A 57,671-nucleotide genomic window follows, 5' to 3' on the forward strand; every position below is an offset into this window, starting at 1 on the left:
AGGTCAGCGTCGTCGTGCCGGCGCCGCTGTCCACGCCGCTGTTGATCGTCAGATCGCCTGCACTGGACAGCGTGACTGCGTTGCCGCTGACGTTGCCGTTCATCGCGAGGTCGCCGGCCGTGGTGCCGAGTGCCACCGCGCCGGCACCGCCCGTTACCGGGCCGGTCACCGACAGCGCCTGCGCATTGGTCAGGCTGAAGCCGTTGGCGTCGAAGCTGCCGAGCGTGCCGACAAGGTTCGCGCCGTTGAGCGTCGTGCCGCCGGTCGAGCTGCCGGTCAGCATGCCGGCGGTGATCGTGCCGCCCGCGCCTTCGCTGATCGCACCGCCCGCGGTCAGCGTCGTCGNNNNTGCCGCTGCCGCTGTCGAGGCCGCGGTTGATCGCCAGGTCGCCTGCCGAATGCAGGCCGACGTCGCCGCCGGCCAGCGCCGCGTTCACCGTCAGCGCGCCGTTCGTCGTGGTCAGGCCGATGCCGCCCGTCGTCGCCAGCGGGCCGGCTACCGTGAGCGCCTGCGCGTTGGTCAATGCGAAGTCCGAGGCGGAGAAGCTGCCCAGGGTGCCGACGAGGTTGGCGCCGCCGAGCGTCGTGGCGCCCGCCGAACTGCCGGTCAGCGTGCCGGCCGTCAGTACGCCGCCGGTCTGCGCGATCGCCCCGCCGCTGCTGGCCAGCACCAGGTTGCCGCCGGTGCTGACGTCGTGCGCGAGCGTCACGCCCGCACCGCCGGACAGCGATACGTTCGCGCCGCTCAGGTTGCCGGCCGTTGCCAGTTGGCCCGTGCCCGAGCGCAGCACCAGGTCCGCTGCACCTGTCGCGATCGCCGTCGCGGGCAGGTGCAGCGTGCCTGCCGCCTGCAGGTTCACCCCGCCATTGCCGCCATTGACCAGCGACGTCACCGTCAGATCGTTGCTGTCCCTCAGCGAGATCCCGGTACCCGTCGCATCCACCGCCCCTACGAAGTCGTTGCCCGTGTGGCCCAGCGTGATCGCGCCGGCGCCCGCATCCAGCACGCTGGCGCCGTCGACCGTCAGCGCGCCGCCCTGGACGATGCTGCCGCCGTTGCTCGTCGCGGCGAGGTCGCCGCCGACGTGGCCGCTGCCCAGGTTCAGCGCGCCCACGCTGGTCGCCGTCAGCGCGCCGGTCTGCAGTGTCCCCAGCGCCAGCGCGCTCGCACCGTTGATCTGCGTGTTGCCGCCGGTGAGGTCCACCGTGCCGGCGAAGAGGTTGGCGCCGGTCAGCGCGACCGCGCCGGTGCCGGCGTCGACCCTGCTGGCACCGGCCACCGACAGGACGCCGCCCGTCTGCTGGATCGGCGCGTCCGTGCTGGTCAACGACAGCTTGTTGCCCGCGGTGACGTTGCCGCCCAGCGTGATGCCGTCGAGGCCGGCCAGCGAAACGTTCATGCCCGCCAGCGCGCCGGCCACGTTCAAGGCGCCGCCGTTGGCCTGCAGCGTGAGGTCGCCGGTGCCGGCGTCGATCGCGCCGGTCGGCAGCGCCAGCGCACCGCCGGCGACCAGATTCACGCCGTCGTTCCCGCCGACGGCCACGCCGGCGATGTCGAGGTCGTTGCGGTCGCTGATCGACACGCCGGTGCCCCCGGCCGTCACCGCGCCGGTGAAATCATTGCCGGCGTTGTCCAGCGCCAGCCTGCCGCTGCCTGCCTGCAGCGTCGCCGCGCCGCCGCCCGGCGCCTGCACGACCGCCGTGTTGGCGGCCTGCGCGATGCCCGCGCCGCCGCTGAGGTTCAGCGCGCCGCTGCCTACCGAGACGTTGCCCAGGGTCAGTGCGCCGGTGTTGGCGAGCGTCACGTCGTTCGCGCCCGTGTTGGACAGGCTCACCGTACCGGCGAAGTCGTTGCCGTCGCCGAGCACGATGGCGTGGGCGCCGGCGTCGAAGCTCGACGCGCCGGCGACGTGGAAGGCGCCGTGCTGCACGATGTCGCCGCCGGTGCTCGCCACCGACAGCCCGCCCAATGCGCCGTTGAGGCCGCCCACCGCGCCGCCGAACGCCGCGCTGCCCGTGCCGGCGTCGATCGAGAGCGCCTTCGGCGCAGCCGCGGACGCATTGTCCACGGTGCCGGCGAAGCCTACCCCGTTGCCCGCCAGCGTCACGTCGCCGCTCAGCAGCACCGCGCCGTTGTAGGTCTGCGCGCCGGTGGTGGTGACGTCGCCGCCGAGCGTGGCGGTACCGCTGCCGGTGACCAGGCTGGCCGCGTGCACGGCGCCGCCGAAGCCCGTCGCGCCGCTGCCGCCCACGGCCAGCGCGCCCAGTGCGCCGTTCGTGCCGCCTACGGCGCCGCCGAACGCCACCGCGCCGCTGCCCGTGTCCAGGGTCAGCGCCTGCGGTGCGGCGCTGCCCGCGTTGTCCACCGCGCCGGTGAAGCTCACGCCGGCATTGCCGGTCTTCAGCGTGACGTCGCCGGCCAGGCGTACCGCGCCGTCGTAGCTCTGCGCGCCGGCGGTGGTGACGTTGCCGCCGAGCGTGGCGGTGGCTCCGGTGACCGTCAGTCCCGCCAGCCCGCCCAGTCCCGCGCCCACCGCGCCGCCGAACGATACCGCGCCGCTGCCCGCGTCCACCGTCAACCACGCGGGGGCCATCGGCGTGAAGTTGTCCACCGTGCCGTTCAGGGCCACGTCGCCGCCGTTGGAAGCCAGCGTGACGTTGTCGGCCAGGTACATCGCCCCGCCATAGGTCTGCGCACCGTGGGTGGTGACGTTGCCGTACAGCAGGGTCGATCCCGTCGAGGCCAGGCTGGCCGCGTTCACGGCGCCGTAGAACTGCACCTGGCCGGCGCCGCTGGCCGCCAGGGCGCCGAGCGGGCCGTTGATGCCGCCCACCGTCTCCTCGAACCGGACCTGCCCGCCCGACGCGTTCACCGTCAGCGCCTGCGCCGGGGCGCCCGACGCGTTGTCCAGCGTGTCGTCGAACCTCACCTCGCTGCCTTGCAGGGTCAGGCCGCCGTTGCTGTCCAGCAGTACCGCGCCCTTGTACCGCTGCGCGCCGGTGGTGGTGACGTCGTCGTGCAGCGTGGCGTGGCTGTCGAGCGTCAGCGAGCCGGCATGCACCGCGCCCATGTCCAGCATGCCCGAGCCGCCCAGTTCCACGGTGCCGCCTTGGGTCACGCCGATCCGGCCGCCGAAGCTGTTGCCGGTGTTGGTCAGCGTGATCGCGTTCGATCCGGCGTCGAAGCTCGACGCTCCGGCGACCGTGAAGGCGCCGCCCTGCCCGATGCCGCCTGCGGTGGTGGTCACCGACAACCCGCCGCTGCCGATGTTCAGCGCGCCGGCCTGGAACGTGGCGCTCTGCGTGGACAGGCTGGCCAGCGCCGTCGCGGCGCCCACCGCGCCGCCGAAGCTGACGGCGTGGTCGGTGTCCAGCACGAGGTTGTGGTTACCGTCCACGGTGGCGCCGAAGTCGATCCCGCTGCCGACGCCGAAGCTGCCGAGCGCCGCGTCGGCGTCCAGGGCCACCGCATCGCCGTAGACCTGCTTGCCCGTGGTGGTGACGTTGCCGCCGAGGCGGGTGCTGCCGCCGGTGTCCGTGGTCAGGCCGGCCAGCGCCGTCGTGCCGCCCACCGCGCCGCCGAAACGGGTCGCGCCCGCGGTGTTCACGGTCAGCGCGTGTGCGCCGTCCACGGTGCCGTCGAAGCCGATTGTGCCGCCGGCGGTGCTGGCGAGGATCGCATCGCCGTCCAGGGTCACCGCGTCGCCGTAGGCCTGCCCGCCGGCGGTGGTGACGTTGCCGCCCAGCGCGGTGCCGCCGCCGGCATCCGTGGCCAGGCCGGCCAGCGCCGTCGTGCCGCCCACCGCGCCGCCGAAGCGGGTCGTGCCCGCGGTGTTCACGGTCAGCGTGTGCGCGCCGTCCACCGTCGAGCGGAAATCGATCGTGCCGTTGCCGCTGCTGGCGAGGGTCGCGTCGGCGCCCAGGGTCACGGCGTCGGCATAGGTCTGGCCGCCGCTGGTGCTGACGCCGCCGGCCAGCACGATGCCGCCGACGGCCCAGGCCGCGAGGCTTTGCGTGTTGACCGTGCCCAGCGTCAGCACGCCGGCGGCGGAGATCTGCGCGACGCCGCCGGCGAGGCTCACCGCGCCGCCGAAGGAGTTGCCTGCGTTGGTCAGATTGATCGCCTGGCTGCCCGCGTCGAAGCTGCCGGTGCCGCCGACCGTCAGGGTGCCACCCTGCTGGATCGCGCCGGTGTTGCGGAAGGTGAAGGCGTCGCCCGCGTCGAACCCGCCCAGGCTGCCCACCGTATTGGCGCCGCCGAGCGTGGCGCTGCCCCCCGAGTCGCCGGTCAGCGTGCCGGCGGCAATCGTGCCGCCGGCGCCTTCGCTGATCGCTCCGGAAGCATGCAGCGCGACCGTGCCGGTGCCCGCATTCAACACGCCGTTCACCGCCAGGTCGCCGCCGGTCAGCGAGAGCGCGTGGCCGTTGCTGGCGATCACGCCGGTGACGGTCAATGCGTTGCTGCCGGTATTGATGGTGGCTCCGCCGGTGCCGCTGTCCAGCGTACCGCTGACCGTCAGCGCCTTCGTGTCCGCGAGGTTGAAGCCGTTCGCGCTGAACGTGCCCAGCGTACCGATCTGGTTGGCGGCATGGGTCAGCGTGGTGCTGCCGATCGAGCTGCCGGTGAGCGAGGCGGCGGTGATCGCGCCGGTCTGCGTGATGTCGCCGGTCGAGGACAGACTCAGCGGCCCGCTGGTGGAGACCTTGCCGGCATCGAGGCTGCCGCCGGTGGCGACGAGCGAGACCGCGCCATTCCGGCCGCCGAAGGCATTGGCCTGGATCACCCCGGCGTTGTTGACCGCCTGGGAAAACAGCGAGGAGGTCGCCACGGCCTCCAGCACCACCGCGCCGCCGTCGGCCTTGAGCGTGCCGGTGTTGGTGACCGGCGCCGTGGTGGACAGCCGGTCGGCGAGCGCACCGGTGACGATGACGTTGATGAGCCCCGCGCCGTCGAAGTTGAGCGTGGCCTTGTCCGCGCCGTCGAGCTGGATGCGGCCCAGGTTGGCCGTGATCAGGCCGCTGTTGGTCACGCTGCCGCCAACCAGCGCCACGCCGCCGCTGGCGGCGTTGATCGTGCCCTGGTTGACGATCGCGCCGCGCGAGCCGCCCAGGGTCAGCGCATAGTTGCCGCTGCCGTCGGGGCCGGCCACGTTCAGGGTCGAGGCGACCAGGCCGCCCACGTTCACGCTGGCGTTCGGCCCGAACACGATGCCGTGCGGGTTGATCAGGAAGATGTTGCCGTTCGCGCTGACCGAGCCGAGGATCTGGCTCGCCGTGGTGTCCGCGATGGTGTTCAGCGCCACCGCCTTGGCGCTCGGCTGGCTGAAGATGACCGAGGCGTCCTTGCCGACGTCGAACGCCGACCAGTTCAGCGAGACCAGGTTCGTGGCCTGGTTGACGCTCAGCGTGTTGGTCGAGGCATTGAGCGACTGCGTCGCCGTGCCGCTGATCACGCTGAAGCCGGTCGGCGTGGTGGTCGCGGTCGGGTTGCCGGCCAGCGACTCGCCCGGCCACAGCGAGCACGCGACCAGGCCGAGCAGCGACAGGCTCAGCGGCAGCGCCTTGCGCTTGAGGCGGCGCGCGCGGGCGACGGTGGTTTCGGCGGGGAAGGAGCGATGCATGGAATCGGTCGTATGGTTCATCGTCGTCACCCGTCAGAACGCAAGGCCGAAGCGCGCATACACGTGGTAGCCGCGGCCGTCCGAAGCCCGCGGCGAGTTGAGCGCCTTCGCCGCGTCGAGATGGAGTTCGAGCTGGTGGAAGCGCGGCAGGCGGAAGATGAAGCCCGCGCCCGCGCCCCGGTAGTTCACCGGTTTCAGCGAGCCGCCCTGGTTGTCGCCCGCCGGGAAGCCGCGCGCGAAATCCACGAACGCCTCCAGCTCCAGCAGCTCGCGCCACGGCCGTCCGTAGAACGGCGACGCCTTGTTGCCGAAGCCGGGCGCGTCGACGTGGTACTCCAGCGAGCCGTAGTAGCCGCGGTCCAGCAGCGCGTCGGCGATGGGGTACGCGCGCACGCTGTCCGGCCCGCCGATCGAGAACTGCTCCATCGGCACCAGCGCGTCGCGGGTGTACTGGCCGCTCAGCTTGAAGTACAGCCGCTGGGTCTGGGTCAGGAACTGCAGCCGCGTGTAGCCCAGGCGGAACACCGAGAAGCTGCGCGCGTGCTGCGGGCTGATCAGGTCGGGCTTGCGCGAATCGTCGCTGAGCGAATGCCGCCAGCTCGCCTGCAGCAGGTCGATGCCGTGCAGGCGGGTGTCGGTGCGGCGCATGCCGAAGCCCAGCTCGGCCACTCTGAACTTCTCGCGCGACAGCGAGAAGCCCATGGAGTCGAGCCGCGAGCGTTCCTCCAGGTAGTGCAGCGTGCCCAGCAACTGCAGGTTCACGGCGTTGACGAACTTCCAGTCCGCGCCGGTGTAGTACTGCGAGCTGGGCCCGTTCACGTGCAGCGCGGCGAACGGCCCGTTGTTGATCCGCAGCTGGCTGCGGCCGCCGCCGATCACCGCGGCCAGCCCCGGCACCGCCGCGATCGGCGCGCGGTAGTTCAGCGAACCGAAGGTGCTCTGGCTGGGATCGAACGCGTACTCCGCATTGACCGCGAAGCTGTCGCCGAAGCCCAGCGGGTTGTTCCAGGCCAGGCCGGCCTGGGCGCGGTAGCGGCCGGTGACCTCGGTGCCGTAGTTGTTCGCGCCGAGGCTGAACTTGTAGGGCCGCGCCTCCTCGCGCGCCAGCATCACCAGGTCGGTCTCGCCGGTGTGCTCGCCGGGCTGGAAGGTGGACGACACGCTCAGGCCCGGCAGGTCGCGCGCGTACAGCAGCGCCGACTCGACCTGGTCCTTCTGCAACGCCTTGCCCTTCAGCCGTTCGGCCGGCGCGGCCACGACGGACGGGCTGTAGCGCTTCGTCCCCTTCACCACGATCTTGCCGATCCGGCCTTCCAGTACCTGGATGGATACGATCCGGTCGTCGCCCACCGTCTGCGCCGGCAGGTAGGCGGTGGCGACGATGAAGCCGGCCTTGCGGTAATGCTCGGTGATGCCGTCGGCCACCTGCTGCAACTGCGCGAAGCTCAGCCGCGCCGGCTGCCCGGGCGTGCCGCCGAGCTTCTGCCACTGCGCGTCGGCCAGCGCCTGGATGCCGGCCCTGGTCACTCCGGCGCGCGGGTGCTCGGCCACACCCTCCACGCGGAAGCCGCGCACCGCGAGGGTGCGCTCGGCGTTGGCGTCGGTGCGCTCGCGCACCGGCGGCAGCACGTTGGACTCGGGCTGCGCCGGCACGGCCGAGGCGACGGCCGGCGCGGCGGCCACCGGCGCGGCCGGCGCCGCGGAAGCCCCGTCGCGCATCGTGAACGCCAGTACCTGGTCCGGCAGGTAGGCGCGGGCATCGGCATGGCCGGCCTTCCTCAGCGCCGCGGTGATCCGGTCGGCCAGCGCCTGCGCCTGCACGCGGGTGAGCGCGGCCGGGTGGCCCGCCGCGGCGATCGCCTGTCGGTACTCGGCATCGACGATGGCGCGGACCGCGGGAGCGGCCGGGTCGGCCACGCCGCCCACCAGGATCTGCTGCGCCGCGCCGGTCGCGGGCCCGTCCGCCGGCGGGGCGGCCGGGGCGGGCTGCGCCGCGCCGGCGGCCTGCGCCCAGGTTGCGCCGCTGCTCAGCGCGAGCGCCAACGATGCTGCCAGGCAGGCAATCCGCACGACACGTTTCTCCTTGGGCACGACAAGCTTCATACGTTCTTCCGGCGGGTGCGGCTTGCGGCCCGCGCGCGTCGCCGCGCCGGGCCCTGACGGGAAGCGCGGCGACCGCCCGCCGCCGGGCCCGGCTTGGTTCGGCCCGGCGGCGCGGATTGCCCCCCACTTGTCTTGCTAGTGCGTAACGCGTCGCAGAATCTGGTCATCCGGCGGCGGTCCGCATTCAGATTCCGCTCACCCGCGGGCCCCCGCTCACCCCGAGCGCAGCAGCCAGAACAGCGCCAGCGCACCGGCCGCGGCACAGGCCGCCAGCACCAGCAGCGGCCGCCAGGCGGGTTTCGCGCGTCCCGGGAACAGCGCCGCCAGCGCCTCGCCGGGCGGCTCCGCGCCCATCCGCCCCGGCATCGCCGCGCGCGGCGGCACGATCGCGTTGCGCGCGGTGACGCCATGGCTGTCGCACAGCGCGGCGAGCACGGCGCGCCGGCGCGCGCGGTATTCCTCGCGGGTGATCCGGCCCAGCCGATGGGCTTCGTCGAGGGCGTGCAGACTCTGGTTGGCCCTGCGCTCCGCCTCGGTCATTTCAGCTCCCTGAGCACCCGGAAGCCCACGTCTTTCTGGGCCGCCCCGCTGTCGTCGCGGCGGCTGTCGACGTTGCAGTCCGACCAGTAGCTGCCGTAGCTGCCGCCGCGCACCCGCACCCCGCCGCCGTTGGTCACCCACTCCCACACGTTGCCCGTCATGTTCACCAGCCCCCATGGATTCGGACTGCGCCCGCGCGCCGGGATCGGCGCCCCGCCGCCGTCGTCGCCTCCCGCCGACGGCGGTATGCAATTGCTGTCCGGCGCCTGTTTCCAGCCGCCGCCGGCCTGCGCCGCGTGCGTCCACTCGGCGTCGGTGGGCAGCCGGTAGACATAGCCGCTGGCGCTGCTCAGCCACGCCGCATACGCCTTGGCCTGGGTCACGCCGATGTTGCTGACCGGCAGGCTGCCGGCGTCGCGGTCCGCCACCGCCAGCGCCTTGCATTGCCCGGTCGCGGCGCAGAAGCGGTTGAACTCGTTGACGGTGATTTCCGCGCGCGCCAGCGCATACGGCCTGCCGCCCGCCGCGCCCGGCACCACCACCAGCGCCGGCCCGCGGCCGTTGCCGAGGCTGTCGAAGCACGCGCGCCCCTTGCCGACAAGCTCGGGCTTGCCGCAGGGGTCGGCACCGCCGGACGCTGCCGCTTGCGAAGCCTGCGGAGCCTGCGCGGCCTGCGGCGCCGGCGTGGCCGGGGCGTTCGCCGCCGGCTTGCTAGTCGTGGCGGCGCCGGGCCGGATCGCGGTGCCGGCCGAAGGTGCCGCACCGCCAGCCGGCGATGCCGCTTCGGCGGGCGCCGCCGGCGCGTTCGCCGCGGCTGCGCCGCCGGACTTGAGCCTGTCCAGCAAGCCGGCCAGGCTACCCTCCGCGAGTTGGCCGCGCAGCTTCATGTCGGCCTCGATCTGTTCCATGGCGCCGGCGTCGGCGCCGCGCAGCGCGTCGAACTGGCGGCGCAGGCGCTCCAGCTCGGCGCCGGGCACGCGCTGGCCGCGCGCCTTCGCGGCGGCCGCGACGAAGTCGTAGCGCGCCTTGGCCTCGCGCAGGTCCGCCCGGTCGCCGAGCGCGGCGATGCCGCGGGCCAGCACGGCCGCGGCACCCTGGTACTTGCCGTGGCGGAAGGTGTCGCGGGCCAGCCCCAGGTAGGCGTCGGCCAGCAGTTGCGGCCCCTGCGCGGCGAGGAACGGGTGATCGGGCCGCAGCGCGCGGATGCGCGCCAGCGATTCCTGCGCCTTGGCGACGTCGTCCGCCGCGGCCGCGCGCTTCATCGACTCGATGCGCCCGGCCACCTCGGCGTCCGCGCTCTCCTGGTCGAGCCTGGCCTGCAACTCGCGTTCGCGTGCATCGAGCCGGCCGCGCTGCTCGCGCAGCCTGGCCGACTGCGGCGCGTAGCGCAGGCCGAAGTCCACCAGCGTGCTGGTCGGCGCCAGTTGCAGCGGATCGTTCTGCGCGGCGGCCACGCCGGCGATGCCGTCGGCGAGCGCATCGACCAGTTGCCGGGTCGGCGCCGACGTGTCGCCGTGCAACGCATCCAGCGCGGCGGCGGCCGCGTCCTGCCACTCCGCCGTCGCCGCAGGATGCGCGGCCAATGCGGCCAGCGCCTTGCGCGCCTCGGGCAGGCTCATGCCTGCCGCGGCCTGCGCGACCGCATGCCCGTGCGCGGCCTTGGCGGCCAGCGCATCGAGCTGCGCCTTGCGCTGCTGCAGCCGCGGCGAGCCGGGAAACAGCCGGCTGGCGAGTTCGAGCCGCTTGCCGGCCTCGTCGATCCGCCCGGCATCCAGCGACTGCCCGATCGCCGCCTCGTACTTCAGCTCCAGCTCGGCGTCCTTCAGCAGGCTGCTGGATGGATCGATCGCGCGGATCTTCGCCAGCGTGGCGACCACGTTGTCGGGCTGGTCCTCGAAGATCGCGCCGTCGTCGACCTGCCGGGCGAGCTGGGTGTCCAGCGCGTTGAGCAGCGCGTTCTTCTCGCTGTCCATCGTGCTGCGCCGCAGGTCCAGCTTCGGCGAGTACAGCTTGAGCCGGTCGCGCAACCGGAACACGCGCTGCGCCTTGGCGTAGTCGTAGCGGTTCTGGTCCGGGTTCCAGTAGGCGTCGATGCGGCCCAGCAGGAAGCCCTCGATCAGGTCGCCCTGGTCGAGGACGATCCGCTTGCGCTCGTTCTCGCCGAGGCTGTCCAGCGCATCCGCCGCCTGCTCCTCGCTGGCGTAGTGGCGCGGATCGGCCGGGGCGAACCGCGCGACCACCTGCTCCACGCGCCGCGCGTGCAGGTAGTGGTTCAGCCCCCAGCCGCCCGCGGCGAGCGCGACGGCGGCGACCGCGCCGTAGATCATCGCGGGGCCGAAGCGCTGGCACAGGCTCACCTCGCGCAGCCCCTCGACCAGCTCGGCGGCGCTCTTGAGCCGCTTGTCGCCGGTGAACGCCACGCTGTCGCACAGCGCCTGGTATTGCCGCCGGGTCAGGCCGGGCACCGGCGGCGGCCGGCGGCCCTCCTTCATCGCCACTTCGGCGCTGACCTTGTCGAACGGGTGCTTGCCGGTGAGCAGCTCGAACGCCACGCAGCCGAGCGCGTAGATGTCGTCGCTGGGCGCCGGCTCGCGGCCCTGGATCATCTCCAGGCTGGCGTAGGCCGGCGTGAGCGCGCCCAGCGTGCCGGCGTCGAACACGGTCTGTTCGCCGACCGCGTCGCCCATGTGCTTGCCGGCCCGCGCGATGCCGAAGTCGAACACCTTGGGCACGCCGTCGCGCGTCACCATCACGTTGCCGGGCTTGAAGTCCGAGTGCACCACGCCGGCGGCGTGCGCGCGCTTGAGCGCCCACGCCATGCCCTCGATCAGCGGCCGCACCTCGGCCAGCGGCAGGCCGTTGTAGGCGCGCTCGCGGATCAGCGTCTTCAGGTCGGAGCCGTCGATGTACTCCATCGTCATGAAGACGATGGTGCCGTCCTTGTCGAAGTCGAAGACGCGCACGATGTTGTCGTGCGCCAGTTGCTGCGAGCGGCGCGACTCGCGCTGCAGCGCGATCAGCGAATCGGGGTGGCGGCGGAACTCGTCGTTCAGCACCTTCACCGCCACGTACGGGTCGCGGTCGCGCGCCTCCACCTTGCGCTCGTCGCGCGCGAGGAACACCACGCCCATGCCGCCGCGGCCGATCTCGCGCTCCAGGTGGAAGCGCCCCTTCAGCAGGCTGCCCACGGTGGCGTGGTCGCCGCCCTCCGCGTCGGAGACGCGCTGCCAGCTTTCGGTATTGAAGCTGCCGCCGGAACGGGTGCCGGTGAAGCCGACGGGCGGGCCGTCCGCGCGCGGCGGCTGCGAGGCGGGCTTCACCACCGTGGCCTCGTCGGGAACCGGCGGGCGCGAGGCCGGCTTCACCACGGTCGCGTCGTCGTCGACCGGCGGCGCGGCCACCGGCGGCCGCGCCGGCTGCACCAGGGTCACGTCGCTGGGCGGCTCAGGGGGGTGGGACGGCTCGATCTGTTCGATCTGTTCGACTGGCTCGATCGGTTCGGCAGGCTCGGCGGGCTCGGCCTGCGCCTGCAGCGCGCGCAGCTTGCCAGCCAGAGCACCGGCGACGGCGGGATCGAGGCCGCCGTCGGTGCCCATCCGTTCGAGCAGGCCGAGTTCGGCGCGATGGACCGCCTCGGGCACGGCGCCGCGCGCGTCGAGCAGGCGGAACAGGGCGAGCAGCTTCAGCTCGTCGGCGCGGAGCGCGGCAATCAGTTCGGGAAGGGATTTCATGGGAGGCGGTCTTGGGTCATTCCTGGAGCCGCACGGCGACGGCGGAAACGTTGTCGCGGGCGGCACGGCCCAGCGCCAGGCCGAACAGGCCGGCCAGCAGGTCCTGCGGCGCGCGCTGGGCGCGGCATTCGGCGCCGATCTCGGCGTCCGACATCTCCTTGTTGATGCCGTCCGAGCACAGCACGAACTGCATGTCCTGCCGGCTGCCGGCCACCGCCCAGTCGACGAACAGCCTTTCCTCCGCGCCGATCGCCCGGGTCAGCACGCCTGCGCCCGGCGGGGGCGGCGACGGCAGGCCGCCGAACTGGGTGACGTCGTCCTTGACGCCGTGCACGTGGTCGCTGGTGACCTGGCGCAGCACGCCGTCCTCGAAGCAGTAGGCGCGGCTGTCGCCGACCCAGCCGCAGAGCATGAAGTCGCGGTGGTGCACGAGCATCACCACGGTCGAGCCGATGATGTCCACGCCCCGTTCGGCGGCGGCCTGCAGCAGGTCGGCGTTCACCTGCTGCAGCGTGTCCTCGATCGATTCGACGAAGGCGTACACGTCGCCCGGCCGCGGCAGCGCGCCTAGCCGCTCGACGATCATGCGGCTGGCGTAGTCGCCGGCCGAGTGGCCGCCCAGGCCGTCGGCCACCACCCACAGCCCGACGTCGTCGCGCACCAGGATGGCGTCTTCGTTGTGGGAGCGGACCTTGCCGGTCGCGGTATGGCCGGCGGACTGGTAGCGCGTCGTCATGGCCTGATCTCGATGATGGCCAGCGGCCACTGGGCCGCATCGGGCCCGAGCTGCGCGGCGGCGGCGATCCGCGCGGCCGCCTCGTCGCACGACGGCGAGGCGAGCGCGCGGGCGAACACGTCCGGCGGCAGCGCGAGCAGCCGGCGCGTGGCGAGCAGCAGCAGGCGGTCGCCGGCCTCGGCCATGCAGGCGGCCTCGTCGCACTGCGGCGCCGGTCCCGTGCCGAGACCGGCGCCGGACGACGCGGCGCGGTCGAACAGCAGGTCGTCGAAGCCGGCGCCGGCCGGTGCCGGCGCGGCGGCGTCGAACAGCGCGCGCAACTGGCCCTGCCGCCAGTGCCAGGCCGCCGCCGCGCCGATGCGCAGCGCCTCGATGCGGCGGCCGGCGACGCGCGCGGCGGCCACCGCACCGTCCTCCATGACCGGGTCGATCAGGTCTTCGCCAGCCTGGTGCAGCGGCGGATGCAGGGCCAGCAGGCGGCTGCGCAGGGTGCGCAGGCCGTCCGCGAAATCGCCGGCGGCCAGGTCGGCGGCGACGGCGCGCGCGGCGGCGGCGGCGCGGCGGCGCGGATCGGGCATGCCGTCGTCGGCGGCGACCAGGGCCAGTGCGCCGTCGCTCCGGCGCAGCGCGGCGCCGGCGGGCGCGCCGCCGGCCGGCGACGGGCGACGCACGGCCGGGGTGGTCACGTCGTCCGGGTCCAACGGCAACGGCGGCCCGGCGAAACGCCCGGAAAGATCGGCCGGCGGCGGCGCCTCGACCGGACGCCGAGGCGGCATCGCGCGCGCGGCGTCGGCCGCGGGCCGCGGCGCGTCCGCCTGCCTGGCCGCCTGCGCGGGCGCGAACACGCCCAGCGAACGCCAGGGCCCGTTCGCCCGCGCGGCATCGAGGAAACCCGCGTACGCCGCCGGCTGCGGCAGCCCCCGCGTCGCCAGCGCGCATGGCGGCACCCGCCCGCCGCCCCGGGTCCACCACAGGCACCACGCGCCGGGCGTCGCCGCGAGCGTCTCCCACAACGCGGCCAGTTGTGCGGCGACGGCGCCCGGCGTCGGCAGCGGCAGCCGCCAATGGCTGGCCGCGCTCCAGTCCACGCCGCGCAGCGGATCGGCGTCCTCCGCGACGCCGTGACCGAGCGGCCCCGGCAAGGCCATCACCCGCGCATCGAACGAGTCGGCGCCGATCGACGGGTCCGCCAGGGCCTCCGCCAGCGTGCGCTCCACCGCGTCGAACCAGCCGCCGCGCTCGCGCAGCATCCACGCGGCATCGCCCGGGCCGGCCAGCGCGGCGGCGAGGACCATCGGGAAGCAGCGTCCCACCCGGTCCGCGGCCGGCCCCATCGCACCGGCCCACGCGCTTTCGCCGCACACGCCCGGGCCGAGCAGGAAACGCCATGCCGGGCTGGCGCGATAGGCGTCCTGCCAATCGCCGCCGAGCGCGCCGCGGCTGCCTTCCACCGCCAGCTCGAAGCCGCGGTCCCAGGCTTCGACGAAGCGCGGCGGCAGCCGCCGCTGCACGAAATCGCCCGCGCCCGGAAGCTTGCCGAAGAAACCCACCCCCTGAGGATTCGGCATGCGGTCAGCCCCCGCACCTGAACCGCTGCACGTCGGTATTCAGGAACGGGTTCCTGAGATTGCCGGCCTGGATCGTCAGCCGCACGGTGCGGCCGCCGAAGTCGAAGCCGGCGGCGAAGCGCAGGTCCGACTGCTTCTGCAGGTGCGCCGCCTGCAGCGCGCGGAAAAACGCCCAGTCGCCCTGGTAGTCGAACGAGCCGAGCAGGTTGCCGTCCGTGTCCCAGGCGGACACCGCGACGTGGCCCGGCGCCGGGCCCGGCCACTTCATCGCGGCGCTGGCCGCCCCGCCGGGCCGGTAGTCGAACTTCTGGCCGTCTATCTCGATCGCGAACCGGCCGATGCCGGCGTCGAGCTGCGGCGCGAGCAGGGTGAAGCCGACCTCCGGCGTGCTGCCGTTGTTGCGGAAATACGCCTGCTTGATGCCGTCGGCCAGTTGCATCTGCGCCAGCATGCCGGGCGAGCCGGCGACCGCGCCCGGCCCGCTCTTCCAGCGCCAGGTGCGGCCGCTGGCATCGACCAGCTTCTCCAGCGACTGCTTGTAGAAGCCGTCGAAGCGGCCGCCGTAGCCGAACAGCTCGGCGAAGTTCTGCACCGGGATCTCCGACTTGCCGTTCGGCGCGAACGGGTAGCGGCCGCGGGTGAAGTCGGCGCAGTCCTTCGCCACGGCCTGCTGGAACTGGTCGTCCAGCGCGCCCTTGGCGCCGTTGTCCACCAGCGCCTGGCTCTTGCCGGTCAGCGCGGCCACCCAGCCGGACACCGGCGGCGGCAACTGCGCGGCCTCCTGCTGCGCCATCAGCAGTTGCGGGTTCGGCTGCCCGGCCGCGCCGCCGAAATCGGTCATGGTCAGCAGCGTCTTGCTGAGCTGGTCGAGCACCGCCAGCGTGTGGTCGATCGGCGCGGCGCCCGCGGCGCCGGCGCCCAGCCGGTTGAACGCCTCGAAGTGCGCGCTGATCGCCGCACCCGGCTTCTCGCCGGATTCGGCCGGCGCCGCGCCGGCGGCATTCGCCAGCGCCCGCGTCAGCGCGCTCTGCGTGGCCTTCTTCTGCGCCGCCTTCTTCGCCGCGTCCAGCGCGTTGTCGGCGGCCGTGGGCGGCGGCGTGCGCAGCAGGTCGCTGGTGTTGTCGGCGACCACCTTCAGCAGCGCCTTCAGCGGCGAGCTGGGGCCGGACAGCTTGGCCGCGATCGCGCTGGCGTCCTGGATGCTGGCGACCGGCTGCAACTGCAGGTCGGCGAGCAGGTCGTCCCAGGCCTTGATGTAGTCCTGCTCGTACAGCGCCAGCACCTGCTGCTGCAGGCGCGCCTTCGCCACCGCGTCGATCCGGCTGGCGCCGAGCACCCAGTCGTCCTGCGCGAACTGCGCCACCGCCTGCTCGATGCCCTTGTCGACCTCGGCCTCGAACGCCGGCTGGGTGAACAGCGCCGGCAGCGGATCGGACAGCGCCGCGCCGCTCTTGCGCCGGAACACGTTGCCGAGCAGGCCCAGTTCCTTGTCCAGCCGCAGCGGCGGGTATGGCGCGCCGTCGGCGGCCAGGCGCAGGCTGCCGTAGATCAGGGTCGACAGGTCGGCCGTGCGCAGCGTGGCGCGCGCCTGCTCCACCAGCGCGCCGTCCAGCGCCAGCGCGTGCAGTTGCCCCGGCTCGCCGACCAGCGCCTGGAAGTGCCTGGCGAGCGCCTTCTGCAGCACCGGATCGTTCGGGAAGATCTTGCGCCACTCGATGTTGGCCAGCGCCGCCAGCTCGCCGGCGTCCTGGTGCTTGGGCTCGCCGAGCATCAGGTAGCCCTTGAGGTAGTAGTACAGCGCCTGCGGATCGGCGGCGCTGCCGGTGAGGCCGGTGCGGAACTGCGAGGCCACGCCCGGCAACAGGATGCCGTTGAGCTCGCGCAGGTAGGCGTCGTGCACCTCGCCGCCCACGGCGCGGCCCTGGTACAGGCCCAGCCGCATCGGCAGGGGCACCTTCCCCTGGTACTGCCGCGCCACGTCCTGCACCGCCGACAGCCCTTCGAGCCGTTCCAGCGCCATCGCGAAGTACGCCTTCTGGCTGGCCGCGCCCGACAGGTCGCCCTGGGCCGGATAGCCGGCCAGCGCCGCCTGCACCTGCGACAGGTAGGTGCGGTTGCGCGCGTAGCTGGTGGCGAAGCCCGCGCACAGCAGCACCGTCAGCAGCAGCACGCCGGCGTACGAGGCGGCCTGCAGCAGCACCTTGCGCCGCTCCAGCGCCGGATTGGTGCCGGCGAAGCCGGATTCCTTGAACAGCACGTCCTTCAGCAGCCGCTCGACGAAGAACGTGCGCCGCTGCGCGCCCGGCGCGTGCACGCGCTCGGCGTCCACGCCGAAGGTGCGCGCCACCGCGCCCATCATGCGGTCGATCGGGGTGCCTTCCTGCGTGCCGGAGGTGAGGTAGGCGCCGCGCAGCAGCAGCGGCGCGCCGTAGGCGTGCCCGGCGAACACGCCTTCGACGAACTGCCGCGCGATTCCGCGCAGCGCGCCGAGCTGCTGCGGGAACGACAGGATCGCCGCGCGCCGGCCGCGGTCGCGCTCGGCGTGCAGGCGGTCGAGGATGCGCGTGTTGAGCCGCTCCAGCAGCAGGTCGAACTCGTCGCCGAACAGCCTGGCCGCGCTGCCGTCCATGGTCTTGCCGACCGGGAAGGAAACGCCCCAGACCTGGCTGCGCAGGTCCGGGTTGAGATCGTCGAAGAACTCGCCGAAGCCGGCGATGAGGTCGCACTTGGTGAACACCAGGTACACCGGCACGCCGATGCGCAGGTTGGCGCTCAGCTCGTCCAGCCGGCGGCGGATCGCCTGCACGTGCTGATGCCGGCCGGCCTCGTCCAGCACCAGCAGGTCGGACATGCTCATCGTCACGATCACGCCGTTGATCGGCCGGCGCCGGCGGTACTTGCACAGCAGCTTGAGGAACTCGCCCCAGGCCGACGCGTCGGCCTCGCGGTCGGAGTCCTGCGTGGTGTAGCGGCCGGCGGTGTCGAGGAACACCGCCTCGTCGGTGAACCACCAGTCGCAGTTGCGGGTGCCGCCGATGCCGCGCAGCGCCTCCTTGCCGAAGCGCTCGGACAGCGGGAAGTTCAGCCCCGAGTTCTGCAGCAGCGTGCTCTTGCCCGAGCCCGGCGGGCCGATCACCACGTACCACGGCAGCGTGTAGAGGTTGCCGCCGCCGCGGCGGCTCCGGCGCAGCGTGTCCACCGCCTCCTGGAAACGCCCCTGCAACTGCGCCCGCTCGCTGGCGCTGCGCTCGTCGCGCTCGCCCGGCGCGCCCTGCCCGGCCAGCTCGCCGGACATCTGCCTCGCCTTGCCGCGCGCGCGCAACTGCTGGATCTGCAGCCACGCCGCCCACGCCACCACGATCAGCATGATCGTCGCCAGCCGCGCGACCGGGCCGGCCAGCGGCTGCGCGCCGCCGATCCCGAGGTAGGGGCCGCCCAGCCAGATCAGCACCGCCAGCAGCACGATGCCGAGCAAGGTGATGAACCAGCCCGACTTGAACAGCGTCACCAGCTTGCCCATGGCGCTCAACCCTCCGGGATGTACATGATTTCCACGCGCCGGTTGCGCGTGCGGTTGGCCGGAAGGTCGGCCGGCAGGGCGATCGGCTGCGATGCGCCGGCGCCGCTGGATTCGAGCCGTCCGGCGTCGTCCAGCCCCTGCCCGAGCAGTTGCATGACCGCGCGCGCGCGCGCCGCCGATAGCTCGAAGTTGTCCTTGAAGCGCAGCGAGCGGATCGGCTGGTCGTCGGTATGCCCGACCACGATCACCCGCCCCGGCACCTGGTTGAGCGCCTCGGCGACCTTGCGCAGCAGCGGCAGTTGCGCCGGGTCCACGTCGACCCCGCCGGAGGCGAACATCGACGTGGCGCCGAGCCGCACCGTGGCCTGCCCGTCGGGCTTCTCCTCCACGCTGAGCTGGCCGGCCCGCTCCTCCGGCGCGAGCAGTTGCTTGAGGCTCTTGCGTGCCGGCTGCGGCCGCGCCTGGTTGAGCCGCGCGGCGTCCGGCGGCGTGGCGCTCTCCAGGCCGATCCGCGCGATCTGCGCGCTGGCCGGCGCGGACAGCTCGTTGAGCCGCGTGTAGAAGTACAGGAAGGTGCCCAGCAGCACGCAGGCCGCCGCCGCCGCGACGACCCACAGCGGTACGTAGCGCACCAGCGGGTTGCGCCGGTCCTCGATGCCGCGCCAGTGCGGCGCCAGCTCCTGCGCCGCCGGCGCCCGCAGCGCCTTGATCCGCCGGTACAGGTCTTCCTGGATGTCGGCCAGCCTGGCGCGGCCGCCCGCCTCGATCTGGTAGCGCCCGCCGAAGCCCAGCGCGAGGCAGATGTACATCAGCTCGATCAGGTCGATGTGGCGCGGGAAGTCGGCGCACAGCCGCTCGAGTATCTGGAAGAACTTCGCGCCGCCGTAGGCCTCGCCGTGGAACATCACCAGCAGCGTCTTCTGCGCCCAGCCGCTCTGCTCGCCCCACGGCGCGTTGAGCACCGCTTCGTCGAGCATCGTGCACAGCACGTAGCGGGCGGCGGTGATCGTCTGCGCCGGGACGTTGGCCTCGTGCGCCTGGCTCTCGAACTTGCGCACCTGCGAGACCACCTGCTCGCGCAGGTGCGCCGCGTCGGGCGGCGACACGCTGTGGCGCAACTGCACCGCCAGCAGCAGCAGCGCGCTGGACGCCTGCGCCAGCGGGTTCACGCCGCTGCCCAGGAAGTCGGTGATTTCCGCCGTCGATGCCGGCACCGGCGCCGGTATCGGGCTGCGCGCCGGAGCCGGCGCCGCCGGCGGCGGGACCGGCGCGGGCGGCGCCGCCCCGGCGGCGGACGCGCGCGGCCGCACCACGGTGGCGTCGCGCAGCGGATCGTCCTCGCCCGGACCTCTTGCGTTGTTCATGCGATCAACCCCTGATGGCCCACAGTTGCAGGTCGAGCCCCGCGAACTCGCTGCCGAAATGGAAGGCGATGCCGCCGGACGTCTTCAGTTCGCGCCACATCGCCGAGTGCTTGTCGAACTCGAAGTAGAGGTAGCCCGCGTTGTAGGGAATCTGCCGCGGCGCCACCGGCATCGGCGCCACCGCGATGCCGGGCAGTTGCAGGTTCACCAGGTCGCGGATCTTCTCCACCGGGCCGATCTTCGACTGCGCGGGCAGTTGCCGGCGCAGGTCCTCCGACTTCAGGTCGGCCTTGGCCGCCAGCACGAAGGCGGCGCTGTCCAGCAGCGACAGATCGGGCACCACCGCCACCCACACGCCGTACTTGCGCTGCTGCAGCGGGATCGGCGTGGCGGTCTGCTCCATCACCGCGCTGAGGCTGTTGCGCAGCGCCAGCAGCACCGGCTCGAAACTCTCGCGCAGCGCCTCGTGGCGGTACGGCGGGAACGCAGGCGGCCGCTTGCCCGCGGCGGTGAAGGTGGCCAGCTCGCCGGCCATCGCCGCCAGCGTGCGGTAGAGGTCTTCCGGATGCAGCAGCGGCGCCTCGGCCAGGTGCGCCACCAGCGGCTGGTAGCGGTTCACCGCCTGCAGCAGCAGGAAGTCGGCGATCTCGGCGGCGCCGCCACGGTCGGTCAGCGCCACCCGGTTCGCCAGCGCCTCGCCGCGCTGGTGCAGCAGCCCCAGCAGCTCGACCAGGAAGGTGGCCAGGCGCGGCACCGCCTGGCAGCTCTGCGCCGTGGGCATGAACGCTTCGTCGAGCGTGACGCGGCGGTCGGAGCGGCACTCGACGATGCGCGCCAGCGGGATCTGGGTCAGCCCTTCGAGCGGCTGCGACTGCGGCAGCAGCCGGCTGCTCATGCCGCCGACTTCCAGCAGGGCGGTTCCCTCCATGCTGCCGGAGGCGTCGCGCACCTCGGTTTCGCGCACGCGGAAGCGGAACAGCTTCTCCGCCGGGGACTCGGGCCGGCCGCTGTCCGGCTGGGTCGGCGAGCGCAGCGGCAGGGTCAGGAACACGGTCTGGTCGCGCCAGTTGACGTCCACGTCCAGCGCCGGCGGCAGCGGGTCGTCGCCCGGCATCGAGAACGGCGTGCCGTCGGGGAACACGCCCTGCGCCCGGCGGATGCCCAGCTTGCCGATCGCCAGCAGGTCCGGCTCCAGTTCCAGCTCGGTGAAGCCCCACGTGTACGGCCGCAGCGCGCCGGCGCGCACGTCCACGTAGCGCTCCAGGTAGCGCTCCTGCTGCTGCATATGATGGGGCTGCAGGAACAGACCCTCGTTCCATACCACCTTGTTGTTCTGCGTCATGCGTTGCATCCGCCCGTCTTGGTTGCCATGTCCGGTGCCGTCGCTTCCCCGCCGCGCCTAGCGCAGCGACTGCGCCCGCCGGGCCGATTTCAGGCGCGCCAGCTGTTCCTCGTAGGCGCGCGCGAACTCGTCGCCGAACAGGCGCCGGAAGCACTCGTCCGGGTTCCTCGCCAGGCCGTCGAAGTTCTCGCGGTACTTCTCCCAGTAGCGCCCCTTGCCGGCGAAGGCCGAGCGCTTCGCGCCGTCCGCCTCGTGCTCGAAGCGGTCCGGGTTGAAGTGCGCCAGCAGCGACTCGAACGCCGCGCGCACGCCGGCGAGCATCGCCATCTGGTGGCAGCGGATGTCGTCGAAGGCGTCGTCGAAGGCGGCCGTGCCGGACAGGAACGCGGCATTCGGCGGCGCCATGATCTTCTGCACCGCCTCGTCGGTGGTCGCGGCGAACTTCAGCGGGTTGTTCTCCGAGCGCTGGATGATCGTCACCGGCAGCCGGAACGTGTTCTTGATCTCGGCGCGCGCGCGCAGCACGTCCATCACGCCGTCGACCACGATGCGGAAGATCTGGTCCAGCTCCGGCGGCAGGTGGCCGCGGGCGGGCGCTTCCGCTTGAGCCGGGGCCGGGGCCGCGACGGGCACCGGGGCCGGAGCCTTCGCGGGCGGCGCCTTCGGCGCGAAGTCGCCCATGGTCAGGTCCCAGTTCTCCGGCAGCGCCTGCGCCTGGCGGCGCTCGGCCGTCATCGGCGGGCGGAAGTGGTCCGCGCTGGCGGCGCTGTGGTTCCAGCTCGGTGCCGGCGCGGCCGCCAGCGCCTCGGCCGGCGCGAACGGCGCGTCGAGGAAACTCAGCGGGTCCAGCTCGCCGCCGGCAGGGCGCAGCCTGGCGTCGGAGATCAATCCGTCGGGGTTCGATCCGTCGTGGGCCAGTCCGTCGCGGATCAAACCGCCGTGAACCAGCCCGTCGTCGAACGGCGCGCCGCCGCGCGGCGCCAGGTCGGGCAGGCCGAAATCCAGCGGATCGCCGCCCATCGCCGACGGCGCCGGTGCAGGCGCGATGGCCGGCGCGGGCGCCGCGGCGGAGCGCAGGCGCACCGCCACCTCGAACGTATCGATCTGCAGGCGGTCGCCGTCCTTCAGCACCGACGGCTCGCCCTTCGCCAGCGGCGCGCCGTTGTGCAGCATGCCGTTGGTGCTGCGGTCCTCGATGAAATAGATGCCGTTGAGAAAGCGGATCATGGCGTGCACGCGCGACACGCCGGCGGCGCTCAGCACCCAGTCGCAATCCTCGGAGCGGCCGATGCTGCCGTCGCGGCCTTCGAAGGCCCGCTCGCTGCGGCTGCCGAACTGCGCGGCCTGCGGGCCGAGCACGGCGAGAATCAGGGTCTGTGGGGTCGACACGCTCAGGTTTCCTCGACACGGGGCGCCGCGTTGCGGCGCATGGAACGGAACGGGCAGGCCCGCGCGCGCAGGCGCCGCGCAACGCTGCCCGCCGGGCGGCCGCGCGCGGCCATCAGCCCGCCACCCCGGCGGAGCCGAGCAGGTCCATCGCCCGCGCGACGAAGGCGGCGCGGCGCGCCTCGAACTGCTCGGTGACCAGGGCGGCCATCAGGTTGGCCGCCGCCACCGTGGCGCGCGCCGTCAGGTGCTCGGCCGGCGGCACCGGGGTCTCCTGCGCGGCCGGCGCCAGGCTGCCGCCGGACCAGCCGGCGGCGGCGGCCAGCCAGGCGCCGAGCGAGCGGTAGGCACCGGCGTTGGCGAACTCGTAGGCGGCGCGGCGGTTGCTCTCGTTCGGCTCGCGCACCCACGCCTCGGCCAGCGCCGCGCCGGCCCGGTCCTCGCGGCTCAGCGGCTGGTCGCGCGCGCACTGGCACAGCCAGGCCACCGCGTAGCGCTTGGGCAGCAGGCGCGCCAGCAGCTTCAGCGCGTCCTGCACCTGCCCCGCCTCGACCAGCGCCTGCACCGCCGCCTGCGCGGTCATGTCCGGCCGCAGGCGGGCGCCCGCCGGCTCGGACAGCTCCATCTGCACCGCCGCCTGGATGATGGCCGACATGCGTCTCTCCCCTAGCCGATCATGATCATGCCGCCGGACACCTGCGCCATCGCGTCGCCCTTGAGCGTCAGCATGGCCCCCTTGACCGTGGTCATCGCGCTGCCGGCCACCTCCAGCATCGCGTCCGAATGCACCTTGAGGCTGGCGCCCGCGCCGATGTCCATCGTCGCGCCGGCCTTGATGCCGACCTCGGCCTGGCCTTCCATCTTCACCGTGGCGTTGCCGGCGATGGTGATGTTGACGCCCTTGATCTGGATCTCGCCGGAGCTCTTCATCACGATGCTCGACGCGCCGGTGACCAGTTCGATCTCGGTGCCGGCGCTGAGCTTGAACTTCTGCCCGATGCTGGTGGTGCCGTTGGCGGTGACGTCGAGCTTGTCCTCGTTGCCGACGGTATGGGTGCGGTCGTGGGTGACGTCCAGCTTCTGGTCGTGCTCGACCTTCACGCTCTGGTCGTTCTTCACGGTGACCGTCTCGTCGTGGTCGATCTGCACGAAGTGGTCGTTCTCCACTTCCTCGCGCATGTCCTTCTGCGCGTGCAGGAACAGCTCCTCGCTGCCCTTCTTGTCCTCGAAGCGCAGCTCGTTGGCGTCGGCGGCCGCGCCGTTGAGGCTGCGGCTCTTGATGCCGCTCTGCGTCTTGTTGTCGGGCAGGCTGTACGGCGGCAGGTTGTCGGCGTTGTAGACGCTGCCGATGATCAGCGGGCGGTCCGGGTCGCCTTCGAGGAAGCTCACCACCACCTCCTGGCCCACCCGCGGGATGCTCACCGCGCCCCAGTTCTTGCCCGCCCACGGCGAGGCCACCCGCACCGGGCAGGAACTGCGCGCCTTGGCCTTGTCCGGCTTGTTCCAGTGGAACGTCACCTGCACCCGGCCGTACTTGTCGACGGCGATGTCCTCGTCGGTGTCGCTGCCGGTGACGATCGCCGTCTGCAGGCCGACGATCCGCGGCGCGGCCGCCTCGTGCGGGCTGCGGAACGGCTGGCTGCTGCGGATCGCCTCGAAGCGGCAGGCGAACGGCTCGCCGCCGCTGCCGCCGGAGACGTAGCCGACTTCCTCCAGCTCGATCCGGGTGCCGGTCACCAGGTATTCGCGGTTGGCCTCGGACAGCGGGAAATCCTGCAGCGTGAACAGCGCGCCGGCAGCCATGCCGCACGCGTCGGTGTCGGCGGCGAATTGCTGGTGCGGCACGTTGGCCGCCTCCATCCGCACCTGCGCGTAGCGCCGGCCATCGTCGGCGAGGGCATGCCGGCCCGGGTAGTCGAACACGTCCAGCCCGGAGATGCCGTGGTAGTCGGCGCCGTTGTCGACCGACTCGGTCGCCAGCAGCGAGGTCTTCGGGTTCAGCGGGTCGTAGTCGGTCAGCTGGTACTTCACCGGGTGCACCGTGCGCGCCGCGCTCCAGCCGGCGATCGAGGCCGCGTTGCGCTTGCCGCGCTCGGTCGGCGGGCAGTACGGGATCTTCTCGAAGCCGCGCGCGGCGGCATGCGCGCCCAGCGCGTCGGCGAGCACCATGGTGTGCGTGCTCGCGGTATGCGTGAAGAAGTAGTAGATGCCTTCCTGCTCCATCAGCCGGCTGATGAAGTTGAGGTAGTCCTCGCGGTACTGCACGCAGTACTCGCGCTTCGGGTAGTTGCCGCTGAGGCTGAGCTTGAGGTCGGCGTAGCCGATCTCGCCGAGCACCGTGCGCACGATCTCCGGCACGCTCATCTCGGCGTAGATGCGGCAGTCCACCTTGCGCGACAGCAGCCACGGCTTGGGCACCAGCCGCACGCGGTAGGCCGCGTAGCGCACGTCCTGGATGGTCTCGAAACCGGTCTGCGCGGCCTCGCAGACGATGCCGTTGAAGTGGCGCTCGTAGCCGTCCTCGGTCTTCAGCCGCACCGTCATCGGCGTGCCGAGCAGCTTGCGCAGGTCCACCTGCGCGTTCTCGCTCAGCAGCTCCAGTTCGTAGGAGAACAGCCGCCCGAGGCGCTCGGTGGCGACCATGCGCGCGAACAGCAGCGCATCGCCGAGGTTGGAGGATAGGGTGATCGCATGGGCCATCTGTCGCGTCTCCGGAGAGTGGGTGCTGCGCCGATCGGGCGTATCGCCATGGCCTGCCCGGCGCCGTGGCGCCGGATGCCCTGCCGGCGTATGCAGGGCCGAACGGAAGCCACCGCTCAGCTCATCCCGGCCTCCCCGCGCCGTGCCAGCACCACCCAGCCGACGACTTCGCGCCCGGCTTCCCGGCGCAGCGTGTCGGCCGCGATCTCGACGCCGCCGAAGCCGGCCTCGCCCAGCACGCGCTCGACGTACCGTCGCGTATGCCGGTAGCGCCCGCTCGACGACAGTTCGCTGCGGTCGTCTTCCGTCTCTAGCGCCTCCAGCGTGAAGGCCACCTGGCCGCCGGGCCGCAGCGCCTCGTGCGCGGCGCCCAGCACCGGGCCCAGTTCGCCGAAATAGACCAGCGTGTCGGCCGACAGCACCAGGTCGTAGCTGCCCGGATGCGCCTGCAGCCAGGCGGTCAGCTCGGCCACCGCCAGCTCGTCGTAGCCGCCGCGCAGGTGCGCCTTGTCGACCATGCCGCCGGACAGGTCCACGCCGGCGAGATGGCGCGCGTGCGGGCGGATCAGCGGCGCGCACAGCCCGGTGCCGCAGCCGGCGTCGAGCACGTCGAGCGCGCCGGACGGCGCCGGCAGGCGCCGGGCCAGCGCATCGACCAGCACCTGCGGCGCGCGGTAGCCGAGGTTGTGCAGCAGTTGTTCGTCGAAGCTGTCGGCGAAGCCGTCGAACACCTCGCGCACATAGGCGTCGTCCGCGCGCGGCGGCGCCTCGGCGCCGCCGCAGGCCGCCAGCATGTGGCGCGGCACCGGGTTGTCCGGCTCGCTCGCCAGCCAGTCGCGGTAGACCCGCGCCGCCTCGGCATGCCGGCCGAGCGTGTACAGCGACACGCCCAGCCCTTCCAGCGCGCGCACGTTGCCGGGATCGAGGCGGTGCGCCTCGCGGAAGCATTCGGCGGACTGCTCGATGTGCTCCACGCCCTGCGCGTAGTTGCGCAGGAACAGGCCCAGCAGGTAATGCCCGTGGGCGAACCGCGGCGCCAGTTGCAGCAGCTTCGTATAGGCCTGGAAGGCTTCCTCGGGGCGCTCCTGCGCCTCCAGCACCACCGCCAGGTTGCTCTGCGCGTTGCAGTGCGCGGGGCCGTGCTCCAGCGCGCGCCGGTAGCACGCCTCGGCCTCGGCCAGCCGCCCGCATTCCTTGTGGATATTGCCCAGGTTGTTGTGCGCGTCCGGGTGCCGCGGGGTGATCCGCAGCGCCGTGCGGATCAGCTCCGCGCCCTCCTCGCTGCGGCCGCGCTGGTGCTCCAGCACGCCCAGGTAGTGCAGCGCGTCCGGCTGCGCCACGTAGCTTTCCAGCACGTCCCGGTACAGTCGCTCGGCCCGGTCCAGGTCGCCGGCCTGGTGCGCCTGCATCGCCTGGCGCAATACCGACCGCCGGTCCGGCACCGCCGCGCGCGTGGCCGGCTTGCGCGCGACGCTTCTTGCTGCATCCCGGTTCACGCTGGTTTCCTCGCTCGATCAATGCCTTGGCGCCCGGGCCGGCACCCGTTCCGGGCACCGGCGAAGCCGCCTGACGTGGGCTCATTGCTTAGTGCGTAAAATTGCGCGGGATCTGGTCACGGCGGCCGCCGTGCGCTGTCTGCCGCGCTGGCTGGCTGCTTTCGGCCGCTTCCGGCTTCAGCCGAAGCGCGCGGCGTGGCGCCGGGCCGTGCCAGGAGTGGGCGGGCCGGCTCGGCCCTTGGGCCCGATCTTCCGGCCTCCGGCCGGGGGAACGCCCCATCCGCCCGGCTGCGGGCGCCTAGCCGATCAGCACCGTGAAGCAGCCCAGCACGATCACCCCGCCGTGCGCCGTGCTGTCGCCCATCCGCGCGGCGGGCTGGCCGCCGATCAGCACCTTCGGCGAACCCGCCACGATGGAATCCGGCGGGCCCACGCATACCGCCATGTCGCCCATCCGCGCGGCCGGCAGGCCGCCGATCAGCACGTTGGGCTTGCCCGGCGCGGAAATCGGGCCGCCGACGTGCGGAACCACGCCGGTGACCATCGGGCAGGCGTGCATGTCGGTGAGGCGGGCGGCAGGCTGCATGGCGATGCTCCGGTTATGCGGCGACCCGCAGGTAGGCTTCGATCAGGCTGTCCAGATCGTCGGTGGCCGCCACGTGGTTGTTCTTCACGCTCATGCGATAGAGGTAGCGATAGCTGCCCACCAGTTCGTAGGTCAGCAGGCCCGCCCCGTTGTACGCGGCCAGTTCCTCGTCGATTTCGAGGTAGAGGCCCTCGGAAGGGAACTGCGCCACGTACTGCAATCGCGTCATGCCGTTGGGCGTATCGGTTTTCTTCTGTTTCGAGCCATGGCTGTAGCCCGTGACATGGATGTCATGCTCGATCGCCATGGCGATGCCGCGCGCCTTGATCTGGCCGTCGCTGTAGCCCATGCCGGAAAACGGGCCTGTGTTGAGTACGTTCGCACGGTACTTCAGCGCCCCGTCCGAGCTGAGATGGTCCCGCTCCAGCGTCGCGCTGGCTACGTTCGGCTTCAACGAGCCATGGCCCGTGCTGTACGGACCGACGTCACCCTCGCGGACTAGGTCCTTGGTGCGGTCCAGCCGGTCGCGTGACTTCGCCTTCTTGCCCACACCCTTGGGCACCATGGCGCTGCTGGGCAGCCGCTTGCCGCCGTTCTTGAAGCGGATGAAATTGTCCGACGACAGTTGCACCGCATTGGTCGCGTAGACCTGGAAGGACTGCGCGTTGCTGATGACCAGGGCATTCAGGTCGTGGTTGTTGGAAACGTTGCCGTACTGATTGACCTGCCCGATCTTCGAATAGTGCGAATAGAACACCATCGCATCCTTGATCGCGACTGCCACGTGACCCATGGAACCTCCCGGACTCCGGACCGGGACGGACCGGCGGCCGCGCTCCCGCGGAAGCGGCAACACGCCCTTCCTCTTACAGGTAGTGCGCGAAACGGAAAGCAATCCGGTCAAATGGGCACGCCCCGGAGGCAGCCGGCCACGGCGGCGCATTCACAGCAATTCTTCCTGAAAGCGGATCGTGGCGTTGTGGTACGAGTGCGCCAGCATGGCGGCGGGCAGGCCGTGGTAATGCATCATCGCCCCGAACACCGCCCCGGAGATCACCGTGTCCCGGAAGTGGCCGTCGCGCGGGTCCGGGTTGTGCGAAGCGGCGAACAGGGTGTCGGCTATCGACGCCGCAATGCCGACGGACACGAAGCTCGGAACGCCGACGGCCATCAGCATCCGCGCCAGCAGTTCCTGGCCGGCATAGCGGTAGACCAGTTCCTCGTAGATCGGCGCGCACAGCTCGGACACGAAGTTGTCGTTGATGAAATGGAAGCTCCGCCCGGGCCTGCCCGCATACGCCGACATGGCACGCGACGGCGCGGCCAGGGTCCGGACCACGCCCGGATGGTAGGCCGTCACCGAGCGCGGCAACTGGTCAAGGAGCCAGTCGTGGATGTCGGCGATATGGACGTGGTAGCGCGCGTCCACCTCGCGCGCGATCCAGGCCGCGCCGCGCGACGCGATGACCCCGCCGAACGCGGCCGCCGACGCCTGCGGAAAGAAATACCGGCCCAGCGCGATCGTCGTGATGACGCCCGCGTTGTTCACCAGCAGCGTCCTGGTTCGGCTGGCGTAGTAGCAGAGCGTATCGACGCAGTTGTGGAACAGCAGCCCTATCCCTTCGGGGAACATGTGCTTACCTCCTCGTCCTGCCGTCCGCGCGGCCCGGCGGCCATCGCCCCTGCCGCGCGCGGCAATCAGGAAAACTTCTTGTAGATGCCGTCGTAGATGTGCTTCCAGATGCTGTCCAACAGCTCGGCCGAACCGAACAGATGGTCCCAGGTGAAGATGCATGCGTCGGCGCCCAGGCCGGACGGATCGACGAAGCGGGCGGACGAGGTATCCGACGCTATGCACATCCCGCTGAAATCCTTGATGTACCAATGGGTGCAGGGAATGGTCATGAACTTGTCGAAGACGAGCTTGAGATTGAGGATGCGGTTCGATTTCACGCTGTCGTCCTCGCCGCCGAAAACCAGCTTGAACATCACGTGCGGCGAATTCCTCACCTGCGCCGGCAGCGGATAAAGCAGGTTGATGGCCAGCTTGAAGTTTCCGTCCGACGGGCTTCCCAGCGGCAGGCCGAGCAGTTGCAGGAACAGGGTGCACCAGCCGCAGTGCATTTCCCCCGTCACGAAATCCGTCGGCGCCACCCGCCCGCCGGCCTTCGTGAATATCTCCCCGTTGACCATGATCCAGTGTCCCTGGTCGAGCATGAATTTGACGGCCTCCATTTCGGAGTGCATCTGGCCCTGGGTCTGGCCGGTCGTCAGCGCCTTCTCGCCGCCGGGCCAGCGCACCGTCGTCTTGGCGCCCTTCGTGCCGAGGACGTAGTCGTTGATGGTCCCGATATCCTCGTGGATCGCCGATATCGAGTTGCCGACGTTCGAAATGGAAACGACGCCGCACAGATGCTTCCCGACCGGATGATGGTGGATCGAACGCTTGCTCTCGTAGGCGCCCAGTTGCGACGACCCCATGTCGAGCGGCTCGGCATGCACCTGCCGGCTCGGCTCGCCGCCCATGTACGACGCCCATAGCCGGAGCGGGCAATCGCCGCTGGCGCAAGCAGGCAGCCCTGCGCTGCCCAATTGGACGTTCCAGAACTTGTTGCATCCAGGCGATGTGCATTGCATGGCTTTCTCCCCTTTTCTGCGGCGGAAAACCCCGCGAAGGAGCCGGCACCCCAAGCGGCCTGCGGCCGCCGGCTTCCTTCGCCACGGATCAGCGGCTGCAGCGGACGCAGACGCGTGCGCCGTTCTCCTGGGCCACGGCCTGCGCGCCGGGTCGGGTTGCCGGGTTGGCCACGTCGCGGGTGAAGTTGGAGCAGGTATCGCAGAAGATCTCCCCGCAGCGCCGGCAGTGGTGGCGCCGCCGGAACGCGCCAAAGGCCGCGCCGCAGAACACGCAGTGGGCCCGCGTGTCGTCGGCCACCCATGGCTGCCGAGCCGCGGGCACCGCCGGCGCCAGGGTCCAGTTGGCGCGCGTGGCCCTGAGCACGCTGACGATCCGGTCCACGTGGCGCTGGTGCAGCCCCGTCAGGTAGCAGCTCCACAGGTTGAATATCGCCATGTCGATGGGCTGGTGCCCCTGGTAGATCTGGATGTTCGACATGCCCGGGAACAGCTCGATCGCGCGGCCGTGCACATCGATCCACATATGGTGGAACGACGGCCTGACATCGCCCACGATCCCGCCATCCAGCCGCGTCTTGTATTCCACGTAGAAGCGGTACGGCGTCACCGTCGTGCCGTTGGCGGCCGAGAGCGTGAGGCCGTTGGCCTCGATCGCCAGCCGCATCACCGTGTCGACCGCGGTGGTGCGCGCCGCATCCGGAGTGGCCGTCACGGTGTCCAGCCAGGCCTCCTGCGCCTGGTCCAGCCGGGCGATGTTGGCCTGGGTCCGGAACCATCCCCGGCCATGGTGGGCCAGCACGTCGTTCACCGCCTGGCCACTGGTGACGTAACCGAACATGTAGCTCGGCCACACGGCGTTGTGGTGGCACCCGGTCAACGCCCAGTTCCAGCACGCGAGCCGCCCCCATTCGCCGGGGATGGAAAGAGCCCCGACCTGGTTCTGGATCACCTGTATCGCCAACGGACTCAATGTAGCCATTGTTCAGCTCCTTGCGAACAAAATGCAGCCTTGCCCGGGATGTGGCGGACCGCGCCGGCAGCGCGCATGGCCCATGGATGGGGTCGACCGGCGATCAGTTCCCTTCGTAGAGATTGCCCTTGATGTCGTGGAAGGTTTTCTCGTAGGTCTTGTGGGCGTGCGCCACCACTGCCGCCACGTCATGCGCCGCGTCGCGCACCCAGCGCGCCCTGCCGGTTTCCGTGGGGCGCGTGCTGTTGCTCCACTGCCCGTCGGCCTTCTTGCCCTCGGCATGCCCCTTCGAGTCGCCGCCGAGCTTTTTAAGCTTGAGCTTGTTGCCTTCCTTGTCCTTCGTATCGGCCAGCAGCCATCCGCGCTTGTCGTAGCGCATGCACAGGAAGCCGGAAACGAAGTGCCCCTTCAGCGGCCCCTTCATGTTCCGCACCAGATAGTCGGTGATGACCTGGGGCGAGCGGTAGCTCTGCGATTCGAGCGTCTCCCGGTTCTTCAGCACGGTGCCGGCGGCATCGGCACGCATGTCCGAGGGAAAGCAATCGGCCAGCCATTGCCACAGGAACACCGTCTTGCGCTCGAGCGAGGTCGCGCGGTAATTGCCCGCCTGCGCATAGAGGTTCGCAGCCGGGCGCCCGAACTTGTTGGCGATCGCCAGCCATTGCAGGGCATGCGTGTACTCGCCATGCCGGTTGTGCATCGAGTCCTTCCAGAACAGCTTGTTGCGCAGCATGTAGCCCAGCTCGGGATCGCCGGCGATCAGCTTGATCTGGATGGCGACGCCGCGGTTGGGGTCCGGCGCAAGGCGCGTGGACACGCGGAAGCCGAAAGGCTCGGCGACCAGCGAAATCACACGGGTGAACTTGTTCCGCTCGTCGACATGGAGCTTCACGTAGTGCTTCCACATGCTCTCGGAGACGATCCGTAGCTGCGTCTCGAACTGCTGGTTGTTGCAGAGGAATGCGCCGATCTCCGCCGCGAGCCGCAGGTCGGCGGCGATCCGCCCCTCGTCGAGGCCGGTCTTGTCGTGCGGCGAGAACCCGTTGTCGCGCAGGCTCTTCTCGGCGGCGGCGACATTGGGGAACACTGTATTGGCCATGGTTTCTCCTGGATGGCCGCCTCCGGTCGGGGGACCGGCCTCGGCCGATGTAACGCATCGCGGGTTGTTGTGTAGCGACCTGTTTGCAGAAGCCCGGAAACGAGCGCCCCGGCCATAGGCTCAAACGAAATCAGGCGCAGCTAGCGGATCGGGAACATCGCCGGCACCGATGGCCCGGAGGGTGAACCTGGTTCCACGATCGCCCCACTATCGACGGCGGACCATCGCCACAGCGGCGGCATTGCGCGTGCGGCAATCGGTCTGTAGCGGTCAAGGTCGGCCTTCGGCAGAAATCACGCCACCCTTCGGAGCTTTTCCGATGTTTTCTCCAGCCCCGATGTCAATGCCCATGGGCTCGCATGTAATCGATCACGGCATTGCGCTCGGCCCCTCTGACCGGATTGAAAAAGCGGGAGATCGCAAGCAGCTTTTTGTTCGCCCAAAGCACGAGTCCCTCCATGACGCCGTAGTAATGAATTTCCGAAGGGTTGGGCGCGTTCAGGCAATCCAGATATCTCACATAGTAGTCGCCGCCATGTATGCACCTCACCTTGTAGCGGATGACATTTCCGACATGACGGCCATTGCCCGCGTCCAGCAATCCAACGGACACCTTCATCTGGAATGCATCTTCTCGCCGGAACATCTGCAAGGCGCTTTCTATCGCAAGCTGTTCGGAGTTATTGCCTCGCATGGCGGCAACGATATTCCCGGGCCCATCGGCCCCGCCCATGGAATGGGCGATGAGATGGCACCACTCCCAGTTTCCTGCGGGATTTATGACGCTTCCATTCAACTGCGCCCAGTTGACGTAGGCAGTTGCCGATCGCGCGACTCCGGTGAGCGCAACCATGGCCCCATTCATTCCCTGATTGGTCTGCCGCCTTGAAGCATCCCTGCACGTCGGCAGATCCACCCAGCCGCTGCTCAGATACTGGACGGCATTGTCATACGCCCCTCCCAGCGCCCATTGCGAGCGGGTGTGCGCCGTAAAGCGGACATTGTTGGCGAAATTCACGCGACCATAGATGGGCGCAAGCGTGGTTATCCCCGTCGGCAATATGACTGCCCGACCGTTGTTTATGGAGAAACAGTTGTAGCGTCCATGACGATCGCGCACATACACCGACCGGCCTGCCTGGCGCCGGTAAACGCAATAGACATCCTCGTCGTCAATCCTTTTTCTCTTTCTACCCGCCATGACATGCCTCCATAAAAAGAGGAGCGAATCCAGATATCCGACACCGACAGGAAAACAAGCCTGCCCCTACCTCCCGGCATCTTCCGGAAGATCAGCCACCCAAACGGCTGGAAAGCACATAAAGCAACAACAAGATGAGTGACACGGTCCGCACCGGGTACACCTGAAAGGCGGTGCGGATCAGGGTGACCAGATCCGTATTCCCCGCCACCGTGCCGGCATTGCTCCACGAGAGCAGCGCCAAGGGATTGGACGAAGCGTCCTGGACCCTTCTCGGGTCGTAGCCGTAGTGCCGGTACTCTCCGCTCGCGCCGTTGTAATCGATCGTCAGGTTTCCGCGGATGAAGGCGAGCCTCGGCCCCAGCCCCATGTGCTGGAGCGTCGGTACCAGCGCATTCAAGATCCCCGAGAGTTGCTGTGTACCGATCAGCGCCAGCGCATCTTCCGTTATGTCGGGTCGCGTACCGGCCCTCAGATTACTTTGGCTTTCGCTCAGAAACAGGTTACCCAGGCAGTTCGTCAGATTCGTTCTCAGACTCCTCACCTCCGCGCGACCCAGCGAAGTGAACCAGCGGCTGCCTTGCCAGCCTGGCCCCGTGAGCCGCGGACCGATCGTCCGCCACTGGTTGGCCAGGGCCCCGACGCCGAAGGCGTCGAACAAGGACTGCAGCCCCACGACCAGATCCGGTGTGGGGGCCCGCAGCGCCTCCACCACCGCCCAGCGCAGGAACCTGTCGGCGACCACATGCCTCACGGCAAACTCCCTGGCGCCGAAGACCTCGTCCCGAAGCACGTCCTGCCCGGCATCGACCTGGGCCGCACTTGGATTGGGCACGCCCAGCTCACCGTGTTGGCGGGTAACGAAGGTCCGTTCCGCGTCATTCCTGGTTTGCCTGGAAAAAGTGCTTCGCGCCAGCGAAGGCGGAATATCCGTGGAGAAGGCGACGCGACGCCTGGCGGGACGGCGCCCGATCATCATGATGAGGGCCATTGCCAGAAGCAGGCCCATGATGACCAAGGCATACAGCCCCAGGCCGTTTTCCGAATCGCCATCCCGTTCGCCCATAGCACCCTCCGCTGTTCCAAATACCCATCAAGAGCCGACCCATCCGGCAACCGGTCCCGAGGCCAAATCCGTCCCTGCGTCCAACCCGCTTGCGCATCGAAAGGCAAATTGCCTCGCCCGCATCACTCCAGCGACTTCGACGTGCCCAGCCATTGCCCGATGTAGCGCAGCACCGCCTCCTTGACGGCATGCTCGTCGTCCCCGCCCTGGCGGCTCTTCAACATCTTCTGAATGAGCGCGTCGCTGCTGGAACGGATCAGCGCGCGCGACTCCTGCGCCTTGCCGATCTGCGTCGCGATGGACCCTTCGCCCATGCAACTGGCGAGCCCCTTGTCCACCTGGATCTTATGGATGCTGCTGATACTTCCGCCCGATACGACACCGTCGCCGCCGACATCGTCGACATCCACACTGCCCGGCAGGGCATCCCTGCTCTGCCCATGCGGCTCCTTGGTTTTCGCACTCAACTGCGCGGAAATCCGTGCCCCCACCTTGCCGTCCTTGCCGGTGTCTTCCTGGCCGAAATAGATCACGCTATCGGTCGACCTGGCGGCCGACAGATATCCAGTGCACCCCCTGCACGGCGTCAGGGTGGAAAAAATGATGCTTCTTTCGGGAATGGCCGTTGCCGTCGGGTTGTCGCGGAAATAGGAGAGCAGCATGCTGACCTCCGCATGGCGGTACGACCCGGTATTGATACCTGCGGCGAGAATCTTGCCCTGGTCGCTCACCAGCAGAGCGCCGACGTAGTTCTTCAGACCCTCGTAGCTCTCTTCACTGCTGATATCCACCAGCGAATAAGCGGCCAGCATGTAATACCGCAAGGCCCGCGCCAGCCCTTTCTCTCTGCTGCCGGCGGGAAGATCGAGATCCTTGCTCAGTCCGGCCGCGGCGGCGTAGAGCCCACCGCCGGTGAGCGGTGCCGCCAACGCCATTGCCCCCAGCCGCCGCGGCCACTTCTTCGTCACCTGCACGACCGGGGTTACCTCGACCGCTCCGTCGCCCTCGGCGGACTTGAGCGTGTCCATGTGCTTGACCTTGATCAATGGATAATGCTTGATCCACAAGGCTTCCAGGCTATTGGTATAGATCGTCGCCTTGTTGGACTTCGCCTTGGCCTGCAAGGCGTTGACCACGGCCGGCAGCTTGGCGCTGCTGGACTCGTAGTACTTGAAATTCTTGCCATCGATGAAGCCGGCGATATTCGCCCCGGCCGTCGGCGTCTGTATCGAAGGTGTCTGAAAGAAATCGTAGAGTTTCTGCGGCATGCCTCGCCCCTGAAACGGCCTCTCCTTCGCACGGAGAGGCCGGTCGTTCGTTCCGGAATCTCAACCAAATGCGTACGAGAAATCCCCGCTCGCCGCGCCCACCCGCACCCCCGTCACCGGCACGCCCTCGATCATCCGGTTGAGGAACTCGCGGCTGATGTCCGGCAGCATGGTGTTGGTCAGGATCGCGTCGATCATGCGGCCGCCCGATTCGCTCTCGGTGCAGCGGCTCACCACCAGCTTCACCACGTCCTCGCCGTACTCGAACGGGATCTTGTAGCGGGCCTCGATGCGCTTCTTGATGCGGTTCAACTGCAACTTCACGATCTCGCCCAGCATCGCTTCGCTGAGCGGGTAGTACGGGATCGTCACCAGGCGCCCCAGCAGCGCCGGCGGGAACACCTTCAGCAGCGGGTCGCGCAGCGCCTTGGCGATGCCCTCGGGCTCGGGCATCAGCTCCGGGTCCTTGCACAGGCCGGCGATCAGGTCGGTGCCGGCGTTGGTGGTGAGCAGGATCAGCGTGTTCTTGAAATCGATCTGGCGGCCTTCGCCGTCTTCCATCACGCCCTTGTCGAACACCTGGAAGAAGATCTCGTGCACGTCCGGGTGCGCCTTCTCCACCTCGTCCAGCAGCACCACCGAGTACGGCTTGCGGCGCACCGCCTCGGTGAGCACGCCGCCCTCGCCGTAGCCGACGTAGCCCGGAGGCGCGCCCTTGAGCGTGGAGACGGTGTGCGCCTCCTGGAACTCGCTCATGTTGATGGTGATGACGTTCTGCTCGCCGCCGTACAGCGCCTCGGCCAGCGCCAGCGCGGTCTCGGTCTTGCCCACGCCGGAGGTGCCGGCGAGCATGAACACGCCGATCGGCTTGTTCGGGTTGTCCAGGCCGGCGCGACTGGTCTGGATGCGCTTGGCGATCATCTCCATCGCGTGGTCCTGGCCGATCACGCGCTTGCCCATCAGGCCGGCCAGGTTCATCACGGTCTCGAGTTCGCTCTTGACCATGCGGCCGACCGGGATGCCGGTCCAGTCGGACACCACCGAGCCCACCGCCACGTAATCGACGGTGGGCAGGATCAGCGGGTTCTCGCCCTGGCGTTCGGCCAACTGCGCCTGCAGCTCCTTGAGCTGGGCCAGCGTGGCGGCACGCGCGGCATCGTCGAGGCCGGCGGGCGCTTCGGGCGCGGCTTCGGCCTCGGCGTTGGCGGCTTCCTCCAGCCGGCTGCCGGTGCCTTCCACCGGCGCGGCATCGCCGCGCAACCGGGCGCGCAGGGCGAGGATCTGTTCGACCAGGGCCTTCTCGGCCTGCCAGTCGGCCTCGAGCTTTTCCAGCCGCGCCTGCTGCGCGGCGAGCTTCCCGCTGGCCGAGGCTTCCCGCTCGGCCACTTCCACGCCTACGCTCTTCTCGCGGGCGATGATCGCCAGCTCGGTCTCCAGCGCCTGGATGCGCTTGCGGGTGTCGTCCACTTCCGGCGGCACGGCGTGCTGGCTCACCGCCACGCGCGCGCAGGCGGTGTCGAGCAGGCTCACCGCCTTGTCCGGCAACTGGCGCGCGGGGATGTAGCGGTGCGACAGCTTCACCGCCGCCTCCAGCGCCTCGTCCAGCACCTGCACGCGATGGTGCTTCTCCATCACGCTGGCGACGCCGCGCATCATCAGGATGCCCTTCTCCTCGCTCGGCTCGTCCACCTGCACGGTCTGGAAGCGGCGGGTGAGCGCGGGGTCCTTCTCGATGTGCTTCTTGTACTCGGCCCAGGTGGTGGCGCCCACGGTGCGCAGGTTGCCGCGCGCCAGCGCGGGCTTGAGCAGGTTGGCCGCGTCGCCGGTGCCGGCCGCGCCGCCGGCGCCGACCAGGGTGTGCGCCTCGTCGATGAACAGGATGATCGGCCGGGGCGAGGACTGCACTTCCTCGATCACCTGGCGCAGCCGGTTCTCGAACTCGCCCTTCATGCTGGCGCCGGCCTGCAGCAGGCCGACGTCGAGCGTGCGCAGCTCCACGTCCTTGAGCTGCGGCGGCACGTCGCCCTGGGCGATGCGCAGGGCGAAGCCCTCGACCACCGCGGTCTTGCCCACGCCGGCCTCGCCGACCAGCATCGGGTTGTTCTGGCGGCGGCGCATCAGGATGTCCACCACCTGGCGGATCTCCTCGTCGCGGCCCACGATCGGATCGACCTTGCCGCTGCGCGCCTGCTCGGTGAGGTCGACGGTGAACTGCCTGAGCGCCTCCTGCTTGCCCATCTGCGCCGGGCCCATCGCGCCGCTGGCCTCGCCCGGCGCGGCGCCGCCGCCCATCCTGAAGCCGTCGCTGGCGGCCTGGCCGTCCTCGGGCGAGCCGGACACGACTTCGGCGAATTTCTCCACCAGGGTCTCGGGCTTGATCTTGTCGAACTCGGCCGAGATGCCGGCCAGCGCGTTGCGCAGGTGGCGCGTGCGCAGCGCGCCGACCATCAGGTAGCCGGTGCGCACCTGCGCCTCGCCGAACATCAGCGTGGCGAACACCCAGCCGCGCTCCACCGCTTCCTCCACGTTGGAGGACAGGTCGGTGATGGTAGTGGAGCCGCGCGGCAGCTTGTCCAGCGCGTCGGTGACGTCGCGCGCCAGGTTGGACGGGTTGAGGTTGAACTGCTTGACGATGCGGTGCAGGTCCGAGTCCTGCAGTTGCAGGATCTGGTGGACCCAGTGCACCAGTTCCACGTACGGGTTGCCCCGCAGCTTGCAGAACACGGTGGCGCTCTCGATGCCCCGGTAGGCCAGCTTGTTGAGTTTGCCGAACAAGGCGCTGCGACTGATCTCTGCCATGAACCTACCCCTGGAATGACGATGACGGCCGCCCGCGGGCGGCATCGATGGAAGAAAAGCCGGCGCGGCCGCCCACGCGCGGATGCGCGCGGCGGCCAGCCGGAACGCCGCGATTCCGCCTGCGCGGAAGCGGCGCGGGAAACGTGCGGGAGCGCTTCGCCGCCATGCCCTACCCCGCCGGCCTGAGCACGACGTGGTCGGCGTCGGCGTCCCGCTGCAGCCGGCCCATCCAGGTGGTGAGCCCGATGCGGCCGGCCCGGCCCAGCCGCGTGACGGGCACCTCGGCCTTGTTCAGCACCAACTGCACGTCCCAGGCCATCTCCTCGCCGAGGTACGCGCCGACGGCCGCCGTCAGTTGCTTGAGCGCGCCGCCGCCGGGCAGGAAATCGTTGAAGCGGGCCCGGTCCAGCGGCCCGATGCGCAGCCGGAAGCGGTGCTGCGAACCGCGCACGTAGCGGCCGAGCACGGCGGTGCGGCCCATCGCGGCGACGTCGCGCGAGCGCCCCAGGCGCAGGAGCGAGGACGCCGGCAGCCCCATCCACTCGGCCACGAACTCGACCACCCGCACCGGCACGCGGAAAAAGTGCTGCAACAGGCTGCGCAGGCCCTCCGCGTTGCGCGCCTGCGGCAGCAGGCGTCCGGCGAAGAAGCGCTTGAACGAGTCCGGCAGCGCGTCGCGCCCGTCAAGGTGCGGCGTGGCGAGCCCGATCAGCGCGCCGACGTACAGCCGGAAGCGGTCCTCGTCCGGGCGGTCGAGCTGCACGGTCGGCTGCGCGTCGGCCCAGGCCCGGTAGAACAGGCTCATCATGCGGTGGTGGAAGACGTCGGCGAAGGCGACCAGGGTCGGATCCTTCGCGTTGAGCTGGCGGTCGAGCGCGAATTCGGTCAGGTGCAGCGGCAGCGGCGCGTTCGGCCCGAACAGGCCGAAGAACAGCCCGTGCATGCGCGCGGGGCGGCCGTCGCCGCCGGCCTCGAAGCGGTCGACCATGCGCGGCGCGAACGCCAGCGACGGCGTCTGGCACAGGCGCACGAAGTCTTCCGACGGCTTGGTCGAGCGGCCCAGCCGCGGCCGGCCGGGGAACGCGCATTCGAGCCGGCGCACGGCCTCGAAGAACTCGAAGTCCTCCGGGCTCGCGCGCAGCGCCTCCTGCAGCGCTACAGGATCTGCCGCTTGCCGAGCCGTGCCGGCCATCGCGCCACCTCGTTGCGTTCCAGGGTGCGCAGCACGGTCTCGGTGAACGAGTTCACCGAGACGTAGCGCGCGAAGAAATGCTGCATCACCGACCCCAGCAGGAAGGTGCCCGCGCCCTCGAAGGCGCCGTCGTCGCAGGTCAGGGTTATCTCCAGCCCGCGGCCGAAGGCGATCGGCCCGGGCACCGGGATGCGCCGCACCACCTGCCGGGCCGCGACCGCCTTCACCCCCTCGATCTGCCGCCGCGCGCCGGAGTCGAACTCGTCGCAGTACAGGGTCAGCATCTCGCGCAGCGCGGCGGCGCCGTCCTCGCCGCCGTCGCCAAGCAGCGACACGTAGTTCAGTTGCAGGTGGCTCAGCAGGCGCCAGGCGGTCTCGCCGCCGGCCACCGGGGCGCGCGGCTTGGTCGGGCCGGCGACGCAGCGCACCGATTCCACCGGCACGCCGGCCTCGATCGTGAAGTCGGTATGCGACTTGCCCACCGGCATCTGCAACGGCAGATCGCGGTTGGTGCACAGCAGCCGCATGCCGATCTGCCGCAGCCGGGTGGAGTACGGCGCGTCGTTGGCGTCCACCAGCGCGATGAACATCTCGTTGCCGACGTAGCTGGAGCGCGCGCCGTGCAGCTTCTGCCGCGCCGACAGCAGGCGCGGTTCGCGGCGCACGGTGTAGTACGCGGCGCCGCCGCTGTGCCAGGTGCGCTCGTCGCCGCCGTAGAACGGCTGGAAGCGCTGCTCCGGCTCCTGCCGGTCGCCGAAGCCGTCGACCTCGTCGATGCTGTGGATCTCGAAATCCATCGGCCGGGTGCGGTCGGCGAGCACGTGGTACTCGGCCTTGCCCTGCTGCAGGTGGATGCGGTCGGCGCGGCGCGGGAACAGGTTGGCCGCCGGCGTGCAGAACAGGCGGAAATTGCCGGCGTCCACCGCGTTGTGCAGGCGCGCGACGCTGCGGTCGAACAGCACCACGATCTCGAACTCGCTGCCCTGCGAGCGCGCCAGCGCGGCGCGCAGGCCGGTGAAGACCGCGAACAGGAAGCGCTCCGGGCAGGCGAAGTATTCCTGCAGCAGGCGGTAGCCGCTGAACGAGCGGCCGCCGTAGGGAAGCAGCGCCTCGTCATCGTCGAAGCCCTTGGCGCGGATCGCGCCGGCCTCGAAGTGCTCGGCGATCGCGCCGCCGCCGGCGCCCTTGGCGCGCACCACGTAGCCGACGGCATTGCCGAGCAGTTGCTCGTACAGCCGCTTGGGCAGTTCGTCCGCACCGGCGATGAACACCGGCAGCTCGTCCAGCGCCAGCATGTTCGCCTGCGCGCCGGCGGTGACCGCGAACTTCAGCCGCAGCCCCGCGCGCACCGGCTTGCCGGCGGGGATCGGCACGCCCGCGGCCGCGATGGCGGCGGGGCTCTCGAAATACTTCGCCTCGGCCAGCTCCAGCGGCCACAGCGTAACGTCGTGCGCGGTGCGGTATTCGCAGGCGGTGCGGTCGTCGCGCGCGACCAGGCCGCGCAGCGCCGTGTGGCGCGGCACCGTATGCCCGGCGACCAGGGCGCTCTCGCGCAGGTCCGGCCGCATCTGCACCACCGCCATCGAGGGCACCGGCGCCAGGTAATGCGGATAGACCATTTCCATCAGGTGCTGGGTGAATACCGGGTACTGCGCGTCCAGCTTCAGTTGCACGCGCGCCGCCAGGAAGGCGAAGCCTTCCAGCAGCCGCTCCACGTAGGGGTCGGCGCACTCGAAGCCTTCCAGACCCAGGCGCCCGGCGATCTTCGGGTACTCGCGCGCGAACTCGCCGCCCATCTCGCGGACGTGCTGCAACTCGCGGTTGTAGTAGCGCAGCAGGCGGGGGTCCATGGTCAGCCGAAACTTTCCGATACGTTGAACTTGCCCGTCTCCAGGTCCACCTCGGTCTTCAGGTAGAGATTGAGCGGGATCGGCTGCGCCCACATCTCCGACTCGATGTTGAAGGCCAGCGACTGGCGGTCCATCCGCGATGGATCGACGTTGACCGTGACCCGCAGCGTGCCGGCGGTGAGCCGCGGCTCGTAGGCGAGGATCGCCTCCCGTATCTGGCGCTGCAGCACGCTGGCGTCGACGCCGGCCAGCACCGTGCCGGTGAGGTCGGGGATGCCGAAGTTGAGCACCGAGCGGGCGACCTCCGGGTAGTCGTCGAGATCCTCGACGGCGGCCAGGTTCACGCAGTTCAGCAGCCACGCCATGTCGCGCGTCACGCACTCGCGCAGGCGCGTCGCCGAGATCACGCGCTTCTCGCGGCTCTCCTCGGTGCGCGACGGCTCGTCGTCGACCAGCCGGTCGAGCAGCGACGGTTGCAGCCGCTCCAGGGTGGTCAGTTCGGCCATGGCCCGCCCGCCGTCCCGCTCAGGTGCCGTCGAACGCGATGACGCGGACGTCCAGCAGCGGATAGTCGCCTGCATCCGTGGCCAGCATGCGCTGGCCGTAGCCCACCTGGCAGGCGTGCCCCAGGTCGACCCAGTCGGTGCGGCGCGCCAGCGCCACCGCGCCGTCCTCGGCCCGCTCGGAGCCGGGGTAGCGGCAGGGCACGAAGCCCACCGCCTGGCCGCCGTTGGCCCAGGTCACCTGCACCGGCGCCCACACCTTGTCGCGCAGGTCGGTGGGCGCCTCGAATTTCAGTTCCTTCAGGCGCGCGAACGGCACCCAGGCATAACCGCCGTTGACCACCATCTCCAGGCACGGCCCGAAGCGCGGGTCGGCGTCAGCGATCCATTCGAACGGCACGCCGTCGATGCTGCCGCTCACCGCCTCGGCCTGCTCGAAAGCCTGTTCGCGCAAGGCCGCGGCCGGCTCGTAGCGGCCTTCGGCATGGAGTTTCAAAGCCTGCAACAGCAAGGCGAGCCACTGCGCCGGCTCGCCGATCACCCGCGGCACCTGCCTCCCGGCCAGTACCTCGATCCGCTCGCGCTCGCCGCGCAGGGCCACGCCGTAGGCGCCGGCCATCAGGGCGTTCGACGGGTCCAGCTCGCCGCACACCTTGAGCTGGTCCTGCGCCCGCTCCCACTGCCCCAGCAGGGCCAGCAACTGGAACAGGAAGACCCGGCTCCTGGCGTCCGCCGGGTTCTTGCGTACCTGCTGGACGAGCAGTTGCAGCGCCTCGTCCAGCCGTCCTTCCTTCAACATGGTTTCGGATGTCATGGCTCGGGCGGTCCTGGATGGGTCGGGACGAGGGCTGCGGGGTTTGCGTGCTCGGGCCGGGATCAGGCCTTCGCCACGCCCTGGATGTCGAAGGTGAACTCCTTGGCGCCGCCCTTCGCGCCGCCCTTGTCGTCCTGCGGCTGGAACGAGTACTTGAACTTGCCGAAGTGCAGGGTGATGTTCTCGGTCAGCCGGTCCTCGCCGCCGCTGCCGCCGGTGGACACCGAGGTGACCAGCACGCCTTCGGACAGCTCGATGGTGAGGAAGTCGGTCTGCTCGCCGGTGGCATTGGTGATGTACAGCCACGCCTGTTCCACGCGACCGCCGGTGCAGCAGGCGTCGAGCAGCGCGTTGGAGCAGCCGTCCACGTACTTGGTGATGGAGATGTCCTGCACGTGCGCCTTGCCGCCGCTGGCCGAGCCCGCGCCGGTATGCAGGTCGCCGCTGTTGCTCACGCCCCACGACCAGGCGAGGATCGGCACCTCGCCCTTGTGCTTCTTGTGGTTGGACGCGCCCTCGATCTTGACCTTGCCGGCGCCGAACTTGATGTGCATGTCGAATGCCATGAAACCTTCTCCCTACGTCTCGTGTGGATGCCCGGACCGACGACGGGCTCCGTCGCCGGTCGTCGGCCGTGTCTTCTTGCTGGTGGATTTCCGCCTCGGCGCATCGACCCGGCCGGCGACCCGAAGCGGGCGCCGCCGTCCGGTCGTGGACGTCAGGCCTTCGCTGCCGACGGCAGGCGCGAGACCAGCCGCAGCGACACCGTCAGGCCCTCGAGCTGGTAGTGCGGCTTGAGGAAGAACTTGGAGGTGTAGTAGCCCGGCGCGCCTTCCACTTCCTCGACCACCACCTCGGCGGCCGACAGCGGCTTGCGCGCCTTGGTCTCCTCGCTGGAGTTGGCCGGGTCGCCGTCGACGTACTGCATGACCCAGTTGGTCAGCCAGTTCTGCATCTGCTCGCGGTCGCTGAACGAGCCGATCTTGTCGCGCACGATGCACTTCAGGTAATGCGCGAAGCGGCAGCAGGCGAACATGTACGGCAGGCGCGCGCCGAGCGCGGCGTTGGCGGTGGCGTCCGGATCGTCGTACTCGTCCGGCTTGCACAGCGACTGCGCGCTGATGAAGGCGGCCATGTCCGAGTTCTTGCGGTGCACCAGCGGCATCAGGCCCATCTTGTCCAGCTCCGCCGAGCGGCGGTCGGTGATGGCGATCTCGGTGGGGCACTTCATGTCCACGCCGCCGTCGTCGCTGGGGAAGGTGTGCGTCGGCAACCCTTCCACCGCGCCGCCGGACTCGATGCCGCGGATGCGCGAGCACCAGCCGTATTCCTTGAACGAGCGGTTGATGTTCACCGCCATCGCGTAGGCGGCGTTCTGCCAGGTGTACTTGGACGAATCGGCGCCGGCGGTGTCCTCCTCGAAGGCGAACTCCTCCACCGGGTTGGTGCTGGCGCCGTAGGGCAGGCGCGCCAGCGTGCGCGGCATCGCCAGCGCCAGGTACCTGGCGTCGTCCGACTCGCGCAGCGAGCGCCACGCGGCGTAGTCCGGCGTGGAGAAGATCTTGGCCAGGTCGCGCGGGTTGGACAGCTCGTTCCAGCTCTCCATGCCCATCAGCGAGGAATTGGCCGCGGCGATGAACGGCGCGTGCGCGGCGGCGGCGACCTGGCCGATGCCAGCGAGCAGTTCGACGTCGGGCGGGCTGTGGTCGAAGTAGTAGTCGCCGACCAGGCAGCCGTACGGCTCGCCGCCGAGCTGGCCGTACTCTTCCTCGTACATCTTCTTGAAGATCGGGCTCTGGTCCCAGGCGGTGCCCTTGTAGCGCTTGAGGGTCTTGCCCAGGTCCTTCTTGGAGATGTTCATCACGCGGATCTTCAACTGCTGATCCGTCTCGGTGTTGTTGACCAGGTGGTGCAGGCCGCGCCAGGCGCTTTCCAGCTTCTGGAAATCGGCGTGGTGCATGATCTGGTTGATCTGCTCGCTGAGCTTGCGGTCGATCTCGGCCACGTAGGCGTTGATGGTCTGGGTGACGTCGTCGGAGACGATGTCCGACCGGCTCAGCACCTGCTCGGCGAGCGTGCGGACGGCGGATTCCACCTCTTCCTTCGCGCGGTCGCTCTTGGGCTTGAATTCCTTGCTCAGCAGCGCGGCGAAGTCGCCGGCTTCGACGGTCTCGACCGCGCCGCCGCGTTCGGCCAGGTTCTCGGTTGCCATGTGCTTACTCCCCGTCCTTGCCGTCGTCGGGCTTGGGCGCCGACACCAGTGATTGCAGCAGCGCCGGATCGTTGATCGCCTGCGCGATCAGCTTTTCCGCGCCGGCCTTGCCGTCCATGTAGGTGCCGAGGTTGGCGAGCTGGGTGCGCGCCTCCAGCAGCTTGGCCACCGCGCCGACCTTGCGCGCCACGGCCGCAGGCGAAAAGTCGTCCATGCTCTCGAAGGTGATGTCGACGTTGAGGTTGCCCTCGCCGGTGAGCGTGTTGGGCACCGCGAAGGAGACGCGCGGCTTCATCGACTGCAGGCGGCTGTCGAAGTTGTCCACGTCGATCTCCAGCGCCTTGCGGTCCTCGACCGGCGGCAGTTCGCCGGCGTTCGCGCCGGACAGGTCGGACATCACGCCCATCACGAAGGGCACCTGCACCTTCTTCTGGGCGCCGTAGACCTCGACGTCGTATTCGATCTGCACGCGGGGGGCGCGGTTGCGCGCGATGAATTTCTGGCTGCTTTGTTTGGCCATGCGATGTCTCCTTGGAGAAGATCAGCCGGTTTTCGGATGCGGCCGGGACTCCCGCCGGCGCGCGGGCGCCGGCGGCGGATCGGCCGCGAATGCCTGTTCGATTCGATGCGAGTACTGGCGTAGGCCCCTTCCCCCTTCACGCACGACACCGCCCGCCGGTCATGCCGCGGGCTCGGTTGAAAGCCTTTCCATCGACTTAGTGCGCAGCGCGGCGACGGAACCGGTCACCCGCGCGGGACAAAGATTCAGCGTTCGTTCATTAAGCGGCGACGCCCGTTCCCGCGCCCGCCGGAAAGCCGGAAACGCCCGCCCGTCCGGCGCATGCGCGTCGGGTGGGACAGGACTTGCCGGGACGGGACCTGGCGGGGCCGGACGGTATGCGAGACGTGGCGGAATGAAACGGGACGCGGCGGGAAATGGTGCGTCAGAGCCGGCCCACGATCTCCAGGTAACTTACTGGAACGTCATCCCAGCGAAAGCTGGGATCCAGTGACGTAATGCCAAAAAGGAGGCGCTGGATCCCAGCTTTCGCTGGGATGACGCTTCAAGTGGGAGATACCCGCCAAAGGGGAGACACCCGCCAAAGGGGAGATACCGCGGGTTTCGGACGGATTCCTACGATTGCAGCTCGCGTTGCAGCCAAGCGCGGGCGAGGCGCCATTCGCGCTGCACCGTCGCGGGCGAGATGCCCATGGCCGCGCCGATCTGCTCGGCGCTCAGGCCCACGAAGAAGCGCATCGAGACGATGTTGGCCTGGCGCGGGTCGATCTGCTCCAGCGCCTCCAGGCTTTCGAGCAGGGCGGCGTAGTCGACCTCCGGAGTCAGCGCGCCGGAGATCTCGGACAGCTCGATGCGGTCGTTCTCCTGCGGCCGCTTGCTGGCGCGCCGGCGCCGCGCCGCATCCACCAGGACCTCGCGCATGGCGCGCGCGGCCACGCCCAGCAGGTGTCCGCGGCTTTCCCAGGCCGGCGCCCCGTTGCCGCCGAACACCTTCAGGTAAGCCTCGTTGACCAGCGCGGTCGCACTGAGCGTCCGTTCGCTGCTGTTCTGGCGCAGTTGCGCGCCGGCCAGCCGGTGCAGCGCGGAATACATCTGGCGCAACGCCTCGTCCATCGCGGCCGTGTCGCCCGCCTGCGCCGAATGCAGCAGGCGGGTGACTTCGGAGGGGGTATCCATGCGGTTCATCGGCGGCTCCGCATCAGCGCATGCTCACGGCGGAGCCGGCCACGCAGGCGGTCGACGCCGGTTCCGCGCGGGCGTCGCTGGCGCGGGCTGTCCGCTCCAGCCGGCGCAGCGCCATCGCGCGCCGGCTGCACTCGCCCCAGCGCGTGCCGGCCGGCCCAAGGTTCGCGGCGGCCAGCTGGCCTGCCTCGGCGAAATCGCCGCGCGCGATGTCCAGCCGCGCCGCCAGCAGGGCGGCGTCGAGCGCCGGGGCGCCCGGCGACGTCGCCTTGTTGTCGCGGTTGAACGCCTGCAGCGCCGCCAGCCATTGCGCGGCCTGGTCGAGCCGGCCGGCCGCCAGCGCGCTTTCGCCCAGCCCGGCCAGGCTGGCCGCATAGCTGTCCGGCGCCACCTGCCGCTCGCGCGAGCCCAGGTATGCCTGCGCCTCGTGGAAGGCCCGCGCCGCATCGCCGGCCCTGCCCTGTTGCAGCGCAACCGCGCCGAGCACGTTGAATGCATCGGCGGCATTGGTCGTGGCCCAGGCGGAGCGGCTGGCGACCCGCTCGCGCAGCTGCCGCAGGCGCGGTTCCAGCAATGCCGCGGCCTCCTTGCCGCGGCCGAGTTCGAGGTATTGCTGCGCCAGCGTATTGAGCGTGCCCAGGTAGAAGTCCGGCGAGCTGGCGGCGAAGCCGTCGGCGATGCGCAGCGCGCGCTCCAGCGCCTGCACGGCGTCCGCCGGTTGCCCCAGTTGTCCCAGCGCGCTGCCGAAATAGGAAAGCAGGCCGGCCAGGCCGGGGCCCGGCGTGCCGATCATGTGGTCGTAGTCGTCGATCGCCTGCCGGTACATGCCGACCGCGCCGGCCGGATCGGCCCGCATCGACACCAGCGCCAGGGTGAAGCGGTAGTAGATCAGCATCGGATCGTCGTGGACGTAGAGCTTGCCCGCCTCGTCGAGCGCGCGGCGGGCGGTGGCCATCGCGGCCGCATCCTTGCCCTCGGTGGCCTGCGCCATGCCGAGCACCGCCAGCGCCTGCAGGTGCAGTTCGCGGTTCGGCCGCGGGCTGGCTTCCAGCTCGGCGATGATCCGCCCGATCTCGCCGGAAATCCGCTCAAGCGGCACGTCGAGCACGCCCAGGTGGTTGTACAGCAGGTTGATGCGCACCCGCAGGATCTCGTCGGCGTGGTCGCCCGGCGCCTTCGACAGCAACTCGATGGCCTGCCGGTCGGCCGGGATCGCCGAGGACAGGTCGATCACCGTCGAGTACGCGCGGCCGAGCGCAGCCATCACCTCGCCGCGCTCCAGCACGCCGGCGTCGTAGCCGCGTTGCAGCTCGCGCGCCTTGAGCAGGAGCGGGATCGCCTGCCCGCCCAGGCTCAGCTGGTTGTACGAGCGCGCCATCGACAGCAGCAGGCTGACCCGCACCGCCGGCTCGATGCCGCGGCGCTCCAGCAGTTGCGCCGCGCCGCGGTCGAGCACCTCGCGCACGGTGGCGTGGCTGCCGCGCGCATGGGTGGGGTCGGCGTTCTCGAACAGCTCGCGCATGAAGCCGGCGATCGCCTGGGTCTTGTCGCGCTCGGATTCGACCTGGCGCAGTTGCACCTCGCGCTGCGCGACGGCGCCGGCCAGCATCAGCACCAGCAGCGCGGCCATGCCCAGCCCGAACCGGTGCCGGCGCATGAACAGCCTGGCGCGGTACCAGTGGCGCCCGCGCCGCGCCTGCACCGGCCGCAGCGCCAGGAACCGCCGCAGGTCGGCGCACAGGTGGTCCACGCTGGCATAGCGCTCGGCCGGATCGCAGCGCAGCGCCTTCAGCACAATGGCGTCAAGGTCGGCGGGCACCTGTCGCGGCGCCTGCGCCGGCCGGGCGCGGCGCAGGCGCCGGCTCGGCGGCAGCGGCTGGCCGGTCACGATGGCGTTGGACAGGTCCAGCGGCGAATCCTCCTCGCCGCCGTCGAACGGCCGCGCGCCGCACAGCAACTGGTACAGCACCACGCCCAGCGACCACACGTCCGCGGCCGTGCCCAGCGGCCGGCCGCGTACCTGCTCGGGGCTGGCATAGGCCAGCGTCAGCGCACGTTGCGCGGTCATCGTCCGCTCGGCGGCGATGCCGGCCTGGTCGAGCAGCCGGGCGATGCCGAAATCCAGCAGCTTCGGCTCGCCGTCGGGCGTCACCAGGATATTGGCCGGCTTGATGTCGCGGTGGATCACCAGGTGCTGGTGCGCATGGCGCACCGGGGCGCAGACCTTGAGGAACAGTTGCACGCGCTCGCGCAGCGAGAGCTGCCTGCGCTCGCACCACGTATCGATGCGCTCGCCTTCCACGTACTCCAGCGCGAGGAACGGCCGGCCGTCGAGGGTACTGCCGCCGTCGATCAGGTGCGCGATGCCGGGATGGCTGAGCGTCGCCAGGATGCGGCGCTCCTCGGCGAAGCGCCGCTGCAGGCCGGGCACCGCGCGGCCGGCATTGAGGAACTTCAGCGCGACCGGCTGGCGCACCTCGTCCGGGGTGTTCTCGTCGAGTACGCGTTCGGCCAGGTAGACCACGCCCATGCCCCCTTCGCCCAGCGGGCGCAGGATGCGGTAGCGGCTGCTGCCCGCGGTCACCCGCGAGCCGCTGGCGTCGGCCGTTTCTTCCGGGGGCAGCGGCAGCAGGCCGGCGTCGCCGGTGACGTCGGCCGCCTCGATCAGCCAGCGCACCTCGTCGCGCAGGCTCGCGTCGCCGCCGCAACTGGCGGCGACGTAGCGGTCGCGCTCGGCCGTATCCATGTCGAGCGCCGCGCATGCGATGGGCTTCGCCAGCGCATAGCGCCGCCTGCGAGTCTCGTTCATGCCACCCCCTGCATTGACGCCGGGCCAGCGTCAGCGCGGCAGTATAGCCCGAGCGGCTTTGCAGCGGCTTTCGTGCCTCCCGGCATGGGCGCCCCGCCTACCGCGGCGGCGACTGGGTTTACACTCCCGGGATGCTCAAGATCGACACCCACGCGCACATCCTGCCCCGGGACTGGCCGAACCTGGCGGCGAAGTACGGCGACGACCGCTTTCCGGTGATGACGCACACCGACGGGCGCCACCGCATCTACAAGGACGGCAAGTTCTTCCGCGAGGTGTGGGATTCCGCCTTCGATCCGCAGACGCGCATCGACGACTACGCGCGCTTCGGCGTGGACGTGCAGGTGATCTCCACCGTGCCGGTGCTGTTCTCTTACTGGGCGCCCGGACACCAGGCGCTGGAGCTGCACCGCCACCTCAACGACCACATGGCCGGCATGTGCCGCGACCATCCCCGCCACTACGCCGGCATCGGCACGGTGCCGCTGCAGGCGCCGGCGCTGGCGATCCGCGAGCTGGAGCGCTGCATCGACGAGCTGGGCCTGCAGGGCGTGCAGATCGGCTCGCACTGCGGCGACTGGAACCTGGACGCGCCCGAGCTGTTCCCGTTCTTCGAGGCCGCCGCCGACCTCAGCGCCGCCGTGCTGGTGCACCCGTGGGACATGATGGGCACCCCCACCATGCCCAAGTACTGGATGCCGTGGCTGGTCGGCATGCCGGCCGAGCAGTCGCGCGCGGCCTGCTGCCTCGCCTTCGGCGGCGTGCTGGAGCGCCTGCCTAAGCTGCGCGTGATGCTCGCGCACGGCGGCGGCAGCTTCCCGTGGACGATCGGCCGCATCGAGCACGGCTTCCGCATGCGCCCCGACCTGGTCGCCACCGACAACCCGCGCAACCCGCGTGAGTACCTCAAGCGGCTGTACTTCGACTCGTGCGTGCACGACCCGCAGGCGCTGCGCTATCTGCTGGATGTGACCGGCGTCGACCGCGTGATGCTCGGCACCGACTATCCTTTCCCGCTGGGCGAGCAGCACCCCGGCAGCGGCATCGAATCGCTGGGACTGGGCGAGGCCGACCGCGCCCAGTTGTTCCACCGCACCGCGCTGGAATGGCTGGGCTTGCCCGAGCACCGTTTCACGCCGCGGCAGGCACGTTGAACCCACCTTTTCCAGGAGCAGGCATGAGTTTCTTGCGTACCACCGGCTCGATCGGCACCACCCTGCTCGGCGCCCTGCTGCTGGCCGGCGTCGCCCACGCCACCGAGGTCAGCATGGCCGGCGGCAGCGTCACCTTCAGCACGCCGGACAACTGGCTCGGCATCATGGAGACCCAGGGCGACCCGGAAGTGCGCGTGTTCCAGGTGCCCGACCCCTCGCCCACCGCGAGCAACAGCCTCGCCCGCGTCACCGTGACGGTGAAGCAGGTCGCCGACGTCAACGACTTCCAGCAGTACGCCGGCAGCGCCAGCGCCAAGGCGCAGCAACTGGCCGGCTACCGGCCGGTCCAGGCGGTCAGCAACACCGCCGGCCCCAACAGCTACGCCTATACGGCGCGCGAGAACGACGTGGAATTCAGCTACAGCGAGAGCTACTGGTTCAAGGGCAACCATGCGGTCCAGTTGCGCTGCGTGCGTCCGGCGCAGAGCCAGGCCGGCCCGGCCTGGAGCGCCGCCTTCGACCAGGGCTGCGCAGCGATCGCCGCACGCCTGAAGTAGTCGCGCCCGACCGTTCCCGCAGCCCTCCAGCGGCGACCGCGCCGCCCGTTTCCGGAACCCTCCATGCCCCTGCCGTTCGAAGCCACCACCGCCTGGGCCCGGGCCCAGGACGCCGCCGACCCGCTGCGCGCGTTCCGCGACGAGTTCCTGATTCCGCCGCACGAAGGCGGCGACTGCCACTACTTCTGCGGCAACTCGCTGGGGTTGCAGCCGCGCGCCGTGCGCGACGCGGTGGGCGCCGAGCTGGACTACTGGGGCGAACTGGGCGTGGAAGGCCACTTCAAGGGCCGCCTGCCGTGGATGGACTACCACGAGTTCGTGCGCGACGACCTCGCCGCGGTGGTCGGCGCCAGGCCCGTCGAAGTGGTGGCGATGAACACCCTGGGCGTGAACCTGCACCTGATGATGGTGAGCTTCTACCGCCCGACCCGGGAGCGCCCGGCCATCCTGATCGAGGCCGGCGCCTTCCCCACCGACCGCTACGCGGTCGAATCGCAGATCCGCTTCCACGGCTTCGACCCGGCCACCGACCTGATCGAGCTGCAGCCGGACGAGCCGAACGGCACCACCTCGATGCAGGCGATCGAACGGGCGCTGGCCGAGCACGGCGCGCGCGTCGCCCTGGTGATGCTGCCGGGCGTGCAGTACCGCACCGGCCAGGCGTTCGACCTCGCCGCGATCGCCGCCTGCGCGCACCGGCACGGCTGCACGGTGGGCTTCGACCTCGCCCACGCCGTCGGCAACCTGCCCCTGCAACTGCACGACAGCGGCGCCGACTTCGCCATCTGGTGCAGCTACAAGTACCTCAACAGCGGCCCCGGCGCGGTCGGCGGCGCCTTCGTGCACGAGCGCCACGCGCAGGCCGCGCTGCCGCGCTTCGCCGGCTGGTGGGGGCACGACAAGACCACCCGCTTCCAGATGGGCCCCGACTTCCACGCCACGCCCGGCGCCGACGGCTGGCAGCTCTCCAACCCGCCGATCCTCGCGCTGGCGCCGCTGCGCGTGTCGCTGCAGCTCTTCCGCCGCGCCGGCATGGCCGCGCTGCGCGAGAAGTCGCTCAGGCTCACCGGCTACCTGGAGTGGCTGGTGCAGACGCAACTGGCCGACGTGCTGCAGGTGGTGACGCCGGCCGAGCCGGAACGCCGCGGCGCGCAGCTCTCCATCCGCGTGCAGGGCGGCCGCGAGCGCGGCCGCGCGCTGTTCGAGTACCTGATGGCCCACGGCGTCATCGGCGACTGGCGCGAGCCCGACGTGATCCGCATCTCGCCCGCGCCGCTGTACAACCGCTTCGCCGACTGCCTGGCCTTCGCCGAGGCGGTGCAGGCGTGGCATCGCGCGCGTTGACCGGGTCGCCCGCTGCCACGGCGGAACGACCCGGCGTTCCTCCATCCGCCGGTCGCGAATCACGCTAAAGCCGCGGGCCTGTACCTGCGCCGGGAGCCGCCACGGCCATCACGAAAAATCCGATGCCGAAGCGCGAAACGAACCCCATGCCGCCGGACGTCCGCGAGGCGCTCGACGCGCACGGCCTGATGGCCGCCTACGACGCCCGCCCGCCGTACCAGCGTAACGACTATCTCGGGTGGATCGGCCGCGCCAGGCAGGAGGCCACCCGGCGGAAGCGGCTCGACCAGATGCTTTCGGAACTGCGCGGCGGGAAGAAGTACATGAACATGGACTGGTCCGGCGGCCGGACGCGGGACTGACCCTTTACCCGCGCCGGACTCGCGCGCCGGCAATACGCGGCCGGCGATACACCGCCTGCCCGGCGTATGGTACGCATCGTCGCCTTGGCGAAATCCCGCGCCGCCCGCCCTGGACGCAGTGCGCGATCCATGACGAACGCCGCAGACGCACCTTCCCTCAGAGCCTGTTCAAGGTCTCCCTGTCGAACCAGAGCCCTCCTCACGCTCCCCGCGCTTCATTCCTGCGGCTTTCAACGGCCGCAGGGCCGGTCAGGCAAAAGGCGCTTAACAACCAAAGGGCTGGTCATCCAGTGCCTCTGAGGTCTTGGGGAAAGGGAAAGTCGCTGGATTCCTGCTTTCGCAGGAATGACGAGCGGGGAGCGCGAGGGGATTCCAGNGGACGTCATCCCAGCGAAAGCTGGGATCCAGTGCCTCCAGGTCTTGGGGAAGGGAAAGTCGCTGGATTCCTGCTTTCGCAGAAATGACGAGCGGGGAGCGCGAGGGGATTCCAGTCTCCCAGGTATTCCCCTACGGGGCGTCATCCCAGCGAAAGCTGGAATCCAGTGCCTCTGAGGTTCTGGGGAAAGGGAAAATCGCTGGATTCCTGCTTTCGCAGGAATGACGAGCGGGGAGCGCGAGGGGATTCCAGTCTCCCANAGTATTCCCCTACCCAGTCTCCCAAGCATTCCCCTGCGAAGCATCATCCCAGCGGCTTTCAACGGCCGAAGGGCCGGTCAAGCTGGGATCCAGTGCCTCTAGGTCCTGGGGGAAGAAAGTCGCTGGATGACCAGCCCTTCGGCTGCTGTTGAAAAGCGCCTCCTGCCTGACCGGCCCTGCGGCCGTTGAAAGCCGCTGGGATGACGCTTCGCAGGGAATACCCAAGAGCCTTTGAACAGGCTCTCAGCTTCGCGGCGCGCGCGGCCTGCTCCGGGTGCGCTTCCTGGCGCTCGCCGGCTGGCCTCCGTCGTGAACGGCGGCCGGTGCGTTGCCGCCCACCTGCTCCATCCACGACAAGGCATCGACGTACGCCATGAACTGCTGGAGATATCCGGGCGACAGCTCGCGCATCAGCGTGAGCGAGCGGTGCACGAGGCTGCCCGAGTTGAGCGGGCCGGCATTCGCGGGCACCTGTTCGAGCGACTTGCGCAACTGGCTCCCGGTGCGAAGCTCCGACCAGGTTTTCCTGAGCTCGCCGAGCGCCTCCGGCCCGGTCGGCGACGCACGGCGCAGCGTCGGGCCGGCCTCGGCGCGGGTGCCGTCGCGCGCCGCCTGCCGGGCGATGTAATCGACCAGGTCGCCAAGCGCGCCGCGCGCGGGAACGCCCGGCGCCGCTTCGCCACGGGCACGGCCGTCCACGGCGCCGGTCCGTTCGAGGTCGGCCGCGTAGGTTTCCAGCAGCCCGGCCAGCCGCGCGTCCAGCAGCTTGCGCGCCGCACCGTCGTGGCCGGCCGCGCGCCGCTCCAGCGCATCGATGAAATGGAAGCGGACCGGGTCCAGGCGGTCGGCGCCCTGGCCGCGCCACGCGTCCAGCCTCGCCCGCGCGCAGAGCCCGTGGCTTGCCTCGCGGCGGCCGGTCCGGCGGCTCATGGCGCGCCGCTTTTCGCGGCCGACGGTTTCGGCATCGGCGCCATCTCCACGCGCCGGTTCCTGGCCCGCCCTTCTTCGTCGGCGTTCGAGCTGACCGGCTGCTCGGCGCCGAAGGCGGCCGCGAACACCAGCGAGGAAGGCACGCCCTCGGCGATCAGCGCGCGGGTGACGGTCAGCGCGCGCTCGGCCGACAGCTCCCAGTTGTCGGCGAACTGGCGGTTGCCGTCGCGCACCTGGCGGTCGTCGGTGAAGCCGCTCACCATCAGGATCTCGTCGCGCGACCGGAGGTAGCCGGCGAGCGGGCCGGCGAGGCTCTTGAGCACCTCGCGCCCCTCGGGCTGCAACCGGTCGGAATTCAGCGCGAACAGCACGCTGCCGCGGATGCCGATGCGGCCGTCGACCAGGGTCACCCGGCCGGCCGCCAGCGGGCCGGCCAGCGCCTGCTCCAGGGTCATGCGCCGCTGCGCCTCGAGCTGCCGCTGGCGCACCGCCTCCTCCAGCCGGTGCGAGAGCTGCAGTTGCATGCCGATCGCGCCCACCAGGATCAGCACGAACACGCCCAGCAGCACCGACATCAGGTCGCCGAAGGCGGCCCAGATCGGCGCCGTCGATTCCGCGCCGGCCTCGATCTCGTCGCTCATGCCGTTTCAGCTCCGGCGGATGCCTGCCGCCCGGCGAGCTGCTGCATGTCCTCGATGATCTGCTTCTGCGACAGCAGGCTCAGATCGATGACTTCCCGCGCCTGCGCCACGTAGTACGCCAGTTGCTCGTCGCTGCGCGCGACCGAGCGGTCCAGCGCCTCGGCGATGTGCTGCAGGCGCTCCATCAGCGCCTCGTTCGAGCCGCCGAACAGTTGCACGGCGGCGCCGAACGCCTCGCCCAGGCTCGCCACCTCGACCGCGCTGCCGGTGAGCTGGGCGGCCACCGCGTCGAGCTTGCCGGTCTGCGCCTCGATGTGCCCGGTGAAGCGCGTGCCGACGCGGTCCAGCAGGTCCGCCGAGGTGGCGACCAGCGCGTCGACCGCCTGCCGCTGTTCGGTGGAGGCGTGGTTGACGGCGTCGAGCAGGGTTTCCAGGGTGGCGAGCAGGCGGCTGCGTTCCTCCAGCATCGCGGTGTCGCGCACCATGCTGTCGGAGAGTTTCTGGCGCAGCTCGGCGACGACGTCGGCGGCCGCCTTCGGCGCTTCCGACGCGGCCTGCACGAGCCGCGAGATTTCCGCGATGGTCTCGCCGGCGTGCGCCTGCGCCTGCGCGGACATCTCGCCCGCGGTCCGTGCCAGCGCGTCGCAGATGTCCTGCTGCCGGCTCGCGGCCTGCTCGCCGGCCTGCGCCCACTGCCCGGCCAGCGCGGTGGCCATCGAATCGAACGATCCGGTCCAGGCCGCCAGCCGCTCCCGGTCGCGCGCTTCGAGCGCCGCCTGCAACTCCGTATGCGATTCGCGCACCACGCGCACCAGCGAGGCCGCCTGTTCTTCGAAGGCGGCACCCGCCGTCGCCAGCGCCTGCTCGTTGCGCGCGGCCAGGCCGTCGTTGGCGGCGGCCTGGCGGGACAGCGCGTCGTTCCAGGCCTGCGCCATGCCGCCCGCGGTGGCGTCGAGGCGCGCGGAAACGCCATCCAGCAGGGCCGTCGAGCGCCGCTCGAAGGTGTCGGCGAAACCCGCCAGCGTGCCGCGCAGGTCCTCCGCCGCGGTCTCGTTCGACCGGCACTGCTCCGCCAGCGCCTTGTTCCAGAGATCCGCCGCGTTCGCGGCGGCGTTCCCGAAGCCCGCCGCAAGGCCGTCGAGCTGCCGCTGCACCGCCTGCGCGACCGTCTCGCGCAGCGTCGCCGTTTCGCGCGCCAGCCCCGCCATGGTGGCTTCCACCACCGGCTGCAGCAGGGCGCCGGAGGCGCGCGCGCTTTCGGCCACACTTTCCTTCAACGACTGCTGCACCGACGCGGCCAGGTGCGTGTAGGCCGCCTCGGCGCGGGCATGGAAGGCGTCGTGGCTGGCGGCCTGTCGCTCGCCCGCGGCGAGATGCTGCCGCTCGATCGCCGCCGTCATCGCCTGCAGGCGGTCGACCAGAGCCGGCATCAGCTCGGCCTGCCGTTGCAGGAGCCTGAAGGCTTCCTCGCGCCGGTGCGCCTGCGAATGGACGCGCAGGGTCGTGGCGATCTCCGCGTCCAGCGCCTGCACCGCATGCTGGCGCTCGCGCCGGCACAGCGCGGAAAGCAGGCCGAGCATGGCCGAGGTCGCCACGCCCGCGATCGAGGTGCCGAACGCGAACCCAAGCCCCTTCACCGGGGCGGCGAGCGAGCCGCGGATGGCCTGCAAATCGGTGGCGCTTTCCAGCGCCAGGCCGGTGCCGCGCAGGGTCGCCATCATGCCCAGCAGCGTGCCCAGCATGCCGAGCAGGACCAGCAGCCCGACCAGGTACGGCGCCAGCGCGGGCGCCGGCAGGGCCGCGCGCTCGCCTTCGATGCGCAGGCGCACCGCGTTGCGCAGGCTGGGATGCAGGCGCGCGAGCCAGTCACCCAGGCCGGAGGAGGCCGCCGGCGCGTCCGCCACGGCCCGCACAAGCGTGGCCGTGGCCTGCCGGTAGCGGTGCAGTTCCATGCCGCCGGCGACGTAGCACGCGCCGATCACCGCCGCGACGGCCGCGCCCAGCGGGTTGGAGCCGACGTAGCCCGCGCCGATCCAGCACACGGCGGCGAAGCCCACGGTGAACACGGCAAGATTAAGCAGATTCTTCAACGTCACTTCTCGGTTGGCGGGTGCGAAGCGCTGCGAGCAGGCCTTCGACCGGTTGAAAACGAACGTCCAGTTCGGCGAGCAAGGCATCGCGCAGGTCCTTGCGGAACGCCTCCAGCCACGCGCCCGGTGCGCTCCCGGCCGGCGCCTCGCGCGCAGCCTGGCGCAGCCGCTCGAAATGCCCCCCGAGCAGCACCGGCATGGCGGCCAGCAAGGTCTGCTCGCGCGGACTCAGCGCCTGCTCCATCGCGGCGTCCACCGCGGCGAGCCGGGCCATCTCGCCCGGCTCCGCGGCGAGCCGGTCGCGCAGGCGCCCGCGCAGTCTGCCGGTGGCCGTCAGCATTGCGCGCTGCATGGCGAGGTAGCGTTCGCGGAAGGCCGCGTAGTCCGCCTCGCCGTCCTCCCCGCCGGATGCGCCGCCCGCCTGTTGCCGCGCGGGCGGCGACCCGGGATCGCCGGCAATCGCCTGCGCCAGCGAGGCGCGCACCCGCGCGCATTCCTCCTCCTCGGCACCGGCCGCGGCAGGCACGCCGGGATCATCCGCGGCCGGCAGCCCGGCATCGAGCGCCGTGGACAGGGCGATCGCACGGTTCCAGTCGAGCCACTGGCTCAGCCGGTCCGACAGCGGCGGGCCGGACTGCGGGATGCCGGCGCCCGCGAGGCGGGCCAGCAGGCGGATGAACGACGGGCCTTCGAGCGTAGGCCGGGGAGCTTGCACCATGCGGCGGGAGTCAAAAAAAACAGCAGTTTACATGCGGATCGAGCGCAACCATGCCGCCCTCCGCTCAGGCGTCCAGCCGGTCCAGCCGCTCGCGCAGCGCATCCAGGCGCAGGTCGTTGCCGGCCCCCGGCGACACGCGCGCGGCGAGGCTGGCCTCCGGCGTGCGGCCCTGCCCGGCCGCGCCTGCGGCCTCGGCGGCCGCGCGGTAAGCGTCGCGGAACGGCACGCCGGCGGCGGCCTGCTCGATCGCCACGTCGGTGGCGTACATCGCCGGCTCGATCGCCGCGCGCATCGCCGCCTCGTTCCAGCGCATCCGCGCCAGCAGGTCCGGCACCAGTTCGAGCGCGGCCAAGCCGTGCCTCACGCCGTGGAACAGCGAGCCCTTGGAGAACTGCAGGTCACGCTGGTAGCCCGAGGGCAGCGA

The 57,671-nt window shown here is 70.6% G+C and carries 41 protein-coding genes (1 of these 41 running past the window's edge); 4 read left to right on the forward strand and 37 right to left on the reverse strand.

Features of this window, described 5'->3' with window-relative positions; genetic code table 11:
* From ASG87_RS21080 to ASG87_RS16035, 32 genes are all read right to left on the reverse strand, one after another.
* The coding region (locus ASG87_RS21080; RefSeq protein WP_235499671.1) for a hypothetical protein at positions 1-345 on the reverse strand (345 nt) is incomplete at both ends.
* Positions 346-5,654: 5,309 nt separating this feature from the next.
* Positions 5,655-7,340, reverse strand: coding sequence for a ShlB/FhaC/HecB family hemolysin secretion/activation protein (locus ASG87_RS15885; protein ID WP_056008989.1), 1,686 nt, complete (start codon positions 7,338-7,340; stop codon positions 5,655-5,657).
* 597 nt (positions 7,341-7,937) lie between these two features.
* A complete protein-coding gene (locus tag ASG87_RS15890; RefSeq protein ID WP_056007429.1) occupies positions 7,938-8,264 on the reverse strand; it encodes a hypothetical protein in 327 nt (108 codons plus the stop codon).
* Entirely contained in the window at positions 8,261-11,995 is a 3,735-nt protein-coding gene (locus ASG87_RS15895) for a bifunctional serine/threonine-protein kinase/formylglycine-generating enzyme family protein (protein WP_056007432.1), read from the reverse strand. Before ASG87_RS15895 ends, ASG87_RS15890 begins: the two co-directional genes overlap by 4 nt.
* 16 nt (positions 11,996-12,011) lie before the next feature.
* Positions 12,012-12,731, reverse strand: a complete 720-nt coding sequence (locus tag ASG87_RS15900; RefSeq protein ID WP_056007435.1) for a PP2C family serine/threonine-protein phosphatase — start codon at positions 12,729-12,731, stop codon at positions 12,012-12,014.
* A complete protein-coding gene (tagF, locus tag ASG87_RS15905; RefSeq protein ID WP_082583036.1) occupies positions 12,728-14,299 on the reverse strand; it encodes a type VI secretion system-associated protein TagF in 1,572 nt (523 codons plus the stop codon). Before tagF ends, ASG87_RS15900 begins: the two co-directional genes overlap by 4 nt.
* Positions 14,300-14,303: 4 nt before the next feature.
* Complete coding sequence (tssM, locus tag ASG87_RS15910) at positions 14,304-17,819, reverse strand: type VI secretion system membrane subunit TssM (protein WP_056007441.1); 3,516 nt, start codon at positions 17,817-17,819, stop codon at positions 14,304-14,306.
* A 5-nt stretch (positions 17,820-17,824) separates the two neighbouring features.
* On the reverse strand, positions 17,825-19,183 hold the full coding sequence (icmH, locus tag ASG87_RS15915; RefSeq protein WP_056007444.1) for a type IVB secretion system protein IcmH/DotU: 1,359 nt from the start codon (positions 19,181-19,183) through the stop codon (positions 17,825-17,827).
* Between the two features lie 4 nt (positions 19,184-19,187).
* Positions 19,188-20,525, reverse strand: coding sequence for a type VI secretion system baseplate subunit TssK (gene tssK, locus ASG87_RS15920; RefSeq protein ID WP_056007447.1), 1,338 nt, complete (start codon positions 20,523-20,525; stop codon positions 19,188-19,190).
* A 57-nt stretch (positions 20,526-20,582) separates the two neighbouring features.
* The gene (gene tagH, locus ASG87_RS15925; RefSeq protein ID WP_056007449.1) at positions 20,583-21,914 is read right to left on the reverse strand and encodes a type VI secretion system-associated FHA domain protein TagH; all 1,332 of its coding nucleotides are present in this window, start codon (positions 21,912-21,914) and stop codon (positions 20,583-20,585) included.
* 112 nt (positions 21,915-22,026) lie between these two features.
* Positions 22,027-22,566 (reverse strand): hypothetical protein, encoded by a 540-nt coding sequence (locus ASG87_RS15930; protein WP_056007452.1) that lies wholly within the window; start codon positions 22,564-22,566, stop codon positions 22,027-22,029.
* Positions 22,567-22,577: 11 nt separating this feature from the next.
* A complete protein-coding gene (gene tssI, locus ASG87_RS15935; protein WP_056007455.1) occupies positions 22,578-24,611 on the reverse strand; it encodes a type VI secretion system tip protein TssI/VgrG in 2,034 nt (677 codons plus the stop codon).
* 116 nt (positions 24,612-24,727) lie between these two features.
* Positions 24,728-26,020 carry a tetratricopeptide repeat protein gene (locus tag ASG87_RS15940; RefSeq protein ID WP_056007457.1) on the reverse strand — a complete coding sequence of 431 codons (1,293 nt, stop codon included), beginning with the start codon at positions 26,018-26,020 and terminating at the stop codon, positions 24,728-24,730.
* Between the two features lie 385 nt (positions 26,021-26,405).
* Positions 26,406-26,693, reverse strand: a complete 288-nt coding sequence (locus ASG87_RS15945; RefSeq protein ID WP_056007460.1) for a PAAR domain-containing protein — start codon at positions 26,691-26,693, stop codon at positions 26,406-26,408.
* A 13-nt stretch (positions 26,694-26,706) separates the two neighbouring features.
* Positions 26,707-27,486, reverse strand: a complete 780-nt coding sequence (locus tag ASG87_RS15950) for a hypothetical protein (protein WP_056007463.1) — start codon at positions 27,484-27,486, stop codon at positions 26,707-26,709.
* A 150-nt stretch (positions 27,487-27,636) separates the two neighbouring features.
* Positions 27,637-28,326 carry a CPBP family intramembrane glutamic endopeptidase gene (locus tag ASG87_RS20540; RefSeq protein WP_056007466.1) on the reverse strand — a complete coding sequence of 230 codons (690 nt, stop codon included), beginning with the start codon at positions 28,324-28,326 and terminating at the stop codon, positions 27,637-27,639.
* Positions 28,327-28,391: 65 nt separating this feature from the next.
* Positions 28,392-29,330, reverse strand: a complete 939-nt coding sequence (locus tag ASG87_RS20545) for a hypothetical protein (RefSeq protein WP_162258383.1) — start codon at positions 29,328-29,330, stop codon at positions 28,392-28,394.
* Between the two features lie 88 nt (positions 29,331-29,418).
* Positions 29,419-30,309, reverse strand: a complete 891-nt coding sequence (locus ASG87_RS15965) for an FYVE zinc finger domain-containing protein (RefSeq protein ID WP_082583037.1) — start codon at positions 30,307-30,309, stop codon at positions 29,419-29,421.
* Positions 30,310-30,403: 94 nt separating this feature from the next.
* Complete coding sequence (locus tag ASG87_RS15970; RefSeq protein ID WP_056007474.1) at positions 30,404-31,399, reverse strand: LirA/MavJ family T4SS effector; 996 nt, start codon at positions 31,397-31,399, stop codon at positions 30,404-30,406.
* A gap of 340 nt (positions 31,400-31,739) precedes the next feature.
* Positions 31,740-32,600: a hypothetical protein gene (locus ASG87_RS20285; protein WP_157511131.1), complete on the reverse strand. Its 861-nt coding sequence runs from the start codon at positions 32,598-32,600 to the stop codon at positions 31,740-31,742.
* 91 nt (positions 32,601-32,691) lie between these two features.
* Complete coding sequence (locus ASG87_RS15980) at positions 32,692-33,666, reverse strand: hypothetical protein (protein WP_056007480.1); 975 nt, start codon at positions 33,664-33,666, stop codon at positions 32,692-32,694.
* Between the two features lie 122 nt (positions 33,667-33,788).
* The gene (locus ASG87_RS15985) at positions 33,789-34,934 is read right to left on the reverse strand and encodes a hypothetical protein (protein ID WP_056007482.1); all 1,146 of its coding nucleotides are present in this window, start codon (positions 34,932-34,934) and stop codon (positions 33,789-33,791) included.
* A gap of 60 nt (positions 34,935-34,994) precedes the next feature.
* A complete protein-coding gene (gene tssH / locus ASG87_RS15990; protein ID WP_056007485.1) occupies positions 34,995-37,733 on the reverse strand; it encodes a type VI secretion system ATPase TssH in 2,739 nt (912 codons plus the stop codon).
* Positions 37,734-37,902: 169 nt separating this feature from the next.
* Positions 37,903-38,925, reverse strand: a complete 1,023-nt coding sequence (gene tssG, locus ASG87_RS15995; RefSeq protein ID WP_056007488.1) for a type VI secretion system baseplate subunit TssG — start codon at positions 38,923-38,925, stop codon at positions 37,903-37,905.
* Positions 38,889-40,775, reverse strand: coding sequence for a type VI secretion system baseplate subunit TssF (gene tssF / locus ASG87_RS16000; RefSeq protein ID WP_056007491.1), 1,887 nt, complete (start codon positions 40,773-40,775; stop codon positions 38,889-38,891). Before tssF ends, tssG begins: the two co-directional genes overlap by 37 nt.
* Positions 40,776-40,777: 2 nt before the next feature.
* Positions 40,778-41,281 (reverse strand): type VI secretion system baseplate subunit TssE, encoded by a 504-nt coding sequence (gene tssE, locus ASG87_RS16005; RefSeq protein ID WP_056007494.1) that lies wholly within the window; start codon positions 41,279-41,281, stop codon positions 40,778-40,780.
* A gap of 19 nt (positions 41,282-41,300) precedes the next feature.
* A complete protein-coding gene (locus ASG87_RS16010) occupies positions 41,301-42,092 on the reverse strand; it encodes a type VI secretion system accessory protein TagJ (RefSeq protein ID WP_056007497.1) in 792 nt (263 codons plus the stop codon).
* Positions 42,093-42,154: 62 nt separating this feature from the next.
* Positions 42,155-42,658 carry a type VI secretion system tube protein Hcp gene (locus tag ASG87_RS16015; protein WP_056007499.1) on the reverse strand — a complete coding sequence of 168 codons (504 nt, stop codon included), beginning with the start codon at positions 42,656-42,658 and terminating at the stop codon, positions 42,155-42,157.
* Between the two features lie 152 nt (positions 42,659-42,810).
* Entirely contained in the window at positions 42,811-44,304 is a 1,494-nt protein-coding gene (tssC, locus tag ASG87_RS16020; RefSeq protein ID WP_056007502.1) for a type VI secretion system contractile sheath large subunit, read from the reverse strand.
* Between the two features lie 4 nt (positions 44,305-44,308).
* On the reverse strand, positions 44,309-44,824 hold the full coding sequence (gene tssB / locus ASG87_RS16025) for a type VI secretion system contractile sheath small subunit (RefSeq protein ID WP_056007505.1): 516 nt from the start codon (positions 44,822-44,824) through the stop codon (positions 44,309-44,311).
* A gap of 615 nt (positions 44,825-45,439) precedes the next feature.
* Positions 45,440-46,000: an ECF-type sigma factor gene (locus ASG87_RS16030; protein ID WP_235499672.1), complete on the reverse strand. Its 561-nt coding sequence runs from the start codon at positions 45,998-46,000 to the stop codon at positions 45,440-45,442.
* 22 nt (positions 46,001-46,022) lie between these two features.
* Positions 46,023-48,815 (reverse strand): serine/threonine-protein kinase, encoded by a 2,793-nt coding sequence (locus ASG87_RS16035; protein WP_056007510.1) that lies wholly within the window; start codon positions 48,813-48,815, stop codon positions 46,023-46,025.
* 131 nt (positions 48,816-48,946) lie between these two features.
* Here ASG87_RS16035 and ASG87_RS16040 point away from each other — a divergent pair, with 131 nt between their 5' ends.
* The 4 genes from ASG87_RS16040 (at position 48,947) to ASG87_RS16055 (ending at position 52,232) form a co-directional block, all read left to right on the forward strand.
* Positions 48,947-49,969 (forward strand): amidohydrolase family protein, encoded by a 1,023-nt coding sequence (locus ASG87_RS16040; RefSeq protein WP_056007517.1) that lies wholly within the window; start codon positions 48,947-48,949, stop codon positions 49,967-49,969.
* Between the two features lie 23 nt (positions 49,970-49,992).
* The gene (locus ASG87_RS16045) at positions 49,993-50,526 is read left to right on the forward strand and encodes a hypothetical protein (protein ID WP_056007520.1); all 534 of its coding nucleotides are present in this window, start codon (positions 49,993-49,995) and stop codon (positions 50,524-50,526) included.
* 63 nt (positions 50,527-50,589) lie between these two features.
* Entirely contained in the window at positions 50,590-51,870 is a 1,281-nt protein-coding gene (gene kynU, locus ASG87_RS16050) for a kynureninase (RefSeq protein WP_056007523.1), read from the forward strand.
* Positions 51,871-51,992: 122 nt separating this feature from the next.
* Entirely contained in the window at positions 51,993-52,232 is a 240-nt protein-coding gene (locus tag ASG87_RS16055) for a YdeI/OmpD-associated family protein (RefSeq protein WP_056007525.1), read from the forward strand.
* Positions 52,233-53,111: 879 nt separating this feature from the next.
* On the opposite strand, the gene ASG87_RS16060 is transcribed toward ASG87_RS16055, so the two are convergent.
* From ASG87_RS16060 to argH, 5 genes are all read right to left on the reverse strand, one after another.
* Positions 53,112-53,798 (reverse strand): DUF2894 domain-containing protein, encoded by a 687-nt coding sequence (locus ASG87_RS16060; protein ID WP_056007528.1) that lies wholly within the window; start codon positions 53,796-53,798, stop codon positions 53,112-53,114.
* Positions 53,795-54,439: an OmpA family protein gene (locus ASG87_RS16065; protein WP_056007531.1), complete on the reverse strand. Its 645-nt coding sequence runs from the start codon at positions 54,437-54,439 to the stop codon at positions 53,795-53,797. The genes ASG87_RS16060 and ASG87_RS16065 overlap by 4 nt, the downstream gene beginning before the upstream one ends.
* Positions 54,436-56,529 (reverse strand): DUF802 domain-containing protein, encoded by a 2,094-nt coding sequence (locus ASG87_RS16070; protein WP_056007534.1) that lies wholly within the window; start codon positions 56,527-56,529, stop codon positions 54,436-54,438. The genes ASG87_RS16065 and ASG87_RS16070 overlap by 4 nt, the downstream gene beginning before the upstream one ends.
* Positions 56,513-57,247 (reverse strand): DUF3348 domain-containing protein, encoded by a 735-nt coding sequence (locus tag ASG87_RS16075; protein ID WP_056007537.1) that lies wholly within the window; start codon positions 57,245-57,247, stop codon positions 56,513-56,515. Before ASG87_RS16075 ends, ASG87_RS16070 begins: the two co-directional genes overlap by 17 nt.
* A 64-nt stretch (positions 57,248-57,311) precedes the next feature.
* A protein-coding gene (gene argH / locus ASG87_RS16080; protein WP_056007540.1) for an argininosuccinate lyase crosses the window boundary here: on the reverse strand, positions 57,312-57,671 show its end. 936 nt of this gene lie beyond the right edge of the window; 360 of the gene's 1,296 nt are visible here — the last part of the coding sequence; its start codon lies off the right edge, out of view; the stop codon is at positions 57,312-57,314.

This window comes from Frateuria sp. Soil773 (assembly GCF_001428405.1).
Taxonomy (GTDB): domain Bacteria; phylum Pseudomonadota; class Gammaproteobacteria; order Xanthomonadales; family Rhodanobacteraceae; genus LMSL01.

Bases quoted from the DNA above. Each gene is read 5' to 3' on its own strand.
- ASG87_RS15885 (WP_056008989.1), bottom strand. From the start codon at position 7,340: ATGCGCGACGGGGCTTCCGCGGCGCCGGCCGCGCCGGTGGCCGCCGCG.
- ASG87_RS15890 (WP_056007429.1), bottom strand. From the start codon at position 8,264: ATGACCGAGGCGGAGCGCAGGGCCAACCAGAGTCTGCACGCCCTCGAC.
- ASG87_RS15895 (WP_056007432.1), bottom strand. From the start codon at position 11,995: ATGAAATCCCTTCCCGAACTGATTGCCGCGCTCCGCGCCGACGAGCTG.
- ASG87_RS15900 (WP_056007435.1), bottom strand. From the start codon at position 12,731: ATGACGACGCGCTACCAGTCCGCCGGCCATACCGCGACCGGCAAGGTC.
- tagF (WP_082583036.1), bottom strand. From the start codon at position 14,299: ATGCCGAATCCTCAGGGGGTGGGTTTCTTCGGCAAGCTTCCGGGCGCG.
- tssM (WP_056007441.1), bottom strand. From the start codon at position 17,819: ATGGGCAAGCTGGTGACGCTGTTCAAGTCGGGCTGGTTCATCACCTTG.
- icmH (WP_056007444.1), bottom strand. From the start codon at position 19,183: ATGAACAACGCAAGAGGTCCGGGCGAGGACGATCCGCTGCGCGACGCC.
- tssK (WP_056007447.1), bottom strand. From the start codon at position 20,525: ATGACGCAGAACAACAAGGTGGTATGGAACGAGGGTCTGTTCCTGCAG.
- ASG87_RS15930 (WP_056007452.1), bottom strand. From the start codon at position 22,566: ATGTCGGCCATCATCCAGGCGGCGGTGCAGATGGAGCTGTCCGAGCCG.
- tssI (WP_056007455.1), bottom strand. From the start codon at position 24,611: ATGGCCCATGCGATCACCCTATCCTCCAACCTCGGCGATGCGCTGCTG.
- ASG87_RS15940 (WP_056007457.1), bottom strand. From the start codon at position 26,020: ATGCAGGCGCACCAGGCCGGCGACCTGGACCGGGCCGAGCGACTGTAC.
- ASG87_RS15945 (WP_056007460.1), bottom strand. From the start codon at position 26,693: ATGCAGCCTGCCGCCCGCCTCACCGACATGCACGCCTGCCCGATGGTC.
- ASG87_RS15950 (WP_056007463.1), bottom strand. From the start codon at position 27,486: ATGGGTCACGTGGCAGTCGCGATCAAGGATGCGATGGTGTTCTATTCG.
- ASG87_RS20540 (WP_056007466.1), bottom strand. From the start codon at position 28,326: ATGTTCCCCGAAGGGATAGGGCTGCTGTTCCACAACTGCGTCGATACG.
- ASG87_RS20545 (WP_162258383.1), bottom strand. From the start codon at position 29,330: ATGCAATGCACATCGCCTGGATGCAACAAGTTCTGGAACGTCCAATTG.
- ASG87_RS15965 (WP_082583037.1), bottom strand. From the start codon at position 30,309: ATGGCTACATTGAGTCCGTTGGCGATACAGGTGATCCAGAACCAGGTC.
- ASG87_RS15970 (WP_056007474.1), bottom strand. From the start codon at position 31,399: ATGGCCAATACAGTGTTCCCCAATGTCGCCGCCGCCGAGAAGAGCCTG.
- ASG87_RS20285 (WP_157511131.1), bottom strand. From the start codon at position 32,600: ATGGCGGGTAGAAAGAGAAAAAGGATTGACGACGAGGATGTCTATTGC.
- ASG87_RS15980 (WP_056007480.1), bottom strand. From the start codon at position 33,666: ATGGGCGAACGGGATGGCGATTCGGAAAACGGCCTGGGGCTGTATGCC.
- ASG87_RS15985 (WP_056007482.1), bottom strand. From the start codon at position 34,934: ATGCCGCAGAAACTCTACGATTTCTTTCAGACACCTTCGATACAGACG.
- tssH (WP_056007485.1), bottom strand. From the start codon at position 37,733: ATGGCAGAGATCAGTCGCAGCGCCTTGTTCGGCAAACTCAACAAGCTG.
- tssG (WP_056007488.1), bottom strand. From the start codon at position 38,925: ATGGCCGGCACGGCTCGGCAAGCGGCAGATCCTGTAGCGCTGCAGGAG.
- tssF (WP_056007491.1), bottom strand. From the start codon at position 40,775: ATGGACCCCCGCCTGCTGCGCTACTACAACCGCGAGTTGCAGCACGTC.
- tssE (WP_056007494.1), bottom strand. From the start codon at position 41,281: ATGGCCGAACTGACCACCCTGGAGCGGCTGCAACCGTCGCTGCTCGAC.
- ASG87_RS16010 (WP_056007497.1), bottom strand. From the start codon at position 42,092: ATGACATCCGAAACCATGTTGAAGGAAGGACGGCTGGACGAGGCGCTG.
- ASG87_RS16015 (WP_056007499.1), bottom strand. From the start codon at position 42,658: ATGGCATTCGACATGCACATCAAGTTCGGCGCCGGCAAGGTCAAGATC.
- tssC (WP_056007502.1), bottom strand. From the start codon at position 44,304: ATGGCAACCGAGAACCTGGCCGAACGCGGCGGCGCGGTCGAGACCGTC.
- tssB (WP_056007505.1), bottom strand. From the start codon at position 44,824: ATGGCCAAACAAAGCAGCCAGAAATTCATCGCGCGCAACCGCGCCCCC.
- ASG87_RS16030 (WP_235499672.1), bottom strand. From the start codon at position 46,000: ATGGATACCCCCTCCGAAGTCACCCGCCTGCTGCATTCGGCGCAGGCG.
- ASG87_RS16035 (WP_056007510.1), bottom strand. From the start codon at position 48,815: ATGAACGAGACTCGCAGGCGGCGCTATGCGCTGGCGAAGCCCATCGCA.
- ASG87_RS16040 (WP_056007517.1), top strand. From the start codon at position 48,947: ATGCTCAAGATCGACACCCACGCGCACATCCTGCCCCGGGACTGGCCG.
- ASG87_RS16045 (WP_056007520.1), top strand. From the start codon at position 49,993: ATGAGTTTCTTGCGTACCACCGGCTCGATCGGCACCACCCTGCTCGGC.
- kynU (WP_056007523.1), top strand. From the start codon at position 50,590: ATGCCCCTGCCGTTCGAAGCCACCACCGCCTGGGCCCGGGCCCAGGAC.
- ASG87_RS16055 (WP_056007525.1), top strand. From the start codon at position 51,993: ATGCCGAAGCGCGAAACGAACCCCATGCCGCCGGACGTCCGCGAGGCG.
- ASG87_RS16060 (WP_056007528.1), bottom strand. From the start codon at position 53,798: ATGAGCCGCCGGACCGGCCGCCGCGAGGCAAGCCACGGGCTCTGCGCG.
- ASG87_RS16065 (WP_056007531.1), bottom strand. From the start codon at position 54,439: ATGAGCGACGAGATCGAGGCCGGCGCGGAATCGACGGCGCCGATCTGG.
- ASG87_RS16075 (WP_056007537.1), bottom strand. From the start codon at position 57,247: ATGGTGCAAGCTCCCCGGCCTACGCTCGAAGGCCCGTCGTTCATCCGC.